Origin of the sequence: Nocardiopsis deserti, from assembly GCF_008638355.1 — a bacterium.
GTDB lineage: Bacteria > Actinomycetota > Actinomycetes > Streptosporangiales > Streptosporangiaceae > Nocardiopsis > Nocardiopsis alborubida.
The window spans coordinates 1-56402 of the sequence record NZ_ML703347.1 but is presented as its reverse complement, the minus strand read 5'-3'; the positions used below and the strand labels follow the sequence as shown (position 1 = coordinate 56402).

Genomic DNA, 56402 nt, shown 5'->3' with positions numbered 1-56402 from the left:
GGCCGACCGCTGCGGCGGCCGGGAGCGCGCCCGTGCCCTGGTCGCGGACTGGACCGCGATCCCCGGCACGGTGAACCAGGAGATGGCCGCCCTGCTGACCGCCGTGAACAGGCACGTTCCGGTGGTGCTGGTGTCCAACGCGACCACCCGTCTGGAGTCCGACCTGGCGGCGCTCGGACTGGACGGGGTCGCCCTCCACGTCGTCAACAGTGCGCGGGTGGGCGCGGCCAGGCCGGATCCGGAGTTCTACCGGATCGCGGAGGAGAGCGTCTCCGGCACGCGCTCGGGCACCTTCATGGGCGCTCCCCTCCTGTTCGTCGACGACACCCCGGAGAACGTGGCCGCCGCCGAGGACGCCGGACTGTTCGCGCTGCGCTGGGGGAGGGACGACGTGCTCGGGCGCCTGGTCACGATCCTGCCCGAGAGGGACCGCGGCCCCTGGGCGCACGTGCGTGTGCCCGGGGAGGCGCCGAACTGACGGCGGAACCCGTGTGGAGCCGCCGCCTCAGCGCGGCTCGCGCACCAGGTAGACGGTGTCGGGCACGCCGTTGGCGACCAGGACCTCGATGACCTCCACCGACGCGAACCTGCCCCGCAGCAACTCCTCGAAGTCGGGCGCCGCGTTGGCGCTCCAGAAGGCCAGGACCCCGCCGGGGGCGAGCAGGCGGGTGAGCTGGTCCAGCCCCGCGGCCTCGTAGAGGCGGTTGTTGTTCTCCACCACCGTCCAGTCGGGCCCGTTGTCGGTGTCCAGGCAGATCGCGTCGTAGCGGACGGGGTTCGCGGCCGAGGACGCCTTCTCCAGCCAGGCCACGATGTCGGCGTTGACCACCCGGCAGCGCGGGTCCTGGTGCACGTAGTCGGCGGCCTCGCCCAGCTCCCCGTCGTGCCAGGCGATCACGTGGGGTTCGAGTTCCACCACGTCCACCACCGCCACCTGGGGGTGCTCCAGCGCCTCGCGGGCGGAGAAGCCCACGCCCAGCCCGCCGATGAGCACCCGCGAGCGCGAGCGGCCCGCGGGGAGGGCGGCGAGGCTGGCGCGCACCATCTCGCGCTCGGAGGTGCCGTCGCGGGTGTCCATGAGGAAGACCCCGTTGGAGTAGATCTCGTAGTGCGCGCCCACGCGGCGCAGCACGAGGTCGCCGCCGGTCTCCCCGGTCACCCTCGCCAGGGTGACCGTCTCCTCCTCGGGCTCGCGGAAAACGGAGGCGGTGTACGTCGTCGGCTGGTCCATACCCCACATTGTGCCCGCCCGCCCGGCGAACGCGCCCGCGTTCCCGCGGAGGGAACCGGAGGGACGCTGTCCGGGAGGTCTTCGCGGACCGCGTGGTTACCGAAGAGTAGGGTCAGGGTCCACCCCACCGAAGGAGAGCTCCATGCAGGTGAAGCGCGGGCGCGGCGGACTGCTCGACCGGGTGCGCGGGGCCGCTCCCCACGCGCTCGGCGGCCTGTTCGTGGCTTCGGGCGTGCTGCACTTCGCGGCGCCCGGACCCTTCCAGGCGATCATGCCCCGCTCCCTGCCCGCGCCGCGCGCGTGGGTCCACGGCAGCGGCGCGGCCGAACTGGTCTGCGGCGCGGGCCTGCTGACGCGCAGGGCGTGGGCCGGTCCGGTGAGCGCGGCGCTGCTGCTCGCCGTGTGGCCCGCCAACGTCCGGATGGCCCTCGACTCGGGGACGGGCAGGCTCCGGGGCCCGGCCGACAGCCGCCTCGTGGCCTGGGGCCGCGTACCGCTCCAGATCCCGCTCGTCTGGGCGGCCCTCCAGGCCCGCCGCGGGGACCGGGAGGACTGACCGGCGCCGCCCCGCACCGGGGCGTCGGCGGGCCCGGAGCTCCCGCTTGCCCCTCCCCTTGGGGGAGGAGCCACAGTGGAACCATGCTTCCCATCGGTTCCTTCAGCGAACTCACCGGCCTCTCGCACAAGGCGCTGCGTCACTACCACTCACTCGGGCTGCTGGTCCCGGCCCGCGTGGACGAGGACACGCAGTTCCGCTGGTACACCGTCGACCAGATCGAGCGCGCCGGGCAGATCGTCACCCTGCGCCGCGCGGGCATGGGCCTGGACACCGTCCGGCTCGTGGTGGACGACCCCGGCCTGGCCCCGGACGCGCTCCGGCGGCACGCCGAGGACCTCCGGCGCGAGCGGGAGGCCCAGGACCGTGCTCTGGAGGAGGCCCTCGCGGTCCTGGCGTGGGAGCCGAGGGTGGAGGTCCGTCCCCGGCGGGCGTGTACAGCACTCACGGGGGTGACCGCGCGCTCCTCGGGCGAGGACTTCGACATGGACCGGGCGCGCACCGAGGTACGGACCCTGGCCGAGAGGCTCGGCTCGCTGGTCGAGGAGCGCGGGTGGCGCACCGACGGCCGGTGGTGGAAGAACCTGGAGCCGAGGGGGGACGACGCGGGCTACCGGGTGTGCGTCCCGGTCTCGGCGGTCGGGCCCTCCTCGTCCCCGCTGCCGGAGGACGTGGAGCTGGTGGAGTACGGGGAGGGCACCGAGGCCTGGCTGCTGATGCCCGGCAGGGAGAGCCTGGGCGGCCTCACCCTGGCGCTGACCCACCTGTTCGGGCACGAGGTCGAGGGCATGTTCGCCGACGTGGGCGCCCTCCGTCAGTCGGAGTGCGACGAAGGCGTGGAGTTCGCCATCGGGATGCGGCCCCTGACGGAGGCTCCGGAGTGAGGTTCCGCGTCCGAGGGCCCCTCGCCCGGAGAACGCGCTGACCGCAGCAGAGCGCCGAGCGCGGCGGCGCCTTCGAGCAGGGCCGCCGACCGGGCGTCGATGCTCGCGTCCCGGTCGGCCAGCGCGGTCATGACCTCGTCCCACCGCCGTGCGCGGCGCAGCTCCGGCATCAGGGCCCGGAGCGGGGTGACGCGGTATCCGGCCATGCGCAGCTGGTGGACGATCCGCGCGTCCCGGGCGTCGGCGGGCGAGTACCTCCGCGTTCCCCCGGGGGAGGCCCGGCCGGGCACGACGAGTCCCTCGGCGTCCCAGTGCCGCAGCGTCGAGGGCCGCACACCGAGCGCGGCGGCGAGTTCGGAGACGCCCATGGAGTCCTCCGGGCGAACGTCCCCGACCGGCTCCGCAGCGATCGCCTCCGCGGCCTCCCTGGCCAGTCCGAGTTCCCGGCGCTCGGTGTGGAGCCGGGCGTGCGCGGTGTCCAGGAGGGCGAGCAGGTCCGAGGCCGGGTACCCGTGCGCGGCGCGCACGATCCTCCCGGCCTCGGCCGGTCCGGCCCCGGCCGCGAGGGCCCGGTAGGCCAGGGCCGAACACACGTGCACCTCGGCGTAGACCCGGTAACCCGAGGCGGTGCGCTCCGCCGGGGGCAGCACACCGTCGCGTTCGAGGTTGCGCACCTGCTGGACGGAGTACCCGGAGCGCCGGGCGACGTCGACCGTACGCATGGCGGACGACTTGCGACTTCTCACTCCCCCACCTCGCACTCTTCGCGGAAAAGTCTCCACAAGCACATGAATGTAACGCTGGAACACATGAGCATCGACGAGATCACCGCGTTCCTTGAGGGCCTTGAGGGTGTGCTGACCCTCAGGCCGCAGCCCGGCGACGGCTCGCCCGAGATCAGCTGGGGCGACACGTTCTTCTACTACGCGCCCGACGGCGCCGTCCCCACCGCGACCCAGCCCTTCGCGACCGTCGTGACGAAGGACTACCCCGACGACCGGGCGTCGCGCCTGGACCGGCCCGGCGTCTTCCGCCTGAACGTCGCCGCCGGAAGGGAGGCCTTCGTCAGCTGGACGGGCCGCGAGCCGCGCGAACCGGCCGCCCCGGACGCGGACCCGAGCGCGGCGGACGTCGTGGCGGCGCACCCCGTCTACGGCGGCCTGGGCTGGCTCGCCGTGGTGGATCCGGGACCGCGGACCGGGGAGGCGGTCCGGGAGCTGCTCCGCACGGCTCACGGCCTCGCACGCTCGCGACACCGGCGGCGCACCGGGACCGCGCCGGATGAACGGTCGGCATCGGACTGACGGTCGGCGCCGGGCTGAGGGGCGCCGAGCTGAGGGGCGGCGCCAAGGCGCGCGAACACCCCGTGGAGCGACGAAGACCGGCGGGGGCTGGCCTGGCCAACCCCCGCCGGTCCCTCGCTCAGGACACGCCCTACAGGCGGCAGGCGTAGATGTCGGTGACCAGAATGGCGCGGGCGCCGAGCTGCCACAGGTCGTCCATGATCCGCTGGGCGTCCTTGCTCGGCACCATCGACCGGACCGCGACCCAGCCCTCCCGGTGCAGCGGGGAGACCGTCGGCCCCTCCATGCCCGGGGTGAGCGCGACCGCCGCCTCCAGGCGCTCGGCGTGCACGTCGTAGTCCATCATCACGTAGTCGCGGGCGACCAGGACGCCGCGCAGACGGCGCACCAGCGTGTCGAACTTGGGGTTCTCGGGGGCCCCGCTCGGACGGATGACCACAGCCTCGGAGACCAGTATCGGCTCGCCGAAGGTCTCCATGCCCGCCTGGCGCAGGGTGGTGCCGGTGGAGACCACGTCGGCGACGACGTCGGCGACGCCGAGCTGGACGGAGCTCTCGACCGCGCCGTCCAGGTGGATGACCCGGGCGTCGACGCCCTGCTGGTCCAGGTAGGAGCGCAGGAGGCCGTCGAAGGACGTGGCGATCCGCTTGCCGTTGAGGTCGGACACCTGCATGTCGGCGCCGCCGGGCGCGGCGAAGCGGAAGGTGGAGCCGCCGAAGCCCAGCGGCAGGACCTCGTCCACGGCCGCGCCGGAGTCCAGCAGCATGTCGCGGCCGGTGATCCCGGCCTGGAGGATGCCCTCGCCGACGTAGACGGCGATGTCCTTGGGGCGCAGGAAGAAGAACTCGGTGTCGTTGTCGGGGTCGATCATGACCAGGTCGCGGCTGCTCTTGCGCTGCCGGTACCCGGCCTCGCGGAGCATCTCCACGGCGGGTTCGGAGAGCTGCCCCTTGTTGGGCACGGCGATTCTCAACATGTCGGGCATGTTCACGGCTTTCTCGTGGCTGCGTGTACGGGGACGTGGCGTCGGTGGCCGGATGCGCACGGGCTGCGCGTCGGCCTACAGATGCTTGTAGACGTCCTCCAGACGCAGGCCGCGGGCCAGCATCAGGACCTGGAGGTGGTAGAGGAGCTGCGAGATCTCTTCGGCGGCCTGGTCGTCCGACTCGTACTCGGCGGCCATCCAGACCTCCGCCGCCTCCTCGACGACCTTCTTTCCGATGGCATGGACGCCGGCGTCGAGCTGGGCGACGGTCCCGGACCCCTCGGGGCGGGAACGCGCCTTCTCGGACAGCTCGGCGAACAGCTCTTCGAAGGTCTTCATGGTGTCTTTCCTCGACCGACAGATGCGCTACCAGCGTAGGCGGTCCGGCGCCCCGATGCCGCACCCTCGCGAGGATGTCTCAGCATGTGGTCGGCGGCGTACGCCACACCGGGCCGCGTTCCGCCCGTCCCGTCCCCGCGCGGGGCAGCCGCTCCCCCGGGCCCACCAGGCCCTCCCCCGGGTTCACCGGGCCCTTCCCCGCTTCACCACACCTTGCGGGCGGCGGCGCGCACGAGCGGCTTGGGGATGAAGCGCAGGAGCCCCGTGGCCGCCTTGTACTGGGCGCCGGCGACGACGCTGGAGCGCCCGGCCGCCCAGGCGGCGAGGGACTCGCGCACGACCTGCTCCTTGGGGACGAACGCGAACGCGGGCAGTCCGCTCTCCTGGACGCCCCTGGTCATGTCGGTGCGCACGAAGCCCGGCAGGACCGCGGTGACGTGCACGCCGTGCTCGGCGACCTCGGCGGCCACGCTCTCGCTCCACAGGGACACGAACTTCTTCCCGGCCCCGTACACCGAGCCGCCGGGGTTGGCGGTGATCTCGCCCGCGACGGAGGAGAGGTTGATGACGCCGAGCCTGGTCCGGCTCGGAACGGTCCCGCGGCGGGCGATCTGCACCGGCAGGACGGCGCGGGTCAGGTGGAGGACCGCGCGCACGTTGAGGTCGAGCATGGCGTCGATCTCCGAGGGCTCCTGCTCGGCGAAGGGGCCGCCGTCGCCACGCCCGGCGTTGTTGACGAGCAGGTCCACGGGGGCCTCGTCGCCGCTGCCGTCGGCCGACAGGCGCTTGACGACGAGCGAGAGGCCCTCGTCGGTGCCGAGGTCGGCGGGCAGGGGCTGGACGCCGACCCCGTAGCGTCCGCCGATCTCCTCGGCGAGGGCCTCCAGGAGCTCGCCCCGGCGGGCGACGAGGACGAGGGAGTAGCCGCGCTCGGCGAGCCTGCGGGCGTACTCCTCACCGATCCCGGTGGAGGCTCCGGTGACCAGCGCGGTCCGGGGGTGGGCGGGGGTCTCGGAGGTGCTGGCCGGTTCGCTCATCCCCCCAGGGTAGGTCGTCACCGGCCGTACGGACAGCGGTCCCGGCGGACGGCGGACGGCGTGCGCGCAGGGTCGCGGCCCGGCGTCGGACGGCGGCTCCCGCCAGCGCCACGGCCCGCCCCGCGCCCCCGGCGGGGCCGAAGTTCCCCTTTGCGCGGTGGGTATGGACACACACGGCTTCACCTGGGTTTTCCCCGAACGCGGCCGTGCCGACTCCCTTCGGGGAGGGGCGAGGCGTTAGCGTGCGTGTATGTCCGAGACCCACAGCCCTGCCGGACCCCTCTCCTCCCTGAGGTTGGACGAGCGCCTGCGTGACACCCGGCTGTTCCTCAGCCAGGCGCTGCGCACCTTCCACGCCACCGGTTCCATCCTCCCCAGCAGCGGTGCGCTGGCACGTGCGATGGCCGAGTACGTCCGGCGCCGACCCGAACCCGACCGCCCGCTGCGCATCCTGGAGGCCGGAGCCGGGACCGGCGCGATCAGCCGCGGGATCGCCGCCGCGATGCAGCCGGGGGACACCCTGGACCTCGTGGAGGCCAACCCCGAGTTCGCCGCCCATGTGGAGGGACTGCTCAAGGCCGACCCGGTCATGTCGCGGGTCGCCGACGACTCCCGCGTGCACGCCAAGCTCGTCAACGACATGGGCACCGACCGGTCCTACGACGTGATCGTCTCGGGCCTGCCGTTCGCGAACTTCACCGTCGACGCCGTCCGGGAGATCCTGGACTACTACTTCGAGGTGCTCGAACCGGGCGGGACCCTGTCCTTCTACGGGTACCTGTACACCAAGGAGGTCAAGGCGGTCATCGCCCGCCGCGAGGACTACCTGCGCCAGGCCCGCACGAGCTGGCTGGTCCAGGAGTGGATCGACCGCTACGGCATCGGCTCCGAGAAGGTGTTCGCCAACGTCCCGCCCGCGTGGGTGCACCACCTGCGCAAGCCGGGGAAGGACTGAGCCTCCCCTCCCCCTCAGCCGACGGACCGGGCCCGCCACACGCGTGGCGGGCCCTCGTGCGTTCGCCCGGAAGAGCGCGCCCCTCAGGCCAGCGCGGTCCGGATGAGGCTGTCCAGCAGCTCGGGGTAGTCCAGGCCCGCCGCCCGCCAGATCTGGGGGTACTGCGAGTGGGCGGTGAACCCGGGCAGGGTGTTGACCTCGTTGACGACGGGTTCGGTGCCCCCGCGCAGGAAGAAGTCCACGCGCAGCAGGCCGGAGCAGCCGACCGCCTCGAACACGCCCAGGGCGAGGTCGCTCAGCCGCGACTGGAGCCCGACCGGCAGGTCGGCGGGGATGTCGAAGACCGCGTCGCCCCCGTACTTGGTGTCGTAGTCGAAGAAGCGGTCGGCCTCCGCGACCCGGATCTCCAGCGGCGGCCCGGCCTTGAGCGTGCCGTCGGGCAGCTCCAGGACGGCCAGGTCGACCTCGCGGCCGATGACGGCCTCCTCCACCAGCACCTTGGTGTCGAGCTCCCGCGCGGTCTTGACGGCGGCCTCCAGCTCCGACCAGTCGCCGACCCGCGTCACCCCCAGGCTGGAGCCGCTGCGCGCGGGCTTGACGAACACGGGCAGCCCCAGCTCGGCACGCTCCTGCGGCGAGACCTCGTCGTCCGGTCCGCGCAGCACCACGTCCCGCGCGACCGGCAGACCCGCCGCGCGCAGCAGCGTCTTGGTGGTCGCCTTGTCCATCCCGGCTGCGCTGGCGAGCACGCCGTTGCCCACGTACGGGACGCCCAGGAGTTCGAGCATCCCCTGGATCGTGCCGTCCTCGCCGTAGGGGCCGTGGATGACGGGGAAGACCACGTCCGCCTCGCCCAACGCCACGATCGCGTCGCCCAGGCCGTCGCCCGTGCGCCGCTTCCCCTCGCCCTCGGGCTCGGAGGTCAGGGCCAGCAGGCGCTCCCCGTCCAGCGCGGCGGGGTCGTCGGTGTCGGTGCCCACCACCCACGCCCCGGCGCGCGTGATCCGCACCGGGACGACCTCGTACCGGTCGCGGTCCAGGTGGGCGAGGACCGACATCGCCGACGCGCACGAGACGTCGTACTCCCCGTTGCGTCCACCGAAGACGACGGCGACGCGTGTCCTTGCCTCAGGCACTCGATATCTCCTTGCTCTGCTCGCGCGGCAGGGGCCGCGCCAGGTCCTGGTGGAGGCGGGGCACGCGCGCGCCCACGCCGGTGAGAATCTCGTGGGGGATGGTTCCGGCCCAGTCGGCCCACTCCTCGACGGTGGGCTCGCCCCGGTCGCCAGAGCCGAACACAACCACCTCGTCGCCCTCGCGCACGTCCATGCCGCCGACGTCGACCACGAACTGGTCCATGGCGATGCGTCCGGCCACGGGGCACCGCCGTCCGGCGATCCACACGTAGGCCCGGTCCCCCGCCGCCCGGGGGACGCCGTCGGCGTAACCGAGCGGGACGAGGGCGAGCAGGCTCTCGCGCGAGGTGGTGTAGGTGTGGTGGTAGCTGACGCCCGTCCCCGCGGGGACCCGGCGGACCATGGCCACCCGGGCGCGCAGGGTCATGGCCAGGCGCAGGCCGAAGCGCCTGCCCTCGACGGGCTCCACTCCGTAGAGGCCGACGCCCGCCCGGACCAGGTCGAAGTGCGTGGCGGGCTCGTTGAGGATCGCGGCCGTGTTGGCCAGGTGCCGCAGCGACGGGTCGAGTCCGGCCGCGCGCGCCTGGGAGAGAGCCCTCTCGAAGGCGGTGACCTGCTGGGCGGTGGTCGCCGCGCCGGGCAGGTCGGCGGAGGCCAGGTGCGACCAGACTCCGCGCACCCGGACCAGGCCGCCCAGTTCCAGCACACGGGCCAGACCGACCAGGCCGGGCCAGGCGTCCGGCGGCGCGCCGTTGCGGCTGAGCCCGGTGTCGGCCTTGAGGTGGACGTGCGCGACACGGCCCGTGCGCACGGCGGCGTCGGCCACGGCGCGCAGGTGGCCGACCGAGGGGACGGACAGGTCCACGTCGGCGGCGACAGCGGAGTCGAAGTCCTGGTCCGCACGGTGCAGCCAGCACAGCACGGGGGCGCGCAACCCGGCGCGGCGCAGGGCGAGCGCCTCTTCCAGGGAGGTCACGCCCAGCCAGGTCGCTCCGGACTCCAGGGACGCTCGGGCGACCTCCACGGCCCCGTGGCCGAAGCCGTTCGCCTTGACGACGGCAAGAATTTCGGAATTGGTCCGCTTTGCCATGAACCGTACATTGTGGGCGATCGCGCTTATATCAATGAGGGCCTCGCCCAGAGGTGAGGCCGGGTGTCCGGGGAGGTGGAGCGAGTGCTCCCCGGGGTCGGTCGACGGCATGACCAAAAAGTAGACACGACGCGCTGTGAACAGAGTGTGAGCGCCCCCCTCGTCACGTCCCACGACAGCGCCCGCCGAGCGCGGAGGGAGAAGGAAGAGCGTATGAGGGTCTTGGTCGTGGACCACGGAGAGGACCCCGCACAGCCGACCGCCTCATGGTTGCGGGCGGCCGGTTTCGCCGTGGACACCGCCCCGGACGGGGAGACGGCGCTGTACAAACTGGCCGTCAACGAGTACGGGGTCATGCTGCTCGAACGAGCGCTGCCGGGACTGAGCGGGAACGAGGTGTGCCGCGTGGCCACCGCCCTGCACGGTCAGGTGCGGGTTCTCATGGTGAGTTCCCCCACCAGTCCGAAGGAGCGGCTCGCCGGTTTCGAGCTGGGCGCCGACGACTACCTCACCAGGCCCCTCGACCGCGAGGAGATGATCGCCCGGGTCCGCGCCCTGGCCCGGCGGCCCGGCCGGGCCGACCCGCCGGTCCTGGAGCGGTCGGGTCTGCGGCTCAACTCCACCCGCTACGAGGCCTCCCGCGACGGCAGGCCCCTGCACCTTTCGCCCAAGCAGTTCGGGGTGCTGGAGGAGCTGCTGCGCGCCGACGGCGCCCCGGTGTCGGCGGAGGCGCTGCTGGAGAGGGTGTGGGACGAGAACATCGACCCGTTCACCACGATCGTGCGCGTCACCATCCGCTCCCTACGGCGCAAGCTGGGCGCCCCGAACCCCATCCAGACCGTGCCCCGTGTGGGTTACCGGCTGATGTGACCCGGATCCCGGGCAGGACGGGGACTTCCCGGACCGGGCTGTGGCCGGAGCCCGTCACCGCGCGCCGCCGTCCGCCGACGTGTCCCATCGCACGTCCCGCGCCGCCGGAGCGCACGCGATCCCCTTCCACCACCCGGATCCTCCGCGACGGTGGGTGGTCACGGGCTCGCCCGGATCGGGATCCGCGACCTTTGCCCTCTTTTGCGACCCATTCGTGACCTGCATCACCGGAATCTGAGGTCGCAGGTACGGGTGGGACGCGGGTAGTCTCGCGTTGACTTCTTGCGGACCGGATCTTTGCGTTCGGCACCACCTCTCGCCCGCACACACGTGAAGAGTTCCTGAGGATCCCTCTGACGTCCCCGGAAGTCCCATCCCGCGCCACAAGCCCTGGGCTCATCTTTGTGCACACCCATATCAGTGTGAACCAGCAGCATGCGCGCGGAGTCCTACAGATCATCCGATTCCCCAGGTCAACGCGGACCAACGGAGGAGGCAGCGTGACGGTCACCCAAGCGGTCGAAGCGGTTCCGGGCATTCCGGAGGACACCGCTCCCGCGCTCATGCCCGTGGACGTCAGACAACGCGTCTCCGCCCTCGCCAGGACCTCGCGGCTCCTGGTCGCCTGCGACTACGACGGCGCGCTCTCCACGGTCGACCCGGCCGACCGGCGCCCGCTGCCCGAGGCGCTGCGCGCGCTGCGCGACCTGGCGGACCTGCCCGGCACCGTGTGCGCGGTCATCTCCGGCCGTCCCCTGCGCGACCTGGCCGCGCTCTCGCGCCTGCCCGCCGAGGTGCGCCTCGTGGGCGCCCACGGCACCGAGTTCGACACCGACGTGACCATCGACCCCGCCCACCGCTCCACCGACTCCCCCTCGGACAAGGCCGCCGCCCTGGAGCTGCTGCGCGACCAGGTCGAGGCCACCGCCATCCTCTACATCGGCGGCGGCGAGGGCGAGGAGCCCGTCTTCATGCGGCTGACCGGCGCCGACGCGGGCGTGCGGGTCGGCGAGGGGCCCACCGTGGCCTCCCACCGCGTGGCCGACACCCCGACCGCCGCGGCCCTGCTGTCCACGCTGGCCGCCGAGCGCCGCTTCTGGGTCTTCGGCGAGCGCCCCACTCCCATCGAGCGCATGTCGATGCTCTCCAACCAGGGCTCCGTGGCCCTCGTCGGCCCGGACGCGCGCCTGCTGTGGTTCTGCCACCCCGAGCCCGACTCGAACGCCGTGTTCGCCGAGGTCCTGGGCGGCCGCCAGGCGGGCGTGTTCGCCGTCGCCCCCGCCCACGGCGGCCGCCCGCTGGGCCAGCGCTACCTGCCCGGCACCATGACCGTGCGCACCCGCTGGTCGCGCATGGACGTCACCGACTACCTCGCCCACGGCGCCCCGCAGGGGCGCACCGACCTGATCCGGGTGATCAGCGGCGTCACCCCGGCCACGGTGGAGTTCGCCCCCCGGCCCGACTTCGGCCGCGTGCCGGTGCGCATCACCCCCCAGGAGGACGGCCTGCTCGTGGAGGGCGCCGACTTCCCGATGGCCCTGTACTCGCCCGGGGTGGAGTGGGAGATCGACCACGACGGCGTCTCCGACCTCGCCCGCGCGGTCGTCCACCCGCGCTCTGAGCAGCCCGTGGTGCTGGAGCTGCGCTGCGGCACCGACTCCCTCGTGCGCGGCACGCTGCCCGAGTCCGAGCGCCAGCGGACGTCCGGCGAGCACTGGTCGCACTGGCTCGACGGGCTCACCCTGCCCGACACCGCCCAGCAGCTGGCGGCTCGCTCCGCGCTCACCCTGCGCGGCCTGTGCACCCCGTCCGGGGGCGTGATGGCCGCCGCGACCACGTCGCTGCCCGAGGAGATCGGCGGCGTCCGCAACTGGGACTACCGGTACTGCTGGCTGCGCGACGGCGCCCTGACCGTGCAGTCTCTGGTCTCCCTGGGCTCGACCGCCGAGGCCGAGGAGTTCCTGGACTGGGTGCACCGGGTCGTGGACTCGCTGCCCGGCCCGGAGCTGCTGCGTCCGCTGTACTCGCTGCGGGGCACCAACCTGGGCCCGGAGGAGGTCATCGAGTCGCTGTCCGGGTACGCGGGCTCGCGGCCGGTGCGGATCGGCAACCTGGCCGACCACCAGGTGCAGCTGGACGTGTTCGGCCCCGTCGTGGAGCTGATCGAGAAGCTGTCCTCGGTGCGCGGCACCCTGGCCGACCGCGACTGGGACCTGGTGCGGTCGATGGCCGAGGCGGTCGCCCGCCGCTGGCACGAGCCCGACCACGGCATCTGGGAGGAGCGCGACGAGCCCCGTCAGCGCGTCTACTCCAAGGTGATGTGCTGGGTGACCCTGGACCGCGCCGTCGCCCTGGCCCGCGCCTACGGCCGCGAGGTGGACCCGTCCTGGCCGGACCTGCGCGACGGCATCGCCGCCGAGGTGCTGGACAAGGGCTGGAACGAGGAGGCGCAGGCCTTCACCACCGCCTACGACGGCACCGACCTGGACGCCGCGTCCCTGCACATCGGCCTGTCCGGCCTGATCGACCCGGCCGACGAGCGCTTCCAGGCCACCGTGACCGCCGTGGAGGCGGAGCTGCGCAGCGGCCCGACCGTGTACCGGTACCACCGCGACGACGGCCTGCCGGGCGGCGAGGGCGGCTTCCACCTGTGTACCGCGTGGCTGATCGAGGCGTACCTGCTGACCGGCCGCCGCGCGGAGGCGGACGAGCTGTTCAAGCACCTGGTGGACTGCGCCGGACCGACCGGGCTCATTCCGGAGGAGTTCGACCCGGTCACCGAGCGGGCGCTGGGCAACCACCCGCAGGCGTACTCGCACCTGGGCCTGATCCGCTGCGCGCAGCTGCTCGACCGCCTCTGAGCCCCGCCTGGGCGTCCGTGGGCGCCCTCCCTGGCCCGTGAGGGCCGTGGGAGCGCGCCCACGGACGTCCCGCCCGTCATCGGGCGGCGTTCGGCGGGGCCGGTCAGTGACCGGTGGGGCCCGTCTGGTCGGGGGAGCCGCCGTGGCCGGGGTACCCGCCGGGGCCCGGCTGGCCCGGGTAGCCACCCTGGCCCGGGTAACCGCCCTGGCCGGAGTGACCGCCCTGACCGGAGTGACCACCCGGGAGGGGCTGGTAGCCGGGGTCGGTCACACGGAACCACTCCTGGGCGCTCTCGGTCCGGATGAGGATCAGGATGACCGCCATCAGGACTATGCCCAGGGCCGGGTTGGAGGAGTCGGTGAGCAGGTTGAGGAGCGCGCTGGCGAATCCCAGGCCCACGACCACGAGCACGAGGTTGCGCGCCCTGGCCCCGCCCTTGCCCAGGGCGACGGCGACGTAGACCTCGAAGGCCGTGAGGGCGAGGCCGTAGAGCAGGATGGCCGCGAGCCCGCCCACCCCCATGCCCATCTCCGCCTCGACCTGCGCGCTGGGCAGACCGGCGACGGCGAGGAGGCCGAGCAGGGAGAGGGAGTAGAGGATGACGGCGAGCACGATCCTGATGATGAGGATGACGCGGACCGCCTTGAGCGGGCCGGGCATCGGGGGTGCGGGAGCGTAGGGGTTCACGGGGGAGACGCCTTCCCGGTCGGGGTCGTGAGCGGAACGAGGGATGTTTCGGACCTACGACTTCCGCGGGGGGAGAACGGTTCCCTCCCCGGGCGGAACCCGTACCCCGCCCGCGCCGACGGAGCGGGCGGCTCCCAGGGGACGGGAGCCGCCCGTGACACCGGGGGGCGGTGTTGAAGGTGGTCTCTTCCTCCCGCTCCGCGGCCCCGCCACCGGCCTCCGCCGGAACCCGGTTCCGGCCGCCCCGCGGGTCGGGCCCCGCCGTGCTGAAGCATCCCGGGTGCGCGGTCCACCCGAAGCGGGCCCGTGTCGCGCCGCGGCTCTGCGCTGATGCGGCACAAACCTGGCTGGCCAGGTAACGAGAAAAACGAGGGCGAGGGTTCCTCGTCTTCCGGAGAGGAAACACCAGCGTTTGCCACGGTGCGTGATGACTGTGGAACTCTGGGTCCTGCCCTCTCTGGAAGGAAAAACATGTCCGTTTTCTCCGGTCTGAGGCGTGCTCTGGCGACCGGTGCCGCGGCCGTCGTCCTCAGCGCCCTCCTCACCCCCGTGCCGGCCTCCGCCATGGTGCTGCGCTGCGACACCTTCACGCACAACAACGATCCCGACGTGGGCATCGCCTTCTGCACCAATCCCAGCGACCGCACCATGAGGTTCCGGGCCGTGGTCGTCTGCGGTTGGGCACCGGACGTGAACGGCAACTGGGTCACGCTGTCGCCCGGGTCCTCGGGCCAGTCCCAGGGCAAGTGCGCCATCTACAGCAGCGGTGTGGGCGCCATCGGCGTCGACGAGCGCGCCGTCTGACACCAGGGCGCCCGGACGCTGACAGTGGCGGGCCCTGGCGCGCGCAGCCACGGTCCAGGGCCTGTCACGGGCCAGCCGGAGGCGGCCCTCCGCCTCCGTGCCGCCTCCCCGTTCCTCCGCCGACACCCCCGCCGCCCGTGTGCTCGCCGGAGACCAACGGTGGATCACCACGTCTTCGCGCTCGGTCCTCCCGTCCAACCGGAGGGAAACCGGGCAGGCGGGCCCCGCCGTGAACACCGGCCTCACCGGAAGCGCGGGCCCTCCTCCAGGCGTTCGCGCACGTCCGGCCACTCGTTGCGCAGCACCGAGTAGTACACGGCGTCCCGACGGCGCCCGCCCGGCATGACGTTGTAGCTGCGCAGGACCCCCTCCTCCGTGGCACCGATGGAGCGCAGGCCGCGACGGGCCCGTTCGTTGAGCACGTCGGTCTTGAACTCGACCCGCTCGGCGCCCATCTCCTCGAAGGCGTGCCGCAGCAGCAGGTACTTGGACCAGTGGTTGACCCCCCGGCCCCGGAAGTCGCGCCCCAGCCAGGAGCTGCCGACCTCCAGCCGCAGGTCGGGCTCGGACATGTGCCCGTAGCTCATGCTGCCCGCGATACGCCCGCTCGCCCTGTCGGTGATGGTGAACGTGGAGCGCTGGCCGCCGTCGCTGGCGGCCAGGTAGGAGTAGAAGAACCGGACGAAGCTCGCCTCGTCGTCCACACGGGCCACGAAGTGCGTCCAGATATCGGAGTCCATGGCCTGTTCACGCCATCCCTCGCGGTCCGTCTCCACCAGGGGAGTGAGCAGCACGTGCTCGTTCTCCAACCGGACACGCGACTGCTCGGACCACGACATGGGCACTCCTCCGGTGTACGGCGTTATGTCCGTTGCGGATTGTAGTGTCGTCCCACGGACCGTCCGTCGAGTGGGGTCCCCCACACAGGAGCCGCCGCTCCGCCCGCCGCTTGGGGGTGCACCGGGCCGCCCCGCGCGCGGCCCCCGCCCTGTCGGAGCCGGTGGGTAGTGTGACCCCCCACTGACCGGTAATCCTGGAGGAACCGAGCGATGGCCGCCACCGACACCGTCCTCTCCCGGCGCGCGCTCAACCGCGCCACCCTCGCCCGCCAGTTCCTCCTCCAGCGCGTGGACCGGCCGGTGACCGAGGTCGTCACCCACCTGGTAGGCCTCCAGGCGCAGACCACGCACACCTGGTACGTCGGGCTCCAGAACCGGATCGAGGCCCCGTCCCCCGAGGACGTCGGCCGCCAGCTCACCGACGGCGAACTCGTCCGCGCCACACTCATGCGCGGCACCCTGCACCTGGTCACCCCGGAGGACTTCCGCGCACTGCGCCCCACGGTCCGGCCCGTCATCGCCAGCGGCCTGGCGCACAGCAGCCACGGGAGGGCCACCGCCGGGATCGACCTGGACGCCGTGGTGGACGCCGGGCGCGCCCTGCTGGTGAAGGAGCCGCTCACCTCCGGCGAGCTGGGCACGCACCTGGCCGAGCGGTGGCCCGGGATTCCCGGCGCCGACCTGGCCTACGTGGTGCGCTCCCTGCTGCCCGTCGTCCAGATCCCCCCGCGCGGGGTGTGGGGCTCCTCCGGGCCGCCCGCGTTCGCCCCCGCCGACACCTGGACCGGGCTGCCCATGGACGCCGAGCCCGACCCGGAGGCGCTCGTGCTGCGCTACCTTGCCGCGTTCGGACCGGCCACCGTGAAGGACGTTCAGGCGTGGTCGGGGCTGACCCGGCTGCGCGCGGTGGTCGACCGCCTGCGCGAGCGGCTCGTGGCCCTGCGCGGCGAGGACGGCGCCGAGTTGTTCGACCTCCCCGACGCCCCGCGCCCCGGTCCGGACGTCCCGGCACCCGTCCGCTTCCTCTACGACTTCGACAACGTGCTGCGCGGCCACGCCGATCGCAGCCGGATGCTCTCCGCCGAGGACCTGAGGCGGCTCGCCTCCCGCAACGGGATGCCGCCCGCCACGGTGCTCGTGGACGGTGATGTGCGCGGCTCCTGGAAGGTGGTCCGCACCAGGGGGAGGGCGGCCGTGGAGGTGACGCCGTTCCGGCCGTTCGGGGCCGCCGACCGCGACGAGGCGGAGGCCGAGGGGCTGCGGCTGCTGGGTTTCCTGGCGCCGGAGCGCGACGGGCACGAGGTCCGGTTCGCGGCACCCGCCTGACCGCCGCCCGCCCTGGCACACACGGACCAGTCCGTTTTGCCGGAGTTCTTTCGGTGCCCGGCTTCGACGCATGTGACCGGACCACGGACACTACGTGTGGGTATGGAAGGATTCACAGGTGACCGATGAGTTCCGTGCCGCGTTCCAACGCGTGCTCGACACCGCAGCCAGCCAGGCACCCGCGTTTCCGGCGGCCGTGCACGACGTGTTCCGGCTGTCCTCCCAGGTGCCCGTCGAAGAACTCGCCATCGCCATGGAGGCGCTGGCCCCGGTTCTGGGCGACAGTGAACCGGTCGCCGGAATCGCGGCCGACCTCGCCGTCCTGGCCGGTGCCCTCGTGGAGGCCGGAGCGCCCGCGGGACAGGTGGGACTGGAGGTACTGCGCCAGCTCGGAAGTTACGGTCAGGCCGCAGTGGCCTTCATGCACGCGTGGGACAAGACCGGCGGCGGACAGCTGCCCGCGCCCAACGACGTGTCGGCGGCCGACGAGCAGCGCGTCGAGGAGGTCCTCGGGGACAACGCCCCGCTGGCCACCGTGGGCTGGTGGACGTCCCTGCGCTACGGGCTGGCCGCCAAGGCCATGCTGGGCGACCCCGAGGTGCGGGCGGCCGTGCGCGCCGACTCCAGCGCCCTGGAGGGGCTGACCCAGATCGTGCACGCGCTGTCCACGCAGCTCAGCGAGTTCGTCGAGGTGAACGAGCTGCTGCGGATGGCGGAGGCGGGCACGCTCCTGGTGCTGGACCGGACCTCGCGCCGGGGCTTCCGGGTGCGCTTCGACGGGATCGGCGACAACTTCCAGCTGCACACGCTGCTCGCGGACGCGCTGATCGGCAAGGAGGGACGGCTGGTGCCCGGCACCCGGCCCGACCCCCGGTGGACCGCCGCGTGCCTGGACGCACCGGTGGACCCGCTGGCGGACGTGGTGCGCGGCGAGTGGGACCTGGTCGGCGGCGACGGCACGTGGGTGGGCAACGAGGCCTACCCCGGGGACATCCCGCTGGTCGAGGGCACGCGGGTGCTGGTGCTGGAGCCGCAGTCGCTCAGCCAATCCTGGCACGCGGGGCGCAGACACCAGCACATCCCGGGATCGCTGGAGGTGCTGGAGGAGCTGCGCCACGAGGACGCGGCCGTGTGGTGGACGCGGATCCACCTGGCCGGTTCGGTGCGCCATCCGATGGCGCCGCCGATCGAGCACGACGAGACCGGAACCCACCGGACGCAGGCGCCCCGTCACTTCGGTGTGGCCGCCCACTTCGCCGAGGTGGACTCGGGACCGATGTCGGCCTCGTTCCGGTCGCTGGACCCGGAGGCCGATGACGGGCTGTCCCCCGGGGAGGCCGGCGTCGCGCCCGCGGAACCGCAGTCCCCGCCGGAGCCGTGGGGGACCTCGCCGGAGGACCGGGGCGAGCCCTCCGGGACCGACGCGCCCGAACCGCACCCGTGGGCCGCCGACCCGCTGCCCTCCCGCACGCGTCCGGAACCGCCGGAGGCCCCCCGGGCCGGGGACCCACTCGCAGACCCGCTCTCGGACCCGCTCTCAGACCCGCTTTCGGACCCTCTCTCGGGTCCGCAGGAGCCCTGGCGGTCAGGAGGGCCGGCGGAGGGACCAGAGTCCTGGGGTCCTGCCCGGTCGGATGACGCCTGGAGCACCGCGGAGCCCGCCGAGCCCCTGGGCGCCTGGCGGAGCCCCGAACCCCTGGACTCCTGGACCCCCGGCGAACCCGAGGAGCGGACGGAACAGGCCCAGCCCTGGCCCCTGGCGGCGTCGGAGAACTCCTGGAGCTCCGCCGAGCCGCTGGGCGCCTGGCGGAGCCCCGAACCCCTGGACTCCTGGACCCCCGCCGAACCCGAGGAGCAGTCGGGACAGGAGGAGCGGGACCAGCCCTGGAACCCCGCGGCCTCGGAGGACCCGTTGGGCGCGTGGGGGCGGCCGGAGGCCCCGGAGGACCGGGGAACGGCGGGCCCGGCCCGCCCCCTGGACTCGGAGGATGCGGCGGACGCGGCGGAATCCGGGGACTCCGGGGACGGAAAGCGCCCCGGCGCCCGTCTGCTGCCGCCCATGCCGCCGGGAGTCTCGGACAGCTGGGCCTGGGCTCCGGGCTGGAAGTGGCCCGCGCCGCCCGGTTCCTCCGACTGAGCGCGACCCGTGGTACCGAGGAGGACGCTCCCGGCCGCGGACCGGGTACGGTCACGGGTCGGGCACGGGTTCGGTCCCGCCGGCCCGGCATCGGTGCCGCCGTATGACAGGTGTCATGCCGCGGCCCCGACGGCTCTCACACCGACCCGGTGACTCCTGCGTCTGGGGGCGGACCTCCCCGGTCAGCCAAGCTTGGGGGTATGACGACAGTGAACAACGACCGCCCGGGCGCCGGGTCCGGATCCGGACCGGAGTCCGGCTCAGAGCCCGCGTCCGAGTCCGTGACCGCGCACGCCGGTGGGGACTCCCCGCGCGCGGACGACGCGCCCCTGTCCGCGGAGGAGCGCAAGGCCGCCGAGAAGGAGGCGCAGAAGGAGGAGGCCCGGGCCGCCCTGCGCGCGATCAAGCCCTGGAAGGGCAGGGCGACCCGGCAGGACAAGGCTCTGATGGCCGCCTTCGTCGGCGTTCCCCTCTTCTTCATGGCGCTGACGCCGCTGAAGCCCTTCCTGATCGCCAACCACCCGGTCCTGCTGGAGTTCGTCACCGGCAGCAACGCGGCGATCGGCGCGGCGGCGGCGTTCGCCCGGATCGGGGAGATCCCCCTGTGGCTGGTCGTGGTGGCGGGCGTCGTCGGCAAGGTGAAGATCGACTGGCTGTTCTGGTGGGTCGGCAGGCGCTGGGGCCGCGGTCTCGTCAACCTCATCGCGCCGGGGGACAGGGCGCAGCGCTTCGCCGACCGGGCGCAGGACATGAGCCCGTGGATCATGCCGGTCGCGCTCGTCCTCAGCTACCTGCCGGGCATCCCCACCGTGCTCGTCCTCGTCGTCGCGGGCTGGACCGGGATGCGCCTGCTGCCCTTCCTCCTCCTGGACGCCCTCGGGGCCCTGGTCCTCACCGCGTCCGTGGCCTCCGTCGGCTACGCGGCGGGCCAGACCGGTGTCGACATCGTCCTGCTGGTCGACAGGTACGCCCTCTGGTTCACCCTGGGCATCGTCGTCGTCATGGCCTTTGTCCCCGTGTTCAAGCAGAACCGCGCGCAGAAGAGGGCCGTGGCCGCGGAGGAGGCCCGAGCCGCCGAAGGGGCCAGTGCCTCCGAAGGGTCCGAGGCCGCTGAGGGCGCCGAGGCGGCACAGGATGACGAGGCGGCACAGGGGAACGGGACGGCACAGGACCCGCGGAGCTGACACCGCGGGCCGGGATCTCCCGCCGCCGAGCACGCGGAACCCGCTGTGAGCAGGCGCTTCCACGGAAAGTGCCGCGAAGGAAGCGGCTGGTCACCCACGTGCCGGGGGCACCCGGCTAGGCTGGCGTTCGGCAATCCGACAACCCGGGCAAGCCGACTGCGCTGGGTGCGTCACAAACACACTCAAGGAGATCCCGTCATGGGACAGCGACACTTCGATCTGGTGGTTCTCGGCGCGGGCCCCGGCGGCTACGTGGCCGCCATCCGCGCCGCCCAGCTCGGCCTGACGACCGCCGTCATCGAGGAGAAGTACTGGGGCGGGGTCTGCCTCAACGTGGGCTGCATCCCCTCCAAGGCGCTGCTGCGCAACGCCGAACTCGCCCACCTGTTCCAGAACGAGGCCGACTTCTTCGGCATCAAGGTCGACGGCAAGGTCGAGTTCGACTTCGGCAAGGCGCACAGCCGCAGCCGCGAGGTGGCGGAGGGCCGGGTCAAGGGCGTCCACTACCTGATGAAGAAGAACAAGATCACCGAACTGAACGGCCGGGGCACCTTCACCGACGACCACACCGTCGAGGTCAGCGGTGAGGACGGCACCACCGAGACCGTCACCTTCGACCACGCGGTGATCGCGGCGGGCTCCTCCACCAAGCTGCTGCCCGGCACCGAGCTGTCCGAGCGGGTCGTCACCTACGAGGAGCAGATCCTCACCGACACCCTGCCGGAGAGCATCGTCATCGCCGGTGCGGGCGCCATCGGCGTCGAGTTCGCCTACGTCCTGGCCAACTACGGCGTGGACGTGACGATCGTGGAGTTCCTCGACCGCCTCGTGCCCACCGAGGACGAGGAGGTCTCCAAGGAGCTGGGCCGCGCCTACAAGAAGCTGGGCGTCAAGGTGATGACCTCCACCCGCGTGGAGTCGGTCGAGGACACCGGCGAGGGCGTGCGCGTCACCGTCAGCAGCAACGGCAAGGAGCAGACCCTGGAGGCCGACAAGCTCCTCCAGGCCATCGGCTTCGCCCCCAATGTGGAGGGCTACGGTCTGGAGAAGACCGGCGTGGAGCTGACCGACCGGGGCGCGATCGGCATCGACTCCCGGGGGCGCACCAACGTCCCGCACATCTTCGCGATCGGCGACGTCACCGCCAAGCTCATGCTGGCCCACACCGCCGAGGCCATGGGCATCGTCGCCGCGGAGACCATCACGGGCGCCGAGACCCAGGAGATCGACTACCGGTTCATCCCGCGCGCCACCTACTGCCAGCCGCAGATCGCCAGCTTCGGCTACAGCGAGAAGGAGGCGCGGGAGGCGGGCTTCGACGTCCAGGTCGCCAAGTTCCCGTTCATGGCCAACGGCAAGGCGCACGGCCTCGGGGACACCCGCGGTTTCGTCAAGATCCTCTCCGACGGCAAGTACGGGGAGTTCCTCGGCGCGCACATGATCGGCCCGGACGTGACCGAGTTGCTGCCCGAGCTGACCCTGGCCCAGCAGTGGGACCTGACCGTGCACGAGGTCGCGCGCAACATCCACGCGCACCCCACGCTCAGCGAGGCGGTCAAGGAGGCCGTGCACGGCCTGGCCGGTCACATGATCAACATGTGACGCACCGGTCGTCTTCGGCCCCGCCGCTCCGGAAGGAGGGCGGGGCCGCGACGTGTCCGGGCCGAGGCGCGCGGCGCGGGCGGACCGGGCCGGCGGCACACCGCCCCGTTCGGCGCGGACCCGCCAGCCGGACGGGCGGAGGCACCCGTCATCGGAGGCGGGCGGCGACCGCTGCCGCGAGCGCTCCGGGGACTTGCTAGGTTTCGTGTGTCCCCGCCGGATCCCCACCCCGGACCCCGGTGCTCCCCCGACCGAAAGCCATCCATGCGCCTGATCCCGTCCACTCCCCTGTCGTGCCTGGGCACGGCCGTCGCCGCCGCCGTCGTCGGAGGGTTCGTCCTCGTCGGCTTCGGCGTGATCGACCTCGACGAGTTCGATATGGACCTGTCCTTCGGAGACGGCGTGGACCTGCCCTTCGGGGATGGTGAGGAGGTCCCCGAGCAGGCGGCCGGAGCCTCGCCCAGCCCGGAGGAGGAGCAGCCGGAGCAGGCCGCGCCGGAGTACGGACTGCCCGAGTCGTGCGCGGCCGCCGGTGCCGCGGAGGTGGTCGGCGACCTGGCCCCGGGCCAGGTGCTCACCGAGGAGGTCGGTGAGGTGGAGGGTGTCGACGGCGCCGAGCAGGTCGTGTGCTCGTTCGGCGACGGGAGCACCGGGCCCGGCGCGTCCTCGTTCACGCTGGTGTTCACCCTGAACGCCGACCCGAGCACCAACCCGGACGTGGTGCGGGTGCCCGGGGAGCAGGAGCAGATGAACTGGGAGGTGGACATCGACGTGGACGTGGACACCTACCACACCGAGGAGTCCGACTCCCTGGGCGGCGACCTGGAGTACGTGGGCACCGTGGACGGCTCCAGCCGCCACCTGTACCTGGCGCTGCCCGACGAGCTGTACGTCACCGCCATCGCCTACGGCGAGGAGGTGCCGCGCGAGGACCTGGAGCGGGTGGTCATGCTGGCCGCCGAGCGCATCCGGGGCTGATCCGCGGCGCGAACGACCGAGGGGGCCGCCGGTGGGCGGCCCCCTCGCGTGTTCCCGGACGGTTCCGGTGTCCCCCGGTGCGGTGATCGGAAGGGTTCACCGTCCCGCTCTCTTCGCCGTGATCTTGTACCTGTAGCGAGCTTCGAGCGCCGACATCGACTATAAGTACAAGATCATCGCAGGCCAGAACCCACACCTCACACCGGCAACAGTTCCGGCCAGCCCGCTAGTACTCCACGGGGATCTCCTCGAACTCACCGAACGGGCCCGCCCGCAGGGTCAGCTCCTCCACGTCCACCGGCGGCGCGGGGAAGACCGCGACCAGGCTGTAGGTGTTGTCGGGCTGGAGCGTGTGGACCTCCTCGGCGAAGCTGCTGTAGCGCCCCTCGCCGAAGTCCATCTGGGCCACGTAGCGCACCAGGCCGCTCTCCGGCTCCAGCAACTGGAAGCCGCCGAGCGTGCCCTTGTTGAACTGCTCGGGGCCACCCGCCTGGATGGCCTCCTGCCCGCCCATGTCGGGCATGGTCGGCTCGTCGGTGGTGTTGGTCAGCGCCACGGTGCCGATGACGTACGCGCCGTCGCGGCGCAGCGGGTAGACCTCCAGGCGCACCCCGTCCAGCTCGCCCTCGGCCACCACGGACCCCGGGTCGTCGTCGTAGGGCGCGGGCCAGGTGACGTTGCGCTGGGCGGCGCCCAGGCCGTCGTCGTCGTACTCCTCCTCCTCCGTGGCGGCCACAGTGGTGTTGAAGACGTAGGAGAACTCCACGCGCCGGTTGCGCGCCCGCGCCTCGTCGTCGTCGGGGCCGCCCTCGCGGGCGATCGGCTCGCGCTCGCCGCGGCCCTCCACCTCGAGGGTGTAGTCGGTGCCCAGCTCCTCGGCGAGCAGGTCGCGCACGCTCTCGGCCCGCTGCACCGACAGGTTGTCGTTGTAGGCGTCGTCGCCGATGCTGTCGGTGTGGCCGATGACGGTGATGACGGGATCGTCGGGGTCGACGTTGCGGGCCAGGCTGGTGGCCGCGCGGCGCACCACGTCCTCGGCCTCGGAGGTCAGGTCCGAGCGGTCGAACTCGAACATGACGTCGGAGTGCAGGGAGATGATCTCCCGGTCGCCGTCACGGGTGGTGGAGGCGATCTCGGAGTCCACGAAGCTCTGCACCCAGCCCTCGTCGGCCACCGCGTCCCCGTCCGGGCGGCGGTTGGCGAAGGTGAGGTTCTCCCCGCTCGGCGGCGGGTCGTCCGGGGTGAGGTGGTCGGCCCCGTTGGGGTCCTGCGGGTCGGCCCGCTCCTCCTCCACGTCCACGACCGGGATTCCGGTCATGGCCCCGAGTCCGCTGCCGACGAACGTGACCTGCCCGACCTCGTCGGGCAGGCGCGGGAAGTAGCGCACGTACTCGTTGGTGACCCCGTCGTGGACCGGGTAGAGGCCGTCCTGGTTGGGGCTCTCGGAGCCGTACTTGAGGCCCTCCTCGTCCAGGAACTGCCGGTAGACGCGACCGGTGAGCGGGTCGACCAGGGTGTGGGCCATGCTCATGTTCCGGTTGGGTCCGGTGAACTCGTCGAGGTAGGTGACCTCGTAGTACATGACGGTGTAGTCGTCGGTGCGCTCCAGGCCGGTGACGGCGAAGCGCATCTCGTTGTCCCGACCGGTGTCCTGGAAGATGCGGCCCTCGCGGACGTAGGGGAACTCCTCCCTGACCTCAGGCGGGCCCGAGGCGTCTCCGAACGTCTCGGACCACCAGTCGGACACCCCCTCGGTGACCGTACAGCCGCTGAGCAGGAGGCTGCCCGAGACCGCCAGCGCGACCAGGGGTAGGGGCGACTTCCTCGCCATGTGGGGGAACTCCGATCGTTGAGGAGACGTACGGGCAACATCCTCCTGCACGCGCGGGGCGGAACCGACCGCCCTGCCCCCTGTTGGCGGGTTACGTCCGTCTGGCGGGAGACACCCCGTGCGGGGGCGTCCGGTCGGCGCGGGAGCCCAGGACGGTTCCCGGACGGGCGGCGGCCGACGAGGACCGCTCCGGCGGCGGTCAACGGCACCACGTCGTCGCAGGTCAAGGACTTCTTCACCCGGATCGAAAAAAATTCTCCGGAAACACCCATCCACCCCCGCGTCGGCCCCGAATGACCGACGTGACCACCGAGACACGCGGGAACACCCCGCCACGCGACAGGCGACGGGTCGTCGTCGGATCAGTCGTGGGGCTGCTCACGGTCGGCGCCTCACTGGGTGCCGCCGAGCTGGCCGCAGGACTCCTCCGAACCGTCCGGCGCCGGTTCCCGGGCCGGACCGCCCTCTCGCCGCCCCTCGGGCGGCGGTCCGGACACCAGACCGGCCGTGGTCTGACCGCTCGGCCCCTGCGGGGGGCGGGGCCGCGGTCAGGCCACGGCCACCTCCTCGGGCCGGGGCAGGCCGCGCATGACCGGGGAGAGGCTGAACAGCGCGGCGAGCGCCGAGACCAGCGCCATCGTCAGGAACACCCAGGCGGGCCCGGCGTGGTCGAAGATCACCCCGATGCCGAGGATGCCCACCGGCTGGGAGAGCAGGGCCATGAACGTGACGGCTCCCAGGACGCGGCCCTGGTGGCGGTCGCTGACCGACGCGGCGACGTAACCGTAGAACACGGCGTTCACGCAGGGCACGATGGCAAACACGCAGCCCACCAGCACCCCGAGGAGCATCACGTTGGGTGCGAACAGCAGCCCGAGCGCGCACACCGGCGCGGCCCAGGCCGCGGCGAGGAAGATGGCCGAAGGACGCACCCACCTGATGACCGCCCCGGCGCACAGCGCGCCGAGCAGGCCTCCGGACCCGGCCAGGGAGACGGTCAGCCCGATCTGGAGGTGGTTGGCTCCCTGGCTCTCGGCGGTCGCGATGAGGGCCAGGAAGGCGCCCGTCTGGGTGTAGGTGAGGTTGAACCCGACGATCCACGAGATCATCGGCCGCAGGATCGGATGCCTGGCCAGCACGGTGAACCCGCTGACCGCTCCGCGCAGGGTCCACGGTTCCGGCACGTCGGTCTGGTGGGCCTGCATGGGGCGGCGGATGAGCAGCACCAGGGCCGCCGACACCAGGTAGGCGAGGGCCTCGGCGGCGAAGGGGAAGACCCGGCCCACGCCGAACAGGGTTCCGGCGAAGGGCGCTCCGAGGGCGGTGGTGCTGAAGAGGCGGATCTGGTTCTGGGCGGAGGCCTCGGCCATCTGCGAGGCGGGGACCAGCTGCTTGACGGAGGCCATCGCGACGGGGTTGGAGACGCCCATCAGCGCGGCGGAGCCGACCGCGACGCCCACGATGACGGTGAACGTGACGTTCTCGGTGAGCAGGAGAACGGTGAAGAGGGAGAGCAGCGCGAGCCGTCCGAGGTCGCAGCACAGCAGCACCGTGCGGCGGTTGGTCCGGTCAGCGAGCGAACCGCCGAGGACGGCGGTGACCATGGCCGCGGTGACCTGGGCCGCCCCGATGACGCCCGCCTGCGCCGCCGATCCCGCGAGGAGGAGGGTGAGGAGGGGGTAGGCGATCTCGCCGCTCTCCTTGCCCAGCCCCGCGAGGAACCGGCTGGTCCAGAGCACCTGGAAGTCCCGGTTGCGGGCGAGGGGGACGAACCGCTCCGCGCTGTCGGCCGGCGGGTCCTGGCCGGAGGCGGGGGGTGGGGACGGGCGGTCCTGTTCCGCCGTCATCGCGATCGACTGCCCCGTCCGCAGGACCGCGCGGCGGACCTGGCGAGGGGTGTGGTTCTCATTCCGTCATTATGCGCGCATTGCCCGCATTAGTGAGCTTTGTTGGTTCTGTACTCCGCACGGTAGAGATCATCTGGAAAATCCACTCCGGGAGTGGTGTAGTCCCGTAGTCACACAGGGACGGCTTGGGGGGGCGTGTGGCTGTTCTCCTGGCTTCTCATGCGCCCTGAACAGCGGGAACACGGATTTCGAGTCAGTGCGGGGCGGCACGGTCCGGTGTGAGCCGGTGCGCGCGGGGAGGGGGAAGCGGGGCGTGCCGGGTTCCGTGTGAAAGGTGAGCTGGATGGGATGAATGGGAGCGGGGAACGGCTGCCAGCGACGACGGCGGAAAAGGGTGTCGGAGGCCGTCGCGGGACATGCGGAGGAGGTGGCCGAATTCGGCCACGGGGCTTTCTGACCCGCGCGGTCGGAAGTCGTGCGTTGTCAATCTTCGCGTCTTCGGGCTCCAGTACGTCCCTGGCCCGCTCCAGTTCCCGGAGTACGCCGACGCGGGCGACGGCACCGCAGCCGTGCGTGACTCCCAGCCCCCCGGGCAGGGCCACTTCCTGTTGCCCGGCTCCGAGTGGGGCGCGATCCTCGGAGCCGTCCGACACGGGGGCCCTGGACATCAGAGAGGCCCTGGGGTATCCCTCTCCCAGGGCCTCTCCGTGTACCCAAGTACTCGTCCGGGCCGAGTCTACGGGCCAAAGCGGACACCCGACCGGACCGAGACTCGGCCAGTTCCGGGCTCGCTCGACCAGACCGTTCCGGACCTCCTGCGGTGGCGGTGGTGGTGTGCCGGTGGGGCCGGGCTCCGGGCCGGGCAGGGTCGCGCGGCCTCAGACCGTCTGCGGTCTGGTCGCCTTGCCGTCGAGCCAGAGTTCGGTGGAGGCGTCCCGGTGGGTACCGGTGGTGCCCACGTGCTTGGTGCTGATCTGCGGTCCCCTCTTGATGACGTGGACCAGGGCCATCGCGTGGCCACGCCCCAGTCCGTAGTCCTCGGCCAGCCACTGGACGATGGCGCCCGCCTTGACCGAAGGGTCGTCGTAGCCCTTCTCCTTGGCGCGGTCGACGAGCGCGCGCGGGGTCAGACCGGTCCTGTCCTCGACGGCATCCAGATAGGCCTGGAACGACATGGGGCCTCCTCGATTGGGCAGGCTCCGATACTCACACGCGCCTGCGACATTCCGGCGGCAGCAACGAAGCGCGTAGACGCAGGCGCAGGAGGGTTGTCCACAGGCGGGGCCGTGGGGTGGTGGACGGCTCCCGGGAGGGGCATGCTGTTGATGGGGGTGCTCGGCCTCCGCGTCGTGGAACACGTCCCCCGTGACAGGTATGCCCGCTGCGGCCCCGTGCCACCCCGCGCTCCCCGGCCTGTGGACAACCGCCTAGCCTTGCCGGATGCCCTCTCCACCCCCGATGCCTTCCCCTGCCCCGGTTCCTCCGCGCCTGCTCCGCAGGACGCCCTCCCCAGGCCCGCTTCCTCCGCCCCCGCCTTGCCGGACGCCCTCCCTGTCCCTACCTCCTCCACCCCCGCGCCGTCGGACACCCTCCCCTTCCTCCCTCTCCACCCCATGACCCCGTGGGTCGTGGTCGTGGTCCTGCTCGCGGCGCTCCTGCACGCGGGCTGGAACGCGATCGCCCACTCCATCACCGACCGCCTGCTCGGGTTCGCCCTGATCGGCCTCGGCGGAATGCTCGCCGCTCTGCCCCTGCTCCCGGTCGTGGGGCCGCCGCCGCGCGAGGCCTGGCCGGTCCTGCTCGCCTCGCTGGTCACCCACCTGCTGTACATGAGCCTGCTGATGCTCTCCTACCGGACCGGCGAGTTCGGTCAGGTGTACCCGATGGCGCGCGGCACGGCGCCGTGGGTGGTCGCCCTGACCGGCATCATCCTCCTCGGCGAGTCGATGCCCCCGTCCGACCTGGCCGGGGTCCTGGTCGTCTCGGCCGGGCTGACGACGCTGGTGTTCGCGGGCGGCCGACCCGGCCGCGCGCAGCTCCCGGCACTGCTGGCGGCCTTCGCCACCGGCGTCAGCATCGCCGTCTACACCGTGGTCGACGCCTACGGGGTCCGCCTCACCCAGAATCCACTGGGTTACGTCGCGTGGCTCATGACCCTTCAGGGACCGGTGTTCTTCGTGGTGGCGGTGTTCACCCGCCGTGGCGCGCTCCCGCGCCAGCTCAAGCCGGTCTGGAAGTTCGGGGTCCTGGGCGGCGTGGTCAGCGCGGTCGCCTACGGGCTCGTGCTGTGGGCGCAGCTGACCGGCGCGGTCGCGGGCATCGCCGCGCTGCGCGAGACGAGCATCGTCTTCGCCGCGCTGCTGGGCGCGCTGCTGTTCGGGGAGCGGTTCGGCCCGGTACGGGTCGCCGCCTCCGCCATCGTCGTGACCGGAGTTCTCCTTCTGACTTTCTGAGCGTCTTCATGACTCTGACCAGCGCTTACCCGTATCGTTTCCGGCGTGACACGAGCCTCGACCCCCGCCGGGTCCGCCACCGCGACGGACACCCTGACGGACACCGCCACCACCGCCACCACCGCCACCACCGCCACAGCCACCGTCGCCACTGACACCGGTTCCGGAACCGGACCCGGTCCCGCTCACGCGGTGGAGTCCGCACCCGACCACGGACCCGAGTCCGCCGCCGTACGCGCGGTCTGGCAGGACCTGGGTCTCCCCGGGCTCATCGACGTCCACACGCACTTCATGCCCGACAACGTGCTGCGCAAGGTGTGGGCCCACTTCGACTCCCTCGGCGGCCTGTGGCCGATCACCTACCGCTTCGACGAGGACGAGCGCCTGTCCCTGCTCCGGGGCTTCGGGGTTCAGCACTTCACCGCCCTCTCCTACCCGCACCGCCCCGGCATGGCCGCCTGGCTCAACGACTGGGCGAACGGCTTCGCCGACCGCAACCCCGACTGCCTGCGCAGCGCCACCTTCTACCCCGAGCCGGAGGCCCGCGACTACGTGGCCGCGGCGTTGGACGCGGGTACCCGCGTGTTCAAGGCCCACCTCCAGGTCGGCCGCTACGACCCGCGCGACCCCCTGCTGGCCGACGTGTGGGGGCTGCTCGCGGACGCGGGCACACCCGTGGTGGTCCACTGCGGTTCGAGCCCCGAGGCGGGCCCCTTCACCGGCCCCGAACCCTTCGCTGAGACCCTGCGCGCGCACCCCGGGCTCACCGCGGTCATCGCCCACGCCGGGGCCCCCGACTACCGCGCGTTCCTGGACCTGGCCGAGCACCACCAACGCGTCCACCTGGACACCACGATGGTGTTCACCGAGTTCTCCAAGGACTGGGCGCCCTTCCCCGAGGAGGAGGTACCCCGCCTGAAGGGCGTCGCGGACCGGATCCTGTTCGGCACGGACTTCCCGAACATCCCCCACCCCTACCTCGAACAGCTCCGGGCCCTGGCCCGGCTCGACCTGGGCGAGGACTGGCTGCGGGACGTCCTGTACGGCAACGCCGCCCGGCTGTTCGGGCTCTGAGCGCCACCGACTTCCGGCGACCGACGCTGGACAGTCGACGACCGCCCGGTGATGGTGGTCGTGGGGCGACCGCCTTCGGCCTCCGCCGCCCCCGACCACCGCCCGCCATCACCGACGCGGAAAGGCACCCGGCACCATGGAACTCGCCCTGACTCCCCTGGAGTTCGCCCGCCGTACCCGAAGACTGCACCCCCGGCGCGAGGCGGTGGTCGACCGTGGCCTCCGGCTCACCTACGAGGAGTTCTTCGACCGCTGCGACCGCTGGTCCTCCGCCCTCCAGAACATGGGGGTGTCCAAGGGCGACCGCGTCGCCTACATCTCCCCCAACACCCACGCCCAGCTGGAGTCCTTCTACGCGGTGCCGCAGCTCGGCGCGGTGCTGGTACCGGTCAACTTCCGGCTGTCGGCGGACGACTTCGTCTACATCGTCAACCACTCCGGGGCCCGGGTCCTGTGCGTGCACGCCGACCAGCTCGACGCCGTGGACGGCGTCCGCGACCAGATGCCGGGCGTGGAGCGGTTCGTCGCCCTGGAGGGTGCGCGCCCCGGCTGGGAGGACTACGAGGCCCTCGTCGCACAGGCCACGGCGGACTACACCCGTCCCGGGATCGACGAGACCGACCTGCTGACCATCAACTACACCAGCGGTACCACGGCCCGGCCCAAGGGCGTGGTGATCACCCACCGCAACGCGTACATGAACTCGGTGGGCACCCTGCTCCACCTGCGGATCGGCATCGACGACCGGTACCTGTGGACACTGCCGATGTTCCACGCCAACGGCTGGACCTACACGTGGACGGTGACCGCCGCGGCCGCCACCCACGTGTGCCTGCCCGCGATGGACCCGGCCGCCGTGTACGAGCTGATCCGTTCCGAGGGGGTCACCTGGCTGTGTGCGGCCCCCACCGTGCTGATCATGCTGTCCAACGCCCCCGAGGAGGTGCGCGGCGAGGTTCCGTCCGGCGTGCACGTGGTGACGGCCGGAGCCTCCCCCGCCGCCGACACCATCGAACGCCTGGAGGACGGCTTCGGGTGGACCGTGACCCACGTCTACGGGCTGACCGAGACCACGCCGTTCATCACCGTGTGCGAGCCGCGCGCCGAGCACGGCGGCCTGTCCCCGCGCGACCGCGCCGCCGTCAAGGCACGCCAGGGGGTCGAGCTGATCACCTCCGGCGAGCTGCGGGTGGTGGACGCCGACGGCGCCGAGGTGCCCTGGGACGGCACGACGGTCGGGGAGATCACCGTGCGCGGGAACGTGGTGATGAAGGGCTACTACAACGACCCGGAGGCCACCCGGAAGGCCATGGGCGACGGCTGGTTCCACACCGGCGACGCGGCGGTCACCCACCCGGACGGGTACGTGGAGATCCAGGACCGGATCAAGGACGTCATCATCTCCGGCGGGGAGAACATCTCCTCGGTCGAGGTGGAAGGGGTCCTGCTGCGGCATCCGGCCGTGCTGGAGGCGGCCGTCGTGGGCGTGCCGCACGAGCGCTGGGGTGAGTCGCCGAAGGCGTCCGTGGTCCTGCGCGAGGGCGCCGCGGCCACGGAGGAGGAGCTGATCGCCTTCGCCCGCGACAACCTGGCGCACTTCAAGGCGCCCACTCGGGTGGAGTTCGTGGAGCAGCTCCCGAAGACGGCCACCGGCAAGATCCAGAAGTTCGTCCTGCGCGGGGGCGCGTCCGCGGTGTCCCGGCAGTAGCCGCCGGGTTCCGGCCGGGGCCCGCGCCCCTCTGGGGCGAGGGCTCCCGGCCGGGCGACGTCCGGATCACCCGGGCGGCCAGTTGAGCAGGACGAATCCGGCCCGGAAGGGGTCGGAGCAGATCATGCGGCGTCCCACGCCCGGAATGTTCTCCGGCTTCGCGTGCACGTGTCCGCCCGCGGCCACGACCCTCTCCGCGACGGCTTCGCAGTCGGTCACCGCGAACACCGGGTGCCAGTCCTCCTCTCCGCCGAACCACTCCCTGTCCTCGGGAGCCGCCTGCAGGATGCCCCCGTGGGCGCGTTCGTCACCGGTACCCGTGGGGCGCAGGACCGTGTACCCGCCGACCTCCCCTCCTCCGAGGGACGGATCGAACGGGCTGAGGTCCCACTTGAAGACTCCGGTGTAGAACTCGGCCGCGCCGCGCGCGTCGGTGGTCCGCAGCTCCACCCAGCAGAGGCTGTTGATCCGTCCCACCAGGCCGAGGTACATCTCCCCCCGCCAGACGCCGAAGGAGGCGCCCTGGGGGTCACGGAACAGTGCCTGGCGGCCCAGGTCGAAGATGTCGAACGGCTCGACCAGAAGGGTGCCGCCCAGCCGCTCCACCCGTGTGATGGTGTCCTCGATGCCGGAGTCGGCGAAGTACACCGTCCAGGAGGGATGGTCGCTCTCCCCCATGACCGGGCTGACCCCCGCCGCGGCGAGCCCGTCACCGCACAGGAACTTGTAGCCCTCCATCTGCCGGATGTGCGTCTGGGAGCTCCAGCCGAACACCTGACCGTAGAAGGCGGCCGTGGCCTCGACGTCGGGTGAGGAGACCTCGACCCAGCAGGGAGACCCGGGTGTGAAATCCGTACTGATCATCGCTGTCCCTCTCCGTGACGACGCACCACCCTTCGGTTCCTTCCCTGATGAGAGGGGCTCCGGGGATCGGAGGGGCAAAGTCTCACACAACTCACCGTTGCCGAGACCGTCCGGCGGGCCGAGGGCTGAGGACACTGTGGGAAGCGCTCAGTGCCGGAAGTGCACGAACAGGCGGCCGAAGTTCTTGGAGTCCTTCTCGACCCGGTGGTAGCGGGCCTTGACGTCCTTGCGGTCGAGGAAGCGCAGCACCCGCTTCTTCAGCTGCCCGGACCCCTTGCCGGGGATGATCTCGATGCTCTTGGCCCCGGTGCGCTCGGCCTCGTCCATGATGTCGCTGAGGGCCCGGTCGATGTCCCGGCCCTTGTTGAAGATGTCGTGCAGGTCGAGTTTGAGCCGCACCGTGCCTCCTCCGCTTCCGGTAGCCGGATCATACGCGGCGCGGATCCGCGCGCCTGGGCCACGGCACGGCCTTTCCCTCCGGTACCCGCGGCCTCCCCCGTCACGCCCCGAGCCGCAGGGTGAAGACCATCCGGTCCGTGCCCGGCCCCTCGTAGTCGGCGTGCGGTCCGGTGACGGTGAAACCGTGGGCGCGGTGGAAGGCGATCGAGCGCTCGTTGGCGGGGGACGTGACCGCGCGCACGACCGTGCACCCGCGTTCCCGCGCCCCGTCCGTGAAGCGCCGGTACAGCCCGTTCGCGAGTCCCGTCCTGCGGTGTTCCGGGGCCACCCCGGCGAAGTGCACGTACGCCTCCTCGGGCACGGACGGCGAGGGGAAGCCGACCAGGAAGCCCGCCAGCTCCCCCTCCGCCTCGGCGACGAGGCTGGTGGTGTGGAAGTGGTCGAGGAAGAGCCTGGGGAGGATGTGCGCCACGGGACGCTCCCACCAGTCGTCGCAGACCGCCACGATGCGCGGGTGGTCGGAGGGGAGGGCGGTTCGGACACGGACGTCGGTCACGCGGGGGCTCCTGCTCCTCGGTGGCGGGTGTTCCGGGCCCGGAATACCCGCCAGCGGGTCCGCGAGCCCCGTCCGCGGAGCCAGGAGCCGCGACCAGGATCATCGCCTGAGGCCCGTGCGGTCCGACGGGTCCGCCCGCGGGTCGGGAGCGGCGACCGACGACCGCTGAGCGGGCGGGCGCGGCGCTACAGCACCGCCTCGAAGGCTCCGCGCACCGCCTCGTCGCGGTCCAGGACCGCGAACACCACCCGTTCGAACACCCCCGCGAAGTCGCCCTCCCCGCGCAGGTGGGTGGCGAAGGCCCGCGCCACCTCGTCCGGGCGGTTTCCGAACACACCGCAGCCCCAGGCGCCGAGCACCAGCTGGGAGACCCCGTGTTCGGCCGCGACGGCGAGCACCCCGCGCGCCCGCGCGGTGAGTACCCGCGCGATGGCGTCGGCGCCCTCCTGCCCGTTGCGCTCCACCATCCGCCGGTTGGGCGCGGCACAGGTGAGGAAGGAGACCGGCAGCGGCTCGGGCAGCCAACCGCCGCGGTCGTCGCGGTAGACCGGCACGCCAGGCGACCAGATCACCCGGTCGCTGTAGAGCAGGCTCCGCTCACGACGGTGGTGCTCGTAGAACTCCGGGCACAGCGTCAGCGACGCGTACAGCGCACTCGACCGCGCCAGGCTCTCCTCCTGGGCGCGCGCCCCGTTGGCCACACCGCCCCCGGGGTTGCGCGCGGAGGCGAAGTTCAGCGCCGCCACGTGGCCCGGACCCGCCAGCCGGGCGGCGGCCGCGAGCGTGCTCTCCCCGGTCACCTCGAACCGGGTGGCGCGCCCGCCCTCCGGCGCGGCCGCCTCCGCCAGTTCGTCGGGCAGGTGGAGCCGCGTCCCCTCGCGCATCGCCGCCAGCATGGCGGACAGGTCCACCCCACGGCCTTCGGCCCGGTAACCCTGCTTCTCGAACGCGGCCCTGGTCTCCTGCCACACACGACGCAACCTCTGGGACACGCGCCCCTCCCTTCACCGGCCACGCAACCTACTCCCCCGCGCACACCCCCGCCAGGAGTTTTCGCCATCCGGTCGCCGCCCCGGTATCCGACCGAAAAGCCCTGGCCCCGCCGGAGGCCCGGCGGGGATCATCGTGACCATGAACCAGAGAGAACTCGTACGCGCCTCCAGGTTCCTGTCGCGCGTGCTCCGCCACGACCCCGCACGGGCGGGGGTGCGGCTCGACCCGCAGGGGTGGGTCGGGGTGGACGAACTCCTCGCGGGCTGCCGAAGGGCCGGGGTGCGCCTCAGCCGTGCGACCCTCCAGGAGGTCGTCGACACCAACGACAAGAGGCGCTTCGCCCTCAGCCCGGACGGCGCCCGCGTCCGCGCCCAGCAGGGCCACTCCGTCCGTGTCGACCTGGGGCTGGAGCCGAGCACGCCCCCGGCCCTGCTCTACCACGGCACCGTGGGCCGACTCCTGCCCGCCATCACCACCGAGGGGCTGCGCCCGATGCGGCGGCACGACGTCCACCTGTCCCCCGACGCCGGGACCGCCCGCCGGGTGGGCGCCCGGCGCGGCGTACCGGTGGTCCTCACCGTCGCCGCCGGACGCATGCACGGCGACGGCCACGTCTTCCGGGTCACCGGCAACGGCGTGTGGCTGGTGCCCGCCGTGCCCCCGGGGAACCGCCGCGGCCGACAACGGCCGAAGCGTGCGCGCGGACCGCCCCGGGGGGACAGCGGCGCGTATCGCCCCGGTGGGGCGCCGCCCCGCCCGTTCCTCGGGAGACTCAGGGCCGGTCCGCCGAGAAGATCGCGGTGCCGGGGATCATCCGGCCGCGCACCGGCCCCCAGCCGCCCCACACCCGCTCCAGTCCCTCGGGCCACTCCGGTTCGACCACGTCCCGCAGCACCAGGCCCGCGCGGGCGACCCCGCGCACCCAGTCGCCCACCGTGTGGTGGTGCTCCACGTAGACCGCGTCGCCGCCGTCGTCCTCCTCGACGTACGCGCGGCGGTCGAAGTAGGACTGGTGCACGGTGAACCCCTCCTCGCCGGGGTCGTCCGGGAAGCTCCACCGGATCGGGTGGGTCACCGAGAACACCAGTCGCCCTCCGGGCCTGAGCACCCGCGCGGCCTCGGCCAGGGCGTCGTCGGCGGAGGGCACGAACGGGAAGGCCCCGAACGAGGAGAACACCACGTCGAAGGCGGCGTCGGCGAACGGCAGCCGCTGGGCGTCGGCCTGCACGGCCGCCAGCGCGTGCCCGGTCCCCTCGTCGATCCTGCGCGAATGCTGGAGCTGGCGGAAGGACAGATCGAACCCGACCACCTCGCGCACCCCCTGGGCGCGCAGCCACCGCCCGCACTGGCCCGCGCCGCAGCCCACCTCCAGGACCCGGGCCCGCTGGAGGTCCCCGGGATCGCCGAGCAGGCGCGCCTCGGCCTCGGTCAGCCCCTCCGGGCACCACACGAACTCGGCGTCGCCGAGGAAGGCCCCGTGCTCGGCCTGGTAGGCGTCGGCCGCGCCGTCCCACCACAGGCGTCCGGCGCGGGCGCTCTCCGTCGCGTCAACCGCGCGGCGCCCGACGCGCCCGGGATCCGGATAACCGTCATCGTTCATGGGCCCCAGCCTCCCAGAAGACGGGCGCTCACGAGGCTTCGGTGCGCGGTCGGCGCCGGGCGCACGAACGCTCCCGTCCGGCCGCCGTGTCAGGCGGTTCCCGAGCGGCCCGTGCCCGCGGTCGCGCCGGGGTCTCCGTCCCCCTCCACGGTCGCGCCGGAGTCCCCGGCGGCCTCCGCAAGTCCCCCAGAAGTCCCTGCGGTCTCGGCGGTCGCAGCGGGGTCCTCGCCCGGCGTCCCGCTCCGCACCGAACCCCCGTCGGTCTCCTCGGCATCCTCGGTGTCCTCGGCCTCAGCCGCCCCAGCGGTTCCGGCTGCGGCACCGGGCTCCCCCGCCCCGGCCTCGGCCTCGCGGGCGTCCTGGATCTCGCGGCGGACGAGGAAGACCCAACCCCCGACGGCGACGACCGCGAACACCCACCACTGCACGGCGTAGGACGCGCTCATCCCCGCGTCCTCCTCGTGCAGGGCGACCCGTTCGGGCGCCGCGTCCGGCATCGGGTCCTGCCGGGTCAGATCGACGTACCCGCCGTAGACCGGGTAGGGCAGGTCCGCGGCGATCCGGTCCACGTCGACCATCATCATCTGCCCCTCGGGCAGGTCGTCGCGGTTGCGCAGTCCGGTGTTCTCCTCGGTCTCGGAGTAGTGCAGGCGCCCGGCCACCTCCACGGCGCCCTCGGGCACGGGCGGCACCTCCGGTTGGTCGAGGGCGGTCGCGCCGCGCTCGACCCATCCGCGGTTGACCAGGACCGCGGGCCCCTCCTCGGTGACCAGCGGGGTCAGCACGTGGAAGCCCACGCCCCCGGAGCCGTCGCGGTTGCGCAGCAGCAGCTCGTGCTCGGTGTCCCAGGTGCCGGTGGCCTCGACGGTGCGCCAGCGGTCGTCGGGGTCGACGTCCTCGCCGACCCGGGACAGTTCTGCCACCGGCACGGGGTCGGCGGCGAGGTTGGACTGCTGGAGGTCGACCGCCGCGCCGCGCTGCCCGGCCCGGTCCAGCTGCCAGAAGCCCAGCCAGATGAAGCTGGGCACCAGCACCAGCACCAGCGCGTGGAAGGCCAGCATGCGTTGCGAGAACAGGACTTTGAGCACGTCTTCGAGGTTAGGAGACGCTTCCGGCCACCTCGCACCGACCCTCTCCCCGCGCCGCGCGGCACCGCGCACATGCCCGGGGCCGGTGTCGCGGACGGGGCCGACCGCCGCACGCCCGCCGGCTCACCTGCCCGCACGCGGAGGAGCAGTGAGAACGCGCACCCTGCCGCCGTCGCCCCGCCCACCGGCCCGCACGCGGACGGGGCCGCCGGTCACCGGCGGCCCCGCGTGTGTGAGCAGGAGCTCAGGACCCGCCCGTGCTACTCGTCGTCGCCGGGCACGGCGGCGGCCTTGCGCCTGCGGGCGAAGTACAGCCCGGCACCGCCGGCGCCGACCGCGGCGATGCCCGCGGCGACCAGACCGGCCAGGGCGCCACCGGTCACGGGGAGCTGCTCGTCGGCCTGGGGCTCGGAGGGCTCCTCGCCGGTGCTGGAGTCGTCCTCGCCCTTGTCCTCCTCGCGGGGCTCCTCGGGCTCCTCCTCACCCGGCTCCTCGGGCTTCTCCTCCTCCGGCTTCTCCTCCTCGGGCTCCTCCTCACCCGGCTCCTCGGGCTTCTCCTCCTCCGGCTCCTCCTCGGAGATGATCTCCATGCAGGAGCCCTCGGCCAGGCCGAGCACGGACACGGCGTTGCCGCAGATGTCGACGGCCGCGTCGACCGGGACCACGACCTGGTTGCCGCTGCCGATCCCGCCCGCGCCGCTGGTGGCGGCGTCGGGGGAGCCCTCGTTCTCGGGCGAGGCCTGGATGATGTTGATGATGGTGGTGCACTTGGCGCTGGAGCCGCCCAGGATGGCCACCGAGTTGCCGCAGACGTTGATGGCGGCGTCCACGGGAACGATGATCTGGTTGCCGCTGGCCACACCGCCGGAGCCGTCGGTCCTGGTGGTGGGCGCGTCGGCGCTCTCCTCCTCCAGGACCTCGACCACCTCGACGCACTCGGCCTGGCTGATGCCGCCGACCGCGGCCGCGTTGCCGCAGGCGTCGATCGCGGCGTCCACGGGAACGATGATCTGGTTGCCGCTGGCCACACCGCCGGAGCCGTCCGTGGAGGCCCCGCCCTGGCCGCTGGCCTCGTAGAGGACCTCCGAGACCTGGGTGCACGTGGCGCTGGAGATACCGAGGATCGCGATCGAGTTGCCGCACAGTTCGGCCTCGACGTCCACGGGCACGACGACCTGGTTCCCGCTGCCGATCCCGCCGGAGCCGCTGGTGGTGGTGTCGGCGAAGGCCGCCGCGACGGGCGCCACGACCAGTCCGGCGGTCATGACGGTGGCGAAGGAGTAACGGAGTGTGTTGCGCATGTGCGGAGGTGACCTTTCACGGATACGGCTTGGGGATCGCGCAGTCGCGACGCTGGTCCGCGGCGGGACCGGTGCCCGCGTCGTCTCGCGGGTCCGGCTGTCCACGGCGGGGCGGGTCCGCCAGCGGAGAACGCTGCGTGGCGGCGGGGTGACCCGCGTGTGTGAAGTCGCGGTTCGAAATCTCGCAGAACCGCCGACGGACCGAAACGTTAGCAAGCAACCGAAGGCTCGCAGGCGTTTTCGGGAAATACGCTTCCCCAGTATAAGTACAGCCCGCAACGAGTTTACTACTTGCAGTGATAATAGCAGCTCACAGCGAGCCCACTTGACTACGGACTGCTTATACACACCCACCCAAGGTTGTATCTGGAAAAGAAAATTTTCCCGGTAAACCTCAAAAGCGAACCTACTAAGCAACTTCGCAGATTCGTATCCAGGTCGCCCCCCAGCGCCCAAAACCCTGACAGTTTTTCCTCTTAAGGAAGATAATTCCCTTATGGGATAGAAGTCGGAAAAGAGAGTTCCGCTCGCGGAACCCCGTCAGTGGCGCCGCACCGCCCGGAGGCGCGGACACCGGGGCCACGGCCGCCGCGACCACGGCCGCCGGGGTCGCAACCGCCGGAGGTGAGGCCCCTGGGGTCGCGGCCTCCGGGGCCGCGCCCACCAGAAGAGGTACGTGCTGCTTGTCACCCTTGAGCACGATTCTCTTCAGCCCCAGGGGATCCAGGAATCCCATAAGCCTCTGACCTCACCAAACACAACAAAAGCGCTGGTCACGCGCGCCTACCCTGGGCCCGACGAACCGTCGACACCCGTCGACACCCGTCGGCACCCGGACTCGGCGCCGTGCCCGCGTGGTAGGGGCACGAACACCCGTGGTCATCGCCGGTGACGGATCGGAACACCCGGTTCCCTCCAGCCATGAAGGCCAACCGGAAATGTGTGATGTGCGTCCCATTACCAGGACATGCCGCCCGTTTCCCCCGCCCCACTGGAGCATGCATGCAACCCGTACCCCCGCGTCCCCGCACGCGCAAGACGGCCGGTGCCGCGGCACTGACCCTCGTCCTCCTCACGGCCTGTTCCTCGGGCACCGGGGCGCCGGGGCAGTCCGGGAGCACGGTCGCTCCCACCGAAGAGGACACGGCCTCTCCGTCGCCCGGCGCGGGGCCCGGGGCCTCGGAGCCCTTCACCATCGCCTTCGGCGGTGACGTGATGTTCGAGGGCATGCTCGAACCGGTCCTGGCCACCCCCCGGAGCGCCCTCGCACCGATCGCGCAGCAGCTCTCGGCCGCCGACCTGGCCATGGTCAACCTGGAGACCGCGGTCACCCAGGGCGGCGCCCCGGCCCCCGACAAGACGTACGCGTTCCGCGCGCCCGCCACCGCCCTGGAGGCCCTGGACGCCGCCGGGGTGGACGTGGCCACCATCGCCAACAACCACGGCATGGACTACGGCGTGGACGGGCTGGCCGACACCCTGGCCAACGGCGAGGCCTCACCCGTGTCGCTGGTCGGCGCCGGGCGCGACGCCGAGGAGGCGTACACGCCCCACGTCGCCGAGGTCAACGGTCAGAGCGTCGCCCTGTTCGGCGCCACCGACGTCCTGGACGACCACCTCATGACGGCGTGGACGGCGGGCGAGGGCAAGCCCGGCCTGGCCACCACCAAGGGCGAGATGAGGCAGCGGATGCTCACCGCCGTCTCGGAGGCCGCCGCCGAGTACGACAACGTCGTCGTCTTCCTGCACTGGGGCCTGGAGGGCTCGCACTGCCCGCTCCCGCACGCCCCCGACCTGGCCCGGGAGCTGGTCGACGCGGGCGCGTCCGCCGTCGTCGGCGGCCACGCGCACGTGCTGTCCCCGGGCGGGTTCCTGGGCGACTCGTACGTGCACTACGGGCTGGGCAACTTCGTCTTCTACAACTTCGAGGGCCCCACCGCGGAGACGGGCGTGCTCACCCTCACCTTCGACCAGGGCAGCGTGACCCGGTCGGACTGGGCCCCGGCGCGGATCCAGGGCGGCGTCCCCGTCCCCTACGAGGGCGAGGCCGCCGCGCAGGCCACGCGGACCTGGACGGACATGCGCGCCCAGTGCGGGCTGCCGCTGGCCGACTCCCCCGCCTAGGACCGCGGCGGCCGGTCGCGGGCCCGCACGTCACACCGGCGACGGTTCCGGCCAGGACTCTAGCTGAGCGCCGCGACCTTCGCCGGGTCGACGCCGTGGCGCGCGGCGACCTCACCGATCTCGGCCAGCAGCGCGTGGCGGCGGGCCGCGCCCAGATAGGAGGCGTGCACGCCGTTCGCGGCGAGCCCGACCAGGTCGGCGGCGTCCAGGCCCAGCGCGTGCGCGGCGCGGTACTCGCTGTTCAGGTCGGTGCCGAACATGGTCGGGTCGTCGGTGTTGAGGGTGACCAGCAGACCGGCCTCCAGCATGCGGGGAAGCGGGTGGTCGCCCAGCTCCGCCACGGCGCGGGTGCACACGTTGGAGGTGGGGCTGACGTCCACCGGGATGCGCCCCTCCGCGAGGCGGCCGACCAGCGCCTCGTCGCGCATGGAGTCGATGCCGTGGCCGATGCGCTCGGCGCCGAGCGCGTCCAGGGCCTCGCGCACCCGTTCGGGGCCGCCGTGCTCACCGGCGTGCGGCAGGCTGGCCAGCCCGGCGGCGCGGGCCCTGCCGAACACCCCGGCGTACTGCTCCAGCGGGGTCTCCACGCCTCCGACGCCGAAGCCGACGACGCTGGGCGGCGCGTCGCTCAGGACCGCCTCCACGGTGGCCTCGGCGCTCTCCAGGCCGAAGTCGGCGGGGAAGTCGGGGATCCACCGCAGCTGGATGCCGTGTCGGCTCTCGGCCGCGCGGCGGGCCTCCTCGATGCCGTCGAAGACCACGCGGGCGGGCACCCCGCGCATCAGGTGGGTGTAGAGGCTGACGTGCATCTCGGCGTAGCGCACGTTCTGCGCGGCCAGGCGTTCGGCGACTGCGGAGGCCAGGAGGGCGAAGTCCTGCTCCTCGCGCAGGGTCGCGACCGAGGCCAGGTAGACCTCCACGAAGTGCGGGAAGTCGGTGAAGACGTACCAGTCCCGGAGCGCCTCCAGGGTGTCGGGCACATCGGTGACGCCGTGCCTGCGGGCGAGGTCGAACAGGGTGTCGGCGGGCATCGAACCTTCGAGGTGGACGTGCAGTTCCACCTTGGGCAGGTCGCGGACGAGCGCATCGACGTCGGTGGGCGTGGAGTGGGTGTGCATGGCGACAAGTTACGCGTGCCGGGGGGCCGCCCCAAGCCCCTGCCGGTCAAGTTCACAACCGTCCGTCAGAAGCGGGCCGGGATACGGTGAGGGGGTGCTCCCCCAGCCCCCGCCAAGGTTTCCTCGTCCCCCGTCGGGCCCCGCCGTGTTCCGTGCGCGCAACATGATCCGCGCACAGAACAGTCCGCGTCTCTTCGCCTACCTGGTCTTCGGGATCACCCTCCTGGTCCTCTGGCTGGTCTGCCTGATCCCGACCGCCCACTTCACGAACACCTCCGCGCAGTTCCTGACCTACTCGGGTGTCGGGCTGGTCCTGGTCGTCGGGGCGACCGTGCTCATCGGTGAACTGGCCGCCGGGGAGACGCGCGTACTCGTCCGCGGTAACCCCCTCCCCGCCGACGCCGACCCGGTACGCGTGGCGGTGGCCGAACGGCTGGTGGCGTGGGGAGCGCTGGGGCCCGACCCCGAGGCCAACCGGCTGGCCCGGACCCTGGCCGACCAGGAGGCGCGCAAGCTCGAAGTGCGTCACCCACGTGCCTGGCAGGCCTTTCTGGCGGCGGCCTCGGTGGGCGTGGTGGTCATGACCGCCCGAACCCTGGTGGTGGAGGGCCTCACCCCGGTGACCGCTCCCGAGGTCGCGGTTCACTCCCTCATCGCCGTCTTCTGCCTGTGGGCCGCCTGGCGGCATCCGGCCGACGCGGCCGGGAGACGGCGCCGGGCCGAGGCGGTCCGCGACGCCTACGACCACCACGCCGCCGGAGGACGGTAGCCCCAGGACCCGCTCACCGCGTCCCCGGCGACTCCGCGCACGACGCGCCGCCCCTCCAAGGGGGCGGCCGGCACGTCCCCCGGCGTGTTTCTCCGTCCCTGTGACAACCCGGGAGACCGGGCCCCGCCACACACGAACCCCCGAAGCCGCGTCCGGCACGTCCGCGGTCGGCCCACGCGACGATGCGCCCCGCGGGCACGGCACCGGCCGGGCGCGTCCGCCGACGCGCCCGGCGGGCGGTCAGGCGGAGGGCGCGGCGCCGTTCACGCGGCGCGGCACGCCCAGCGGGTTGTCGTCGCGCAGTTCCCGGGGCAGCAGCGACTGCGGGACCGACTGGTAGGTGACCGGGCGCAGGAAGCGCCGGACCGCGGTGGTGCCCACCGACGTGTGCAGCGGCGCGGTGGTGGCCGGGTAGGGGCCGCCGTGGGTCATGGCGTAGGTGACCGCCACCCCGGTCGGCCAGCTGTTCCAGAGCACCCGTCCGGCCAGGGAGGCGCCCAGCGCCAGCAGCGCGGGCGCGATCTCGTCGTCCTCCTCGCCGTGCACGGTCACGGTGAGCTGGCCGCCGAACACCCCGGCCGCCTCCAGCAGCCGCCGCTCGTCGGGGTAGGTGACCACGAGCGTCGCCGGGCCGAAGCACTCCTCCAGGAGGGTCTCGGCGTTCTCCAGCAGGGAGTCCAGGTCGGTGCGCAGCAGGGACGGGGTCCAGTCGTCACCGGTGCGCACGCCCTGGACCAGCACCTCGGTGGCCGGGTGGGCGCTCAGGGCGTCCAGCCCGCGCACGAAGCCCTCGGAGACCCGCTCGTTGAGCAGCGGAGCCGCGGCACGCGCGCCGAAGTCGGCGACGAGGGCGTCGAGCTTGGTCTCCTCCGGCACGAACAGCACGCCGGGCTTGGTGCAGAACTGGCCCGATCCCATGGTGGCCGAGTCCGCGTACCCGCCCAGGATCTCGTCGCCGCGCGCGGCGGCGGCCCCGCGGGTGACGAACACCGGGTTCACGCTGCCGAGCTCCCCGTAGAAGGGGATCGGGTCGGGACGCGAGGCCGCCAGGTCGAACAGGGCCCGCCCGCCGGGGATGGACCCGGTGAAGCCCACGGCCCGGGTGAGCGGGTGGGTGACCGCGCGTTTGCCCGTCTCCACCCCCTCCACCAGGGCGAAGCTGCCCTCGGGCGCTCCGGCGCCGTCGAGCGCCGCGACCACCGTCTCGGCTGTGCGCCGGGCGAGCCTCAGGTGCCCGGGATGGGCCTTGACGACCACGGGGCACCCGGCGGCCAGGGCGGAGGCGCTGTCGCCTCCGGCCGTGGCGAACGCGAACGGGAAGTTGCTCGCCCCGAACACCACCACCGGCCCGAGCGGGACCAGCAGGCGGCGCACGTCCGGGCGAGGGGTGCCCCAGTCGGGGTCGGCCGGGTCCACGGCGGCCTCCAGGTAGGAGCCCTCCTCCAGGACCTCGGCGAACAGGCGCAGCTGGAAGGTGGTGCGGCCCAGCTCCCCTCGGCAGCGCGCCTCGGGGTAGTGCGCCTCCTCCATCGCGATCGGCACGAGCTCGTCGGCCGCGCCGTCCAGGGCGTCGGCGACGGCCCGCAGCAGTCCGGCGCGCTCGCCCGGAGTGAGGGCGGCCAGGAGCGGCGCCGCCGCGGCGGCCCGTTCCATGACGGCGTCGAGTTCCTCCGGCGTGGTGTCCGGGGCGGTGGTCATGGCTCTCAGCCTCCAGGAGGGTGTGTACGCTGCGTCGGCCCTGATACAACCATGCCAGAGCCGATCAGGAAAGCGCTATCCAGACAGGGTGCGTCCTCCGCACTCACAGCGACCGGCAGTCCCGTCCGGGGCTCCCGCCGCTCCGGACCGCTGACCGCGCCCTCGGGAGGGGCGGCGGAACGAAACTGGAATTTCCCCGGAACCAGGTGATTCCGGAAAGGCATCATAGGGACTGTGACGACAAACTCCCGAAGCTCAACGCCCCCGCGGTCACGACGGTCCCCAGACAGCACGGGGAGCGACCACGCGTCACGCGAGGACCGTGGACGAGCCAGCGTCGCCCACGACGAACTCGCCTTCGCGCAGGCGCCGCTGCGGAGGCTGCCCGCCCAGCAGCGCAGCATGCTCAGGGTCCAGCGCATGCTCGACTGCTGCGCCGAACTCCTCGACGAGGTCGGCTACGACAACCTCTCCACGACCAGGATCGCCGAGCGCGCCGGGGTCGCCATCGGTTCCGTCTACCAGTTCTTCCCGGACAAGAAGGCCATCACCCAGGCCCTCGGGCTGCGCTTCCTCGACCAGTTCGGCGCGCGTGTCACCGAGCGCCTCGCCGACGCCTCCTTCAGCCACTGGACCCTGGCCGTGGACGCGGTGGTCGACGAGTACATCGACATGCACCGCCACGTGCCCGGCTTCCGCAGCCTGCACTTCGGTGACATCGTCGACACACGCCTCCTCAACGGAGGAACCGACAACAACCGCGTCATCTCCATCCGCCTGCGCAGGATCATCGTCTCTGTCACAGGCATCCCCGACAATGACGAACTGGACCGGGCCGTCAACGTCGCCGTCGAGGCCGCGGACGCCGTGCTCAAGCTCGCCTTCCGCGACGACCCCGAGGGCGACCCTGCCCTCGTCCGCGAGGCCAAGCACCTGGTCAGCAGTTACCTGTCCCACTTCTCCCAACGCAACGGAGGCGACCATCCGTGGTAGCCGACGCCGGCACCCTCTCCCGACCCGTCACCGGAACGGCCTCCGGAGTGCCCTTCCTGGCCCTGCCGCCCGCCAGCGGTGACGTCCCGGCCCCGCTCGTCCTGGGCCTGCACGCCTTCGAGCCGCCCCGGGCCGAGGCCGCCCTGGCCGGAACCGTGCCCATGGCCCCGCTCCCGGCCTGGCGGGTCTACCTGGGCCTGCCCCTGTTCGGGGCCCGGCTCCCCGAGGGCGGCATCGCCGAGATCAACCGGCGCGGCGAGCGCGACTACCTCGTCGAGCTGTTCGGCCCGGTGGTCGAGGAGGCCGCGGCCGAACTCCACCGCGTCACCGCCGAACTGCGCGCCGCCTTCCCCGTGACCGACGTCCCCGTCGGGCTGGTCGGCGTGGGCGCCGGAGCCGCGGCCGTGCTGCTCACCCTGGCCGAGGGGCGGCTGCCCGTGGGCGCCGCCGCCGTCGTCAACCCGGTCGTGGACCCCGCCCTGGTCATCGCCGCGCGGGAGCGGCGCACGGGCACGGCCTACGAGTGGACCGAGCAGGCCCGCAGCACCCGCGGCTGGCTGGACTTCGGCGACCGCGCCGAGGAGGTCTCCCGCGACCGCGTCCCCCTGCTCGTCGTCAGCGGGGGCCGGGACGAGGTCGTGCCCCCCGAGCACGGCCGGACGCTGCACGACGCCGTGGCGGCCCACGCACCCGAGCATGCGCTCCGTCACATCGTGGTCCCCGACCTGGCCCACGCCATCGGTCCGGAGCCGGGCCTGCGCCCCGGCCCGCTCACCCCGGCCGGGGTCCTCACCGACCGGGCGCTGACCGAGTGGTTCCACCAGCACCTCAGCTCTTCCGCCCAGGTCCGGACGGCCGGATAGGCGCTCCGGCGGGTCCTGCCGGGCGCTCCGACCGCACCCCGGCCCGGCGTGAAACCCGCCGTTCACCGGGTGCACCCTGGCGCCTCCTCCCGCGTCCCCTTGACGGACGCCGCCGCGACAGCTGGTGCGCGTTCCATGGGATCATCCAGGGGCGGCCGCACCGAGCGGCCCACCTGACCGTTTCGACTCATCCTTCAGGAGGGCGAACCACGTGACGGAACCGGCACCGGTCTTTGCCAGCGGGGTCGACAACGAGCGGTTGAACGCGCAGCTCCGCTTCCTCCTGGAAGTCGACAAACTCAAGCGCATCCTGCGGCAGTCCCTCCTGGTGGACGGCTCCCGGCGGGAGAACTCGGCCGAGCACTCCTGGCACCTGGCCCTGTCAGCACGCACCTTCGCCGAGTACGCGCCGGAGGGCACCGACATCGACCGCGTCGTCGAGATGCTGGTTCTCCACGACATCGTCGAGATCGACGCCGGGGACACCTTCCTCTTCGACACCGTCAACTCCCGGACCCAGGCGGAGCGCGAGCGCGCCGCGGCCGACCGCATCTTCCCCCTCCTGCCCGAGGACCAGGCCGAGCGGGCCCGCGAGCTGTGGGAGGAGTTCGAGGCGCGCGCCACCGCCGAGGCGCGGTTCGCCCGCGCGGTCGACCGGCTCTCGCCCATGCTCGCCAACTGGCACAACGAGGGCGGCACGTGGGTGCGCTTCGGGATCACCCGGGCGCAGGTGATGGAGAAGGTCAAGCTGATCCAGGAGGGGTCGGAGGCGCTGGGCGCCTACGCGACCGCCCTGGTGGACGACGCCGACCGCCGCGGGTACTTCCGGACCTGAGCTGCGGGGTCCGGCGCGAAGCCCCCTCGCGGGACACCGCGGAGGGCGCCGCGGGGCCCGTGCGGGGCCCGGTGCCGCGGGGTCAGACCCGGCCCATGAGGATCTGGACCGCGGCGGACAGACCCACGAGCACCAGGCACACCCGCAGGGCGGCCGGGCTGAGCTTGCGCCCGAACCTCCCGCCCAGGTAACCGCCGACGATCGTCCCGCAGGCGATGAGGCCGACCACCGGCCAGGCGGGCTCGGCCAGGATGATGTAGAACACCGACGCCGTGGTGTTGACGATGGTGGCGAGCATGTTCTTCAGCGCGTTGAGCCGCTGGAGCTCCTCGTCCAGGGCGGTGCCCAGGATGCCCATGAGGATGATCCCCTGGGCGGCGGCGAAGTAGCCGCCGTAGGCACCGGTCGCGTAGGCGCCCAGCGGCAGCAGCGGACCGCCGTCCTTGTGGGCGGGCCTGCGCGAGCGGACCCACCGGGTGATCCGCGGCTGGAGGACGATCAGCACGCAGGCGAAGCCGATCATGAACGGCACCACGGCCTCGAACACGCCCGGGGGCAGGTAGATCAGCAGCAGGGCGCCGGTCACCGCGCCGAGGAAGGACATGCTGCCCAGCCGGAGGATGCGGGCGCGCTGGCCCGCCAGCTCCCGGCGGTAGGCGATGGTGCCGCTGAGCGTCCCGGGGGCCAGGCCGATGCTGTTGGAGACGGTCGCGGTGATCGGCGGGTAGCCGAGCGCCAGGAGCACGGGGAAGGTGAACAGCGTCCCCGACCCCGCGATGGCGTTGATCCCGCCGGCCGCCACACCGGCGAGAAGGATGACCGCCGCCTCCCAGAGTTCCATCCGCCCAGCTCTCCCTGTCCGCCCCCGAGGGTCGAGGGCGACAACAGACTACGAGAGCGGGTCATCGGATGATCATGCCGGGATGCGCGGAGGGCCTGAGCCCGGTCCAGTACCGGGCTCAGGCCCTCGCGGCCCGGCCCTCCGTCGGCCGGTCCGGCACCCGGGGACCGGCCGACGGGGCGGATCCCCCGTTCAGGGGGCAGCGCGCCCGGGTGCCGAACGGCGGAGCCGGGTCAGGGTGCCCGGACCACGTCGTCGCGCAGCCGGTCGAACGCGGCGCCGACCCCCTTGAGGGCCTGGCCCATCTCGGCCGGGACGATCCACACCTTGTTGGCGTCGCCTTGGGCGATCTCCGGCAGCTTCTGGAGGTAGTGGTAGGCCAGCACGTCCGGGTCGACCCGGCTGGTGTGCAGGGCCTTGAACACCATGTGGATGGCGTCGGCCTCGCCGCGGGCCCGGGTGGTCTGGGCCTCGGCGTCGGCCTTGGAGGTGAGCGCCTGCGCCTCGGCCGCGCCCCTGGCCCGCAGCACCGCCGCCGAGCGCTCGCCCTCGGCGCGCAGGACCGCGGACTGCTTCTCGCCCTCGGCGCTGAGCAGCTGGGCGCGCTTCTCCCGGTCGGCGCGCATCTGCATCTCCATCGCCTCCTGCACGGAGGACGGCGGCTCGATGCCCTTGAGCTCGATGCGGCTGATCTCGATGCCCCAGTCCCTGGTGGCCTCGTCCAGCACGGCCTTCAGCTCGCGGTTGATCGCGTCGCGGGAGGTGAGCGTTCCCTCCAGGTTCATACCGCCGATGACGTTGCGCAGCGTGGCCAGGGTCAGCTGCTCGACGGCCTGGATGAAGTTGGCCACCTCGTAGGTGGCCCGGTAGGCGTCCACGACCCTGATGTAGACCGCCGAGTCGACCTCGACCGCGAGGTTGTCCTCGGTGATGGCCGACTGCGGCGGGAAACTCACGACCTGGACGCGGCGGTCGATGCGCTCGCGCACGTGGTCCACGCCGGGGACGACGATGTTGAAACCCGAGCTCAACGTCCGGTGGAACTTACCGAAACGCTCGACGACGTCCTCCATCGAGTGCGGAACGATACGCACGCTCCGCCAGAAGACGAGCAGCAGAACCGCGACGAAAAGCGCCACGATGATGATCATGGTCATGGGACCGCCCCGGTTTCCGGACGGAGGGCGTCATTCGGTATCGGCATCTGGGCAGCTCCGGATCTCCTGACGGGGGTGACAGGCGGGCACGGACCGCGCCCGGCGGCCCCGCCCACCCGAAGATCATAAAGCGCGCCGAAATGGAGCGATCCGCTCACCGTTCGCTGACGCTACCCCATATGCGCCGGGGCGACCACATCCGGACAGAAACGCTGTTTATGGTCAATACATTTGCTTCGTTAACGCAATCCAATAAGAGGGAATCAGTCCTCGGAGTGCTCATGCTCCCGGACGAAGCACGTGCTCAGCGGCCGGGGTCCGGTCGCCCGGGACTTCGGGCGCAACGCCCGCCCGGACGGCCTCCGGCGCCCCGTGCCCCGAGCGCCCCGTGCCACGAGAGCTCAGACGGCCCGGGCGCTCCAGCGGTCCCCGTCCCTCTCCACCTTCAGCGCGAGCCCGAAGGTCTCCGACAGGTGGTCCGCGGTCAGGACCCCGTCGATCGGACCGGCCTGCACCACCGAGCCCCCGCGCAGCAGCAGGGCGTGCGTGGTCCCGGCGGGGATCTCCTCCACGTGGTGGGACACCACCACCAGCGCGGGCGCGGCCTCGTTGCGGGCCAGGCTTCCCAGACGGCGCACCAGGTCCTCCCGGCCGCCCAGGTCCAGCCCGGCGGCGGGCTCGTCCAGGAGCAGCAGCTCGGGGTCCGACATCAGCGCGCGGGCGATGAGCACGCGCTTGCGCTCGCCCTCGGAGAGGGTGTGGAACCGGCGGTCGGCCAGGTCGCCGACGCCCCAGTGACCCAGCAGGGCGCGGGCGCGGCCGTAGTCCGGGTTCCCGTACTCCTCGCGGAAGCGGCCCACGTAGCCGTAGGCGGCGCTCAGCACGATGTCGAGGACCTCGGTGCCCTCCTCGATCCGCGACGCCACCGAGGCGCCCGCGTAACCGATGAGCGGACGCAGCTCGAACACGTCCACCCGGCCCAGCCGCTCGCCGAGGATCTCCACCTCCCCCGCGGTCGGATGCGTCTGGCTGTAGGCCACGTTGAGCAGTGTGGTCTTGCCCGCACCGTTGGGGCCGAGGACGACCCAGCGCTCGCCCTCCAGGACCGTCCAGTCCACCCCGTCCAGCAGATGGGCGTCGCCCCTCCGCACCGTGACCCCGCTCAGGCCCAGAACACGCCCGTCCATCGTCCTCCCTCACGTCACGTCCCACGCCGGTGCACGGGCCGCCCTACCCTGAAGCAATGCATCTCTCGTCCGCACCACTCGTCGCCTGGGGCAACGCCTGGCTGTCCGGACACGTCGGCCTCGACGAGGCCGTCGACGCCGTCGAGCGGCGCGGTGGTCCCAACCTGATCGGGACAGTACCGGCTGTGGACCTGCCCTTCGACAGCGGCGTACCGCTGCGGACCGCGCTGTCACGGCTTCGCGGCCTGGGGCTGTCCGCCTTCCGGTTGGCCCTGCCCACCTGGGGCGATCCCCTCGGCCTGGTGGGCCCCAAGGAGCTCAACCAGGCCGCCGTCGAAGCGCGGGAGGGGGTGCTGGTGCGGCTCGCCGACCGGCAGGTGGGCCTGGTGCCCTCCGCCGACCGGCGTGGTTCATCCTATGTGGGCGTTTCGTGGACACCGTATCCGGCGAACGACGCGCTGCCGCAGGTACCCGGCCTGGCCGAGGCGGAGCAGGCACTCAAGCTCGCCCTCATCGAGGCCGCCCGGGCGATGGAGGGCGTGGACGACGTCGCGCCGTTCGCACCGGACGTGCACCGCCAGCTGGGCGGACTGGACGGCGGCGGTCCGTCGTCGCTGGCACGCGGGTACCCGCCGCGGGCGCACCGGGTGGCGGAGCAGGCGGGACGGCTGGCCAGGGTGGTGGAGCTGGCCGAGCCGTCGTCGGGACGGGGGCTGACCGCCCACCAGGCGACGACCCGCTCCGAGGGGCTGCGGAGGCTGGACGCGGCGGTGCGCCGGGCCCTGGTGGCCGCGCACGGGGCGATCGACCTGTCCGACCGGGGTGTGCCGGGGCGCTGAGCGGGCCCGGGAGCCGTCGGGCCGCCGCGGGGCCCCTGTCCGGGAGCGGCCCGGAGAGCCGGGACGGCCGGGCCGGCCCCGGCCCCCGGGAGCGGGGAACCGGGACGCCCGGGCGCTCAGTCCGAGGCGCGCTCCGCTTGCCCGCCGGTGCCGCCGCTCCCGCGGCGCACCGCCACCAGACGGACGACGCGGACCGAGGCGACCACAGCGCAGGCCAGGGCGAGCAGGAGAAGGGCCACCCAGAACGACGTGAACAGGTAGGGCACCTGGAACCACGCCACGTCCCTGCCCCGGTAGAGCCATCCGACCACCTCGTGCAGGACAGCCAGCAACAGCGGCGGCACGGCGTAGGGCAGCAGGCGCGCCGACACGGCCCACCACGGGCGGCCCCCGCGCGCACGGGCCCAGCCGCCCGCGCGCCTGACGCCCCGCCAGGCCAGCGGCACGGCGGCGGCGGCGCCCAGGGCGAGCAGGACGGCGTCCGTGACCAGCATCGCCGTTCCCGTCGGCGGTGCGGGCGCCCGTCCGGAGTCGATCAGCTCCACGAGCGCGCCCGCCAGGGCTGGGGCGCCGCTGCCCTCCGATCCGCTGTTGGCCATGACCGCCACACCGTGGCCGCTGTCGGGCAGCAGCGCCTGATGCGCGGTGGCGGTGAGCAGGTTGCCGCTGTGCTCGACCACCGGTGCTCCCGAACCGGTCTCGTCCAGCGACCACCCCAGGGCGTAGGAGCCCTCGGAGACCGACGAGGGGGTGTGCAGGGCCTCGACGCCCTCCTCGGACAGGATCCGGACGCCGCCCGGCCCCCGTCCGCCGTTGTTGTGGGCGACGAGCCACGCGCCCATGTCCGCGGCGGTGCTGATGACGCCGCCCGAGCCGTTGCCGAACCCGGGGGGTTCGTCCGCCGGGAACGAGCGGCCGAGCACGCTGATGTGGCCGCGCGCGCTGGGCGGCAGGTCGAGGTCGGTGTCGATGGTGGTGCTGTCGTCCATCCCCAGCGGGGAGAGGACCCGCTCGTCCAGGTAGTCGGCGAAGGACCGTCCGCTGACCACCTCGACCAGGCGGGCGGCGACCTGGAAGTTGGGGTTGTGGTACTCCCACCGCGTGCCGGGTTCGGCGGCCAGACCGGCGTCGCGCAGGTCCTCGACGGACTGGCGCAGGGTGAGCGTGCTCCGGCCCCGGCTGTAGGAGCCGAACTCGGAGTCGGACATGCCGGAGGTCTGGTCGAGCAGTTGGCGGACGGTGATCCGTGCCGCGCGGGGGTCGGCCATCGTGAACCCGGGCAGGTGCTCCCGCACCGGGTCGTCCAGGCCGAGCTCTCCCGCCTCGGCCAGCTGGAGGACCGCCAGCGCGGTGAAGGACTTGCTCACCGAGGCCACTGCCATGGGCGTGTGCTCGGTGACGGGTTCCCCGCCGGGTGTCGTGCCGTATCCCTCCGCGTGGACGACCTCCGTGCCGTGGGTCAGGACCACCGCCGCGCCGGGGAGGCCGGTGGCCTCCCGGTACTCCTCCACGAGGGCGTCAACGGCCGTGGGGGACGGGGAGCGCGGGGGTTCGGCGGAGGCGGGTGCCGCGTACAGGAGCAGCAGGGCGGATGCTCCCAGGGCGCAGAGGACGCGGGGACCACGGCGTGGACCCGCTCCCGGACCCGGGTCCGGGAGCGGGTCTGGGTCTGGGCGCGGGAGTGGGCGTGGGTCTGGAGACATGCGGCCACGCTAGGGAGGGCGGTGGGGCGTCCTCCATGGTGTGGACCTCGGACCTCTCCTGGGGTCCCCGCCACCGGGGCCCTGCGGTACGCACCACCCCGTGGTCCCGGGCCCGGGACCTGGGACCGGCCCGGTCCTGGCACGCGGGCACCGCCTCCGGTTCCGGTCGGACGCGGAGGCCTGATCAGGGACGGGGCGGGGGTTGTTCCGCGCGCCCGCACGGGCCACTCTGGAGGAGGGAAAGGACACCCTGGGACGGGAAGCGGGATTCTCGGGGTAGGGCCAGGGACGTTACCTGATCCCGTGGAGGCGGAGAATGCCGATACTGGGTGTGTGGCAGGCCGGACCCCCGGCCCCACGGAAGGAACGAGGAGACCCGTCATCATGCAGCCCGAGCACATCCGAGCCTCCGACGCGGACCGGGACAAGGTTGCCGAGCGGCTGCGCGAGGCCCTGGCCGAGGGGCGCCTGTCCCCGGTCGAGCACGAGGAGCGTCTGGACACCCTCTACAGGGCCAAGACCGTGGGCGAACTCGGCCCCATCGTGGAGGACCTGCCCGTGCCCGGCCACGGGTACGACTACGCGTCGATGGAACGGCGTTCCGACGAGCCCAGCGGCATGGAGATCCTGGGCAGCGAGGCGCGCGACCTGGCCGGACAGAGCAAGGGCTCGGAGAACCTGGTCGCGGTGTTCGGCGGCTGCGAGCGCAAGGGCCGCTGGCTGGTCGAGCCGCGCACGAACGTGTCCGTGCTGTGCGGCGGCGTGGAACTGGACCTGCGCGAGGCGGTGCTCAGCCAGCACGAGGTGACCATCCAGGTCGCGGTGATCATGGGCGGGGTGGAAATCACCGTGCCCCACGGGGTGAGGGTGATCAACAACACGTCCTCGATCCTGGGCGGCGCCGACATGCACGGAACGGACCAGGTCACCGACCCGAACGCCCCGGTCGTCCGTCTGACCGGGACGTGCATGCTGGGCGGGGTGGACATCAAGGCCAAGGGGCCCAAGCGAAAGAAGAAGAGTCGGAAGGACAGGTGACGTACGTCGCGCCTCCAGCTGTCCACATAGTGAACTAGCTGGGAAAAGGGTCAGCCCTGCGCGACGCCCCTCCGGGGCGGCCGAGTACCGTGGACAACGCCATGAACGATAAATCCACGCTGTTGGTGACGGTGACCGGCCACGACCGTCCGGGCATCAGTGCCCGTTTTCTGAGCACCCTCTCCGTCTTTCCGGTGACCATCGCCGATCTGGAACAGGTGGTCCTCGCGGGCCGCCTCGTGCTGGGCGCGGTCCTGGAGGTGGACGAGCGGGTGGCTCCCGGTGTGAGCCCCGCGCGGGTCTTCGAGGAGGTCCGCAGCGCGCTCGACAAGACCGCCATCGACCTCGACATGGAGGTCGGCTACGGCAAGGGCGGCGGGAAGGACAACGGCCGTGTGAAGGCGGTCGTCCACGACCGCCTGCACGTGACCGTCCTGGCCGACCCGCTGCGGCCCGGCGCCCTGGGCGCCCTCACGTCGTGCATCGCGCGCGCAGGCGCGAACATCGACCGGATCGAGCGGCTGTCCAGCTTCCCGGTGACCTCCGTGGAGATGGAGATCTCCGGCGGCGACGTCGACCAGCTGCGCGCCGAACTCGCCATGGAGGGGGCCACCCAGGGGGTGGACGTGGCCGTGCAGCCCAGCGGCCTGCACCGGCGGGCCAAGCACCTCATCGTCATGGACGTGGACTCCACGCTGATCCAGGGCGAGGTGATCGAGCTGCTGGCCGCGCACGCCGGATGCGCGGACGAGGTCGCCCGGGTCACCGAGGAGGCCATGCGCGGCGATCTGGACTTCGAGGAGTCGCTGCGCCGCCGGGTGATGCTGCTCAAGGGCCTGGACTCCTCCGCCATCCCGAAGGTGTGCGAGGAGATCCAGCTGACGCCGGGTGCCAGGACGCTGGTGCGCACCCTGAAGCGCCTGGGTTACGAGTGCGGGATCGTCAGCGGCGGCTTCACACAGTTCACGGACGTGCTCGTCGAGCGCCTCGGGTTGGACTACGCCGCCGCGAACACCCTGGAGATCGTCGACGGCAAGCTCACCGGTGAGCTGGTGGGGCCGATCATCGACCGCAAGGGCAAGGCGACCACCCTGGAGCGGTTCGCCGCGGAGGCCGGTGTGCCCCTGGAGCAGACCGTGGCCGTGGGCGACGGTGCGAACGACCTGGACATGTTGCAGGCGGCGGGGCTGGGCGTGGCGTTCAACGCCAAGCCGGTCGTACGGCAGCAGGCCGACACCTCGGTGAACGTGCCCTACCTGGACACGATCGCGTTCATCCTCGGGATCACCCGGGAGGAGATCGAGGCCGCGGACATGCGGGGGCAGATCGAACCGGTTTCGAGCCCGGTGCTGCCTGGCTGACGACCCGGGAGCCCTGTGTCCTTCGCCCCCCCGGGGGGCGAAGGACACAGGGCTCCGGAGGACGCGGGGAGCCGGTGAGGGCTGCGGACCGGCGCCCGAGGGACCCGGCGGTCGTTCGGGTCCTGACCCACCCCGTGGCCCGCGCGGGTCGCGCGGCGCGTCAGGCCACCAGGCCGCGGCGGTAGGCGCGGACGACCGCTTGGACGCGGTCTCCGGGGCACCGTGGACCGGTTACAGGGAAGGGGCGGCGGTGGCGTCGACCCCGCCCGCACGCCGGCGGAGGGGCATCAGACGGCCGCGCCGGTGGGCCATCCACATGAACACGATCGTCGCCACCGTGCAGAACAGGATCGAGTACAGGCTTCCCTCGGGCCCGAAGTCGCCGCCGGTGATCAGCATCGGACCCGACAACGTGGTGTCCAGCAGTCCCTGCTGGCTGTCGGTGCCCGAGACCGAGGTGCTGAAGATGGCGGACCCGGCGAGGTTCCAGCCGAAGTGCAGGCCGATCGGCAGCCACAGGCTGCGGGTGGCGACGTAGGCGGCGGTGAGCATGCCCCCGGCCTCGATCGCGATGGCGATGGCGCCCCACATGCTGGCGTGCGGGTTGATCAGGTGCACCAGACCGAACAGCACACCGGTCAGCACCAGCGCGATCCACGTTCCGGTGCGCTCCTCGACGATCCTGAACAGGACGCCGCGCCACATCACCTCCTCACCCACCGCGACCGCGGCCATGAAGCCGAGCAGCCCCAACGCGCCCGTCACCGAGCCCACACCGTTGGCCTGGTAGAACCCGAGGAAGGCGATGTTCGCGATGACGAGCCCGAACAGCCCGACACCGATCAGCGTCCCCAGGCCGGTCGCGGCCACGGCACCCTTCCGGGCGAGCTCCGTGACCTCACGGCGCTCGGTCCGGCGTACCACCCACCTGTAGGCGAGCACCGAAAGCACAGCCGTCAGAACACCGACGGCGATGGTGAGCCACGGGTTCCCCTGTACCGCGGCAAGGCCCTGTCCTCCGATGAGGGCGACCACCGCGACGGCCAGGAACTGCCAAACTATTCTCACGAAAACTCCTTCGCCGGATCCGCGGACGGAGTGCCGCGGCTGCATCGAACACTACGGATCCGGCGGCCGGGAATCGTCACCGTGCAGTGGACACCTGCGCGTAGCTCTCTCGGGGGACAGAACTCGTGAGCGGTCCGGCGATGGTTCTTTCCACACACCCACACCCGCGTTCACAAACGCACAAACACACCCACAAAAAAGAAGGGGCCGCCCCGTAAGACAACCCCTCCCCCCACAAAAAAAGCAGGGGACCGCCCACAGACGATCCCCCACCCTCACAAAAAACCG

The 56402-nt window shown here is 72.4% G+C and carries 50 protein-coding genes and 1 pseudogene (1 of these 51 running past the window's edge); 25 read left to right on the top strand and 26 right to left on the bottom strand.

Translation table 11 applies throughout. From position 1 onward, the window contains the following. Positions 1-478, top strand: partial view of an HAD family hydrolase gene (locus FYW99_RS00255; RefSeq protein ID WP_150248569.1) — the 3' portion only. 182 nt of this gene lie to the left of the window's left edge; 478 of the gene's 660 nt are visible here — the last part of the coding sequence; its start codon lies beyond the left edge, outside the window; the stop codon is at positions 476-478. 27 nt (positions 479-505) lie between these two features. Here the strand turns inward: FYW99_RS00255 and FYW99_RS00250 are convergent, their stop codons facing one another. Further along, positions 506-1231 (bottom strand): spermine/spermidine synthase domain-containing protein, encoded by a 726-nt coding sequence (locus FYW99_RS00250; RefSeq protein WP_150248566.1) that lies wholly within the window; start codon positions 1229-1231, stop codon positions 506-508. A gap of 142 nt (positions 1232-1373) precedes the next feature. Between FYW99_RS00250 and FYW99_RS00245 the strand changes: the two genes are divergently transcribed. Together FYW99_RS00245 and FYW99_RS00240 are read left to right on the top strand one after the other, a co-directional pair. Then, the gene (locus tag FYW99_RS00245) at positions 1374-1787 is read left to right on the top strand and encodes a DoxX family protein (protein WP_150248563.1); all 414 of its coding nucleotides are present in this window, start codon (positions 1374-1376) and stop codon (positions 1785-1787) included. Between the two features lie 83 nt (positions 1788-1870). Continuing rightward, a complete protein-coding gene (locus tag FYW99_RS00240; RefSeq protein WP_150248560.1) occupies positions 1871-2671 on the top strand; it encodes a MerR family transcriptional regulator in 801 nt (266 codons plus the stop codon). On the opposite strand, the gene FYW99_RS00235 is transcribed toward FYW99_RS00240, so the two are convergent. Beyond that, entirely contained in the window at positions 2602-3417 is an 816-nt protein-coding gene (locus FYW99_RS00235) for a MerR family transcriptional regulator (protein WP_223838592.1), read from the bottom strand. The genes FYW99_RS00240 and FYW99_RS00235 overlap by 70 nt on opposite strands. 63 nt (positions 3418-3480) lie before the next feature. On the opposite strand from FYW99_RS00235, the gene FYW99_RS00230 reads away from it, so the two are divergent. Continuing rightward, positions 3481-3975, top strand: a complete 495-nt coding sequence (locus tag FYW99_RS00230; RefSeq protein ID WP_150248557.1) for a DUF6194 family protein — start codon at positions 3481-3483, stop codon at positions 3973-3975. Positions 3976-4105: 130 nt separating this feature from the next. Here FYW99_RS00230 and hisG read toward each other — a convergent pair whose 3' ends face one another. From hisG to FYW99_RS00215, 3 genes are all read right to left on the bottom strand, one after another. Further along, positions 4106-4960, bottom strand: coding sequence for an ATP phosphoribosyltransferase (hisG, locus tag FYW99_RS00225; protein WP_150248554.1), 855 nt, complete (start codon positions 4958-4960; stop codon positions 4106-4108). A 75-nt stretch (positions 4961-5035) separates the two neighbouring features. Then, positions 5036-5299 carry a phosphoribosyl-ATP diphosphatase gene (locus FYW99_RS00220; RefSeq protein ID WP_013156366.1) on the bottom strand — a complete coding sequence of 88 codons (264 nt, stop codon included), beginning with the start codon at positions 5297-5299 and terminating at the stop codon, positions 5036-5038. Positions 5300-5502: 203 nt separating this feature from the next. Beyond that, entirely contained in the window at positions 5503-6336 is an 834-nt protein-coding gene (locus FYW99_RS00215) for an SDR family NAD(P)-dependent oxidoreductase (RefSeq protein ID WP_150248552.1), read from the bottom strand. 250 nt (positions 6337-6586) lie between these two features. On the opposite strand from FYW99_RS00215, the gene FYW99_RS00210 reads away from it, so the two are divergent. Next, the gene (locus tag FYW99_RS00210; protein ID WP_150248548.1) at positions 6587-7291 is read left to right on the top strand and encodes a class I SAM-dependent methyltransferase; all 705 of its coding nucleotides are present in this window, start codon (positions 6587-6589) and stop codon (positions 7289-7291) included. An 83-nt stretch (positions 7292-7374) separates the two neighbouring features. On the opposite strand, the gene FYW99_RS00205 is transcribed toward FYW99_RS00210, so the two are convergent. Next, the gene (locus FYW99_RS00205; RefSeq protein ID WP_150248545.1) at positions 7375-8427 is read right to left on the bottom strand and encodes a D-alanine--D-alanine ligase family protein; all 1053 of its coding nucleotides are present in this window, start codon (positions 8425-8427) and stop codon (positions 7375-7377) included. Then, on the bottom strand, positions 8420-9628 hold the full coding sequence (alr, locus tag FYW99_RS00200; RefSeq protein ID WP_190394500.1) for an alanine racemase: 1209 nt from the start codon (positions 9626-9628) through the stop codon (positions 8420-8422). The genes FYW99_RS00205 and alr overlap by 8 nt, the downstream gene beginning before the upstream one ends. Positions 9629-9730: 102 nt before the next feature. On the opposite strand from alr, the gene FYW99_RS00195 reads away from it, so the two are divergent. Both FYW99_RS00195 and FYW99_RS00190 read left to right on the top strand, forming a co-directional pair. After that, positions 9731-10387, top strand: coding sequence for a response regulator transcription factor (locus FYW99_RS00195; protein ID WP_150248542.1), 657 nt, complete (start codon positions 9731-9733; stop codon positions 10385-10387). Between the two features lie 500 nt (positions 10388-10887). Then, complete coding sequence (locus tag FYW99_RS00190) at positions 10888-13248, top strand: trehalase-like domain-containing protein (RefSeq protein WP_190394499.1); 2361 nt, start codon at positions 10888-10890, stop codon at positions 13246-13248. A gap of 103 nt (positions 13249-13351) precedes the next feature. On the opposite strand, the gene FYW99_RS31620 is transcribed toward FYW99_RS00190, so the two are convergent. After that, the gene (locus tag FYW99_RS31620) at positions 13352-13936 is read right to left on the bottom strand and encodes a hypothetical protein (protein WP_190394498.1); all 585 of its coding nucleotides are present in this window, start codon (positions 13934-13936) and stop codon (positions 13352-13354) included. 471 nt (positions 13937-14407) lie between these two features. Here FYW99_RS31620 and FYW99_RS00180 point away from each other — a divergent pair, with 471 nt between their 5' ends. After that, positions 14408-14740, top strand: coding sequence for a hypothetical protein (locus FYW99_RS00180; RefSeq protein ID WP_150248539.1), 333 nt, complete (start codon positions 14408-14410; stop codon positions 14738-14740). A gap of 242 nt (positions 14741-14982) precedes the next feature. Here FYW99_RS00180 and FYW99_RS00175 read toward each other — a convergent pair whose 3' ends face one another. After that, positions 14983-15579, bottom strand: coding sequence for a GNAT family N-acetyltransferase (locus FYW99_RS00175; RefSeq protein WP_150248536.1), 597 nt, complete (start codon positions 15577-15579; stop codon positions 14983-14985). A gap of 210 nt (positions 15580-15789) precedes the next feature. Between FYW99_RS00175 and FYW99_RS00170 the strand changes: the two genes are divergently transcribed. The 5 genes from FYW99_RS00170 to FYW99_RS00150 all read left to right on the top strand — a co-directional run bounded on the left by FYW99_RS00170 (position 15790) and on the right by FYW99_RS00150 (position 22806). After that, complete coding sequence (locus FYW99_RS00170) at positions 15790-16905, top strand: winged helix DNA-binding domain-containing protein (RefSeq protein WP_150248533.1); 1116 nt, start codon at positions 15790-15792, stop codon at positions 16903-16905. Between the two features lie 118 nt (positions 16906-17023). Next, positions 17024-19042: a hypothetical protein gene (locus tag FYW99_RS00165; protein ID WP_150248530.1), complete on the top strand. Its 2019-nt coding sequence runs from the start codon at positions 17024-17026 to the stop codon at positions 19040-19042. A gap of 200 nt (positions 19043-19242) precedes the next feature. Next, positions 19243-20226 (top strand): VTT domain-containing protein, encoded by a 984-nt coding sequence (locus FYW99_RS00160; RefSeq protein WP_223838590.1) that lies wholly within the window; start codon positions 19243-19245, stop codon positions 20224-20226. Between the two features lie 198 nt (positions 20227-20424). Next, positions 20425-21828, top strand: a complete 1404-nt coding sequence (lpdA, locus tag FYW99_RS00155) for a dihydrolipoyl dehydrogenase (protein ID WP_150248527.1) — start codon at positions 20425-20427, stop codon at positions 21826-21828. A gap of 264 nt (positions 21829-22092) precedes the next feature. Beyond that, positions 22093-22806, top strand: a complete 714-nt coding sequence (locus FYW99_RS00150) for a hypothetical protein (RefSeq protein WP_150248524.1) — start codon at positions 22093-22095, stop codon at positions 22804-22806. 226 nt (positions 22807-23032) lie between these two features. Here FYW99_RS00150 and FYW99_RS00145 read toward each other — a convergent pair whose 3' ends face one another. The 3 genes from FYW99_RS00145 to FYW99_RS00135 all read right to left on the bottom strand — a co-directional run bounded on the left by FYW99_RS00145 (position 23033) and on the right by FYW99_RS00135 (position 27659). Then, on the bottom strand, positions 23033-24637 hold the full coding sequence (locus FYW99_RS00145; RefSeq protein WP_150248521.1) for an OmpA family protein: 1605 nt from the start codon (positions 24635-24637) through the stop codon (positions 23033-23035). A gap of 548 nt (positions 24638-25185) precedes the next feature. Further along, positions 25186-26484, bottom strand: coding sequence for an MFS transporter (locus FYW99_RS00140; protein WP_150248518.1), 1299 nt, complete (start codon positions 26482-26484; stop codon positions 25186-25188). A gap of 878 nt (positions 26485-27362) precedes the next feature. Then, complete coding sequence (locus FYW99_RS00135; RefSeq protein ID WP_150248515.1) at positions 27363-27659, bottom strand: DUF4287 domain-containing protein; 297 nt, start codon at positions 27657-27659, stop codon at positions 27363-27365. 438 nt (positions 27660-28097) lie between these two features. Between FYW99_RS00135 and FYW99_RS00130 the strand changes: the two genes are divergently transcribed. The 3 genes from FYW99_RS00130 to FYW99_RS00120 all read left to right on the top strand — a co-directional run bounded on the left by FYW99_RS00130 (position 28098) and on the right by FYW99_RS00120 (position 31719). After that, a complete protein-coding gene (locus tag FYW99_RS00130) occupies positions 28098-28937 on the top strand; it encodes an EamA family transporter (protein ID WP_150248512.1) in 840 nt (279 codons plus the stop codon). A 45-nt stretch (positions 28938-28982) separates the two neighbouring features. After that, entirely contained in the window at positions 28983-30011 is a 1029-nt protein-coding gene (locus FYW99_RS00125) for an amidohydrolase family protein (RefSeq protein ID WP_150248510.1), read from the top strand. Positions 30012-30147: 136 nt separating this feature from the next. Continuing rightward, a complete protein-coding gene (locus FYW99_RS00120) occupies positions 30148-31719 on the top strand; it encodes a long-chain-fatty-acid--CoA ligase (protein ID WP_150248507.1) in 1572 nt (523 codons plus the stop codon). Between the two features lie 66 nt (positions 31720-31785). Here FYW99_RS00120 and FYW99_RS00115 read toward each other — a convergent pair whose 3' ends face one another. The 4 genes from FYW99_RS00115 to FYW99_RS00100 form a co-directional block, all read right to left on the bottom strand. After that, the gene (locus FYW99_RS00115; RefSeq protein ID WP_150248504.1) at positions 31786-32583 is read right to left on the bottom strand and encodes a VOC family protein; all 798 of its coding nucleotides are present in this window, start codon (positions 32581-32583) and stop codon (positions 31786-31788) included. 147 nt (positions 32584-32730) lie between these two features. Then, entirely contained in the window at positions 32731-32982 is a 252-nt protein-coding gene (locus FYW99_RS00110; RefSeq protein ID WP_017563476.1) for a Smr/MutS family protein, read from the bottom strand. Positions 32983-33082: 100 nt separating this feature from the next. After that, complete coding sequence (locus FYW99_RS00105) at positions 33083-33538, bottom strand: GNAT family N-acetyltransferase (RefSeq protein WP_150248501.1); 456 nt, start codon at positions 33536-33538, stop codon at positions 33083-33085. Between the two features lie 185 nt (positions 33539-33723). Further along, complete coding sequence (locus FYW99_RS00100; protein ID WP_190394497.1) at positions 33724-34530, bottom strand: TIGR02452 family protein; 807 nt, start codon at positions 34528-34530, stop codon at positions 33724-33726. Between the two features lie 139 nt (positions 34531-34669). Between FYW99_RS00100 and FYW99_RS00095 the strand changes: the two are divergent. Further along, positions 34670-35194 (top strand): annotated as a pseudogene (locus FYW99_RS00095) (RNA 2'-phosphotransferase); the annotation flags it as partial. Between the two features lie 109 nt (positions 35195-35303). On the opposite strand, the gene FYW99_RS00090 reads toward FYW99_RS00095, so the two are convergent. The 3 genes from FYW99_RS00090 to FYW99_RS00080 all read right to left on the bottom strand — a co-directional run bounded on the left by FYW99_RS00090 (position 35304) and on the right by FYW99_RS00080 (position 38520). Beyond that, complete coding sequence (locus FYW99_RS00090; protein ID WP_150248496.1) at positions 35304-36131, bottom strand: class I SAM-dependent methyltransferase; 828 nt, start codon at positions 36129-36131, stop codon at positions 35304-35306. A gap of 89 nt (positions 36132-36220) precedes the next feature. After that, positions 36221-37219: an SURF1 family cytochrome oxidase biogenesis protein gene (locus tag FYW99_RS00085; protein WP_150248494.1), complete on the bottom strand. Its 999-nt coding sequence runs from the start codon at positions 37217-37219 to the stop codon at positions 36221-36223. A 260-nt stretch (positions 37220-37479) separates the two neighbouring features. Then, positions 37480-38520, bottom strand: a complete 1041-nt coding sequence (locus FYW99_RS00080) for a chaplin (protein WP_150248491.1) — start codon at positions 38518-38520, stop codon at positions 37480-37482. A gap of 1002 nt (positions 38521-39522) precedes the next feature. On the opposite strand from FYW99_RS00080, the gene FYW99_RS00075 reads away from it, so the two are divergent. Further along, positions 39523-40644 (top strand): CapA family protein, encoded by a 1122-nt coding sequence (locus FYW99_RS00075; RefSeq protein WP_150248488.1) that lies wholly within the window; start codon positions 39523-39525, stop codon positions 40642-40644. A gap of 59 nt (positions 40645-40703) precedes the next feature. Here the strand turns inward: FYW99_RS00075 and add are convergent, their stop codons facing one another. Next, positions 40704-41762, bottom strand: coding sequence for an adenosine deaminase (gene add, locus FYW99_RS00070; RefSeq protein WP_150248485.1), 1059 nt, complete (start codon positions 41760-41762; stop codon positions 40704-40706). A gap of 163 nt (positions 41763-41925) precedes the next feature. On the opposite strand from add, the gene FYW99_RS00065 reads away from it, so the two are divergent. Beyond that, the gene (locus FYW99_RS00065) at positions 41926-42531 is read left to right on the top strand and encodes a hypothetical protein (protein WP_223838587.1); all 606 of its coding nucleotides are present in this window, start codon (positions 41926-41928) and stop codon (positions 42529-42531) included. 240 nt (positions 42532-42771) lie between these two features. On the opposite strand, the gene FYW99_RS00060 is transcribed toward FYW99_RS00065, so the two are convergent. After that, on the bottom strand, positions 42772-44229 hold the full coding sequence (locus tag FYW99_RS00060) for an aldehyde dehydrogenase (NADP(+)) (RefSeq protein WP_150248480.1): 1458 nt from the start codon (positions 44227-44229) through the stop codon (positions 42772-42774). Between the two features lie 402 nt (positions 44230-44631). Here FYW99_RS00060 and FYW99_RS00055 point away from each other — a divergent pair, with 402 nt between their 5' ends. The 3 genes from FYW99_RS00055 (at position 44632) to FYW99_RS00045 (ending at position 46920) form a co-directional block, all read left to right on the top strand. Then, on the top strand, positions 44632-45222 hold the full coding sequence (locus tag FYW99_RS00055; protein ID WP_150249768.1) for a TetR/AcrR family transcriptional regulator: 591 nt from the start codon (positions 44632-44634) through the stop codon (positions 45220-45222). Next, entirely contained in the window at positions 45216-46085 is an 870-nt protein-coding gene (locus tag FYW99_RS00050; protein WP_150248477.1) for an alpha/beta hydrolase family protein, read from the top strand. The genes FYW99_RS00055 and FYW99_RS00050 overlap by 7 nt, the downstream gene beginning before the upstream one ends. A gap of 211 nt (positions 46086-46296) precedes the next feature. Beyond that, positions 46297-46920, top strand: a complete 624-nt coding sequence (locus FYW99_RS00045; RefSeq protein WP_017563491.1) for an HD domain-containing protein — start codon at positions 46297-46299, stop codon at positions 46918-46920. Between the two features lie 82 nt (positions 46921-47002). Here FYW99_RS00045 and FYW99_RS00040 read toward each other — a convergent pair whose 3' ends face one another. The 3 genes from FYW99_RS00040 to FYW99_RS00030 all read right to left on the bottom strand — a co-directional run bounded on the left by FYW99_RS00040 (position 47003) and on the right by FYW99_RS00030 (position 50105). Continuing rightward, positions 47003-47761 (bottom strand): sulfite exporter TauE/SafE family protein, encoded by a 759-nt coding sequence (locus FYW99_RS00040; RefSeq protein ID WP_150248474.1) that lies wholly within the window; start codon positions 47759-47761, stop codon positions 47003-47005. Between the two features lie 233 nt (positions 47762-47994). Continuing rightward, positions 47995-48918 carry an SPFH domain-containing protein gene (locus FYW99_RS00035; protein WP_150248471.1) on the bottom strand — a complete coding sequence of 308 codons (924 nt, stop codon included), beginning with the start codon at positions 48916-48918 and terminating at the stop codon, positions 47995-47997. A gap of 401 nt (positions 48919-49319) precedes the next feature. Further along, positions 49320-50105, bottom strand: coding sequence for an ABC transporter ATP-binding protein (locus FYW99_RS00030; protein ID WP_017563494.1), 786 nt, complete (start codon positions 50103-50105; stop codon positions 49320-49322). A 56-nt stretch (positions 50106-50161) separates the two neighbouring features. Here FYW99_RS00030 and FYW99_RS00025 point away from each other — a divergent pair, with 56 nt between their 5' ends. Beyond that, the gene (locus tag FYW99_RS00025) at positions 50162-50944 is read left to right on the top strand and encodes a hypothetical protein (protein WP_150248468.1); all 783 of its coding nucleotides are present in this window, start codon (positions 50162-50164) and stop codon (positions 50942-50944) included. Between the two features lie 116 nt (positions 50945-51060). Here the strand turns inward: FYW99_RS00025 and FYW99_RS00020 are convergent, their stop codons facing one another. Beyond that, positions 51061-52647 (bottom strand): serine hydrolase domain-containing protein, encoded by a 1587-nt coding sequence (locus FYW99_RS00020; RefSeq protein WP_150248465.1) that lies wholly within the window; start codon positions 52645-52647, stop codon positions 51061-51063. Between the two features lie 384 nt (positions 52648-53031). Between FYW99_RS00020 and FYW99_RS00015 the strand changes: the two genes are divergently transcribed. Both FYW99_RS00015 and serB read left to right on the top strand, forming a co-directional pair. After that, on the top strand, positions 53032-53685 hold the full coding sequence (locus tag FYW99_RS00015; RefSeq protein ID WP_150248462.1) for a DUF1707 SHOCT-like domain-containing protein: 654 nt from the start codon (positions 53032-53034) through the stop codon (positions 53683-53685). A gap of 101 nt (positions 53686-53786) precedes the next feature. Continuing rightward, entirely contained in the window at positions 53787-55046 is a 1260-nt protein-coding gene (gene serB, locus FYW99_RS00010; RefSeq protein ID WP_150248459.1) for a phosphoserine phosphatase SerB, read from the top strand. Between the two features lie 231 nt (positions 55047-55277). Here serB and FYW99_RS00005 read toward each other — a convergent pair whose 3' ends face one another. Beyond that, a complete protein-coding gene (locus tag FYW99_RS00005) occupies positions 55278-56114 on the bottom strand; it encodes a CPBP family intramembrane glutamic endopeptidase (RefSeq protein WP_150248457.1) in 837 nt (278 codons plus the stop codon). Positions 56115-56402 lie beyond the last annotated feature (288 nt).

Bases quoted from the DNA above. Each gene is read 5' to 3' on its own strand.
- FYW99_RS00075 (WP_150248488.1), top strand. From the start codon at position 39,523: ATGCAACCCGTACCCCCGCGTCCCCGCACGCGCAAGACGGCCGGTGCC.
- FYW99_RS00140 (WP_150248518.1), bottom strand. From the start codon at position 26,484: ATGACGGCGGAACAGGACCGCCCGTCCCCACCCCCCGCCTCCGGCCAG.
- FYW99_RS00030 (WP_017563494.1), bottom strand. From the start codon at position 50,105: ATGGACGGGCGTGTTCTGGGCCTGAGCGGGGTCACGGTGCGGAGGGGC.
- FYW99_RS00210 (WP_150248548.1), top strand. From the start codon at position 6,587: ATGTCCGAGACCCACAGCCCTGCCGGACCCCTCTCCTCCCTGAGGTTG.
- FYW99_RS00230 (WP_150248557.1), top strand. From the start codon at position 3,481: ATGAGCATCGACGAGATCACCGCGTTCCTTGAGGGCCTTGAGGGTGTG.
- FYW99_RS00240 (WP_150248560.1), top strand. From the start codon at position 1,871: ATGCTTCCCATCGGTTCCTTCAGCGAACTCACCGGCCTCTCGCACAAG.
- FYW99_RS00120 (WP_150248507.1), top strand. From the start codon at position 30,148: ATGGAACTCGCCCTGACTCCCCTGGAGTTCGCCCGCCGTACCCGAAGA.
- FYW99_RS00040 (WP_150248474.1), bottom strand. From the start codon at position 47,761: ATGGAACTCTGGGAGGCGGCGGTCATCCTTCTCGCCGGTGTGGCGGCC.
- FYW99_RS00135 (WP_150248515.1), bottom strand. From the start codon at position 27,659: ATGTCGTTCCAGGCCTATCTGGATGCCGTCGAGGACAGGACCGGTCTG.
- FYW99_RS00175 (WP_150248536.1), bottom strand. From the start codon at position 15,579: ATGTCGTGGTCCGAGCAGTCGCGTGTCCGGTTGGAGAACGAGCACGTG.
- FYW99_RS00220 (WP_013156366.1), bottom strand. From the start codon at position 5,299: ATGAAGACCTTCGAAGAGCTGTTCGCCGAGCTGTCCGAGAAGGCGCGT.
- lpdA (WP_150248527.1), top strand. From the start codon at position 20,425: ATGGGACAGCGACACTTCGATCTGGTGGTTCTCGGCGCGGGCCCCGGC.
- FYW99_RS00060 (WP_150248480.1), bottom strand. From the start codon at position 44,229: ATGACCACCGCCCCGGACACCACGCCGGAGGAACTCGACGCCGTCATG.
- FYW99_RS00170 (WP_150248533.1), top strand. From the start codon at position 15,790: ATGGCCGCCACCGACACCGTCCTCTCCCGGCGCGCGCTCAACCGCGCC.
- FYW99_RS00250 (WP_150248566.1), bottom strand. From the start codon at position 1,231: ATGGACCAGCCGACGACGTACACCGCCTCCGTTTTCCGCGAGCCCGAG.
- FYW99_RS00090 (WP_150248496.1), bottom strand. From the start codon at position 36,131: ATGAACGATGACGGTTATCCGGATCCCGGGCGCGTCGGGCGCCGCGCG.
- FYW99_RS00080 (WP_150248491.1), bottom strand. From the start codon at position 38,520: ATGCGCAACACACTCCGTTACTCCTTCGCCACCGTCATGACCGCCGGA.
- FYW99_RS00035 (WP_150248471.1), bottom strand. From the start codon at position 48,918: ATGACCATGATCATCATCGTGGCGCTTTTCGTCGCGGTTCTGCTGCTC.
- serB (WP_150248459.1), top strand. From the start codon at position 53,787: ATGAACGATAAATCCACGCTGTTGGTGACGGTGACCGGCCACGACCGT.
- FYW99_RS00215 (WP_150248552.1), bottom strand. From the start codon at position 6,336: ATGAGCGAACCGGCCAGCACCTCCGAGACCCCCGCCCACCCCCGGACC.
- hisG (WP_150248554.1), bottom strand. From the start codon at position 4,960: ATGCCCGACATGTTGAGAATCGCCGTGCCCAACAAGGGGCAGCTCTCC.
- FYW99_RS00020 (WP_150248465.1), bottom strand. From the start codon at position 52,647: ATGTCTCCAGACCCACGCCCACTCCCGCGCCCAGACCCAGACCCGCTC.
- FYW99_RS00150 (WP_150248524.1), top strand. From the start codon at position 22,093: ATGCGCCTGATCCCGTCCACTCCCCTGTCGTGCCTGGGCACGGCCGTC.
- FYW99_RS00055 (WP_150249768.1), top strand. From the start codon at position 44,632: ATGCTCAGGGTCCAGCGCATGCTCGACTGCTGCGCCGAACTCCTCGAC.
- FYW99_RS00195 (WP_150248542.1), top strand. From the start codon at position 9,731: ATGAGGGTCTTGGTCGTGGACCACGGAGAGGACCCCGCACAGCCGACC.
- FYW99_RS00115 (WP_150248504.1), bottom strand. From the start codon at position 32,583: ATGATCAGTACGGATTTCACACCCGGGTCTCCCTGCTGGGTCGAGGTC.
- FYW99_RS00160 (WP_223838590.1), top strand. From the start codon at position 19,243: ATGACGACAGTGAACAACGACCGCCCGGGCGCCGGGTCCGGATCCGGA.
- FYW99_RS00180 (WP_150248539.1), top strand. From the start codon at position 14,408: ATGTCCGTTTTCTCCGGTCTGAGGCGTGCTCTGGCGACCGGTGCCGCG.
- FYW99_RS00015 (WP_150248462.1), top strand. From the start codon at position 53,032: ATGCAGCCCGAGCACATCCGAGCCTCCGACGCGGACCGGGACAAGGTT.
- add (WP_150248485.1), bottom strand. From the start codon at position 41,762: ATGCACACCCACTCCACGCCCACCGACGTCGATGCGCTCGTCCGCGAC.
- alr (WP_190394500.1), bottom strand. From the start codon at position 9,628: ATGCCGTCGACCGACCCCGGGGAGCACTCGCTCCACCTCCCCGGACAC.
- FYW99_RS00025 (WP_150248468.1), top strand. From the start codon at position 50,162: ATGCATCTCTCGTCCGCACCACTCGTCGCCTGGGGCAACGCCTGGCTG.
- FYW99_RS00065 (WP_223838587.1), top strand. From the start codon at position 41,926: ATGATCCGCGCACAGAACAGTCCGCGTCTCTTCGCCTACCTGGTCTTC.
- FYW99_RS00245 (WP_150248563.1), top strand. From the start codon at position 1,374: ATGCAGGTGAAGCGCGGGCGCGGCGGACTGCTCGACCGGGTGCGCGGG.
- FYW99_RS00130 (WP_150248512.1), top strand. From the start codon at position 28,098: ATGACCCCGTGGGTCGTGGTCGTGGTCCTGCTCGCGGCGCTCCTGCAC.
- FYW99_RS00145 (WP_150248521.1), bottom strand. From the start codon at position 24,637: ATGGCGAGGAAGTCGCCCCTACCCCTGGTCGCGCTGGCGGTCTCGGGC.